General features: G+C 71.3%; 51 protein-coding genes, 2 tRNA genes and 1 pseudogene (1 of these 54 only partly in view). 30 read left to right on the top strand and 24 right to left on the bottom strand.

Going from position 1 to position 56,528, the window contains the following annotated elements; genetic code table 11:
- Both AC07FT_RS21020 and AC07FT_RS21015 read right to left on the bottom strand, forming a co-directional pair.
- Positions 1-295, bottom strand: partial view of a hypothetical protein gene (locus AC07FT_RS21020; protein WP_479177572.1) — the start only. Its footprint begins 659 nt before the window's first position; 295 of the gene's 954 nt are visible here — the first part of the coding sequence; its start codon is at positions 293-295; its stop codon lies off the left edge, out of view.
- Between the two features lie 95 nt (positions 296-390).
- Positions 391-1,917 (bottom strand): amino acid permease, encoded by a 1,527-nt coding sequence (locus tag AC07FT_RS21015; protein ID WP_479177571.1) that lies wholly within the window; start codon positions 1,915-1,917, stop codon positions 391-393.
- Between the two features lie 574 nt (positions 1,918-2,491).
- On the opposite strand from AC07FT_RS21015, the gene AC07FT_RS21010 reads away from it, so the two are divergent.
- Positions 2,492-3,892 (top strand): NAD-binding protein, encoded by a 1,401-nt coding sequence (locus AC07FT_RS21010; RefSeq protein WP_479177570.1) that lies wholly within the window; start codon positions 2,492-2,494, stop codon positions 3,890-3,892.
- Between the two features lie 67 nt (positions 3,893-3,959).
- On the opposite strand, the gene AC07FT_RS21005 is transcribed toward AC07FT_RS21010, so the two are convergent.
- Together AC07FT_RS21005 and AC07FT_RS21000 are read right to left on the bottom strand one after the other, a co-directional pair.
- On the bottom strand, positions 3,960-5,600 hold the full coding sequence (locus AC07FT_RS21005) for a PucR family transcriptional regulator (protein WP_471191628.1): 1,641 nt from the start codon (positions 5,598-5,600) through the stop codon (positions 3,960-3,962).
- 293 nt (positions 5,601-5,893) lie between these two features.
- The gene (locus AC07FT_RS21000) at positions 5,894-6,607 is read right to left on the bottom strand and encodes a TetR/AcrR family transcriptional regulator (RefSeq protein ID WP_479177569.1); all 714 of its coding nucleotides are present in this window, start codon (positions 6,605-6,607) and stop codon (positions 5,894-5,896) included.
- A 118-nt stretch (positions 6,608-6,725) separates the two neighbouring features.
- Between AC07FT_RS21000 and AC07FT_RS20995 the strand changes: the two genes are divergently transcribed.
- The 4 genes from AC07FT_RS20995 (at position 6,726) to AC07FT_RS20980 (ending at position 11,735) form a co-directional block, all read left to right on the top strand.
- Positions 6,726-7,499, top strand: a complete 774-nt coding sequence (locus AC07FT_RS20995; RefSeq protein ID WP_479177568.1) for a siderophore-interacting protein — start codon at positions 6,726-6,728, stop codon at positions 7,497-7,499.
- Between the two features lie 111 nt (positions 7,500-7,610).
- Positions 7,611-9,824, top strand: a complete 2,214-nt coding sequence (locus AC07FT_RS20990; RefSeq protein WP_479177567.1) for an MMPL family transporter — start codon at positions 7,611-7,613, stop codon at positions 9,822-9,824.
- A gap of 5 nt (positions 9,825-9,829) precedes the next feature.
- Positions 9,830-11,086 (top strand): sensor histidine kinase, encoded by a 1,257-nt coding sequence (locus AC07FT_RS20985; protein ID WP_479177566.1) that lies wholly within the window; start codon positions 9,830-9,832, stop codon positions 11,084-11,086.
- Complete coding sequence (locus AC07FT_RS20980; RefSeq protein WP_479177565.1) at positions 11,076-11,735, top strand: response regulator; 660 nt, start codon at positions 11,076-11,078, stop codon at positions 11,733-11,735. The genes AC07FT_RS20985 and AC07FT_RS20980 overlap by 11 nt, the downstream gene beginning before the upstream one ends.
- Before the next feature lie 23 nt (positions 11,736-11,758).
- Here the strand turns inward: AC07FT_RS20980 and AC07FT_RS20975 are convergent, their stop codons facing one another.
- The 4 genes from AC07FT_RS20975 to AC07FT_RS20960 form a co-directional block, all read right to left on the bottom strand.
- Positions 11,759-12,874 (bottom strand): PP2C family protein-serine/threonine phosphatase, encoded by a 1,116-nt coding sequence (locus AC07FT_RS20975; protein WP_479177564.1) that lies wholly within the window; start codon positions 12,872-12,874, stop codon positions 11,759-11,761.
- Positions 12,875-12,993: 119 nt separating this feature from the next.
- Positions 12,994-13,776 (bottom strand): IclR family transcriptional regulator, encoded by a 783-nt coding sequence (locus AC07FT_RS20970; RefSeq protein ID WP_479177563.1) that lies wholly within the window; start codon positions 13,774-13,776, stop codon positions 12,994-12,996.
- A 94-nt stretch (positions 13,777-13,870) separates the two neighbouring features.
- A complete protein-coding gene (locus AC07FT_RS20965) occupies positions 13,871-16,138 on the bottom strand; it encodes a terpene synthase family protein (RefSeq protein WP_479177562.1) in 2,268 nt (755 codons plus the stop codon).
- A gap of 89 nt (positions 16,139-16,227) precedes the next feature.
- Entirely contained in the window at positions 16,228-17,391 is a 1,164-nt protein-coding gene (locus tag AC07FT_RS20960) for an acyltransferase family protein (RefSeq protein ID WP_479177561.1), read from the bottom strand.
- A gap of 171 nt (positions 17,392-17,562) precedes the next feature.
- Here AC07FT_RS20960 and AC07FT_RS20955 point away from each other — a divergent pair, with 171 nt between their 5' ends.
- A complete protein-coding gene (locus AC07FT_RS20955) occupies positions 17,563-18,018 on the top strand; it encodes a tellurite resistance TerB family protein (protein WP_479177560.1) in 456 nt (151 codons plus the stop codon).
- 112 nt (positions 18,019-18,130) lie between these two features.
- On the opposite strand, the pseudogene AC07FT_RS20950 reads toward AC07FT_RS20955, so the two are convergent.
- Together AC07FT_RS20950 and AC07FT_RS20945 are read right to left on the bottom strand one after the other, a co-directional pair.
- Positions 18,131-18,238: pseudogene (locus AC07FT_RS20950) on the bottom strand (M56 family peptidase); the annotation flags it as partial.
- A gap of 3 nt (positions 18,239-18,241) precedes the next feature.
- Positions 18,242-18,658 carry a BlaI/MecI/CopY family transcriptional regulator gene (locus AC07FT_RS20945; RefSeq protein ID WP_479177559.1) on the bottom strand — a complete coding sequence of 139 codons (417 nt, stop codon included), beginning with the start codon at positions 18,656-18,658 and terminating at the stop codon, positions 18,242-18,244.
- Positions 18,659-18,895: 237 nt separating this feature from the next.
- Between AC07FT_RS20945 and AC07FT_RS20940 the strand changes: the two genes are divergently transcribed.
- The 3 genes from AC07FT_RS20940 to AC07FT_RS20930 are packed head-to-tail and all read left to right on the top strand — an operon-like array spanning position 18,896 to position 21,797.
- On the top strand, positions 18,896-19,141 hold the full coding sequence (locus tag AC07FT_RS20940; protein ID WP_479177558.1) for a ferredoxin: 246 nt from the start codon (positions 18,896-18,898) through the stop codon (positions 19,139-19,141).
- A complete protein-coding gene (locus AC07FT_RS20935; protein ID WP_479177557.1) occupies positions 19,131-20,525 on the top strand; it encodes an NAD(P)/FAD-dependent oxidoreductase in 1,395 nt (464 codons plus the stop codon). The genes AC07FT_RS20940 and AC07FT_RS20935 overlap by 11 nt, the downstream gene beginning before the upstream one ends.
- Positions 20,526-20,555: 30 nt before the next feature.
- A complete protein-coding gene (locus tag AC07FT_RS20930) occupies positions 20,556-21,797 on the top strand; it encodes a cytochrome P450 (protein ID WP_479177556.1) in 1,242 nt (413 codons plus the stop codon).
- A 160-nt stretch (positions 21,798-21,957) separates the two neighbouring features.
- Here the strand turns inward: AC07FT_RS20930 and AC07FT_RS20925 are convergent, their stop codons facing one another.
- Complete coding sequence (locus AC07FT_RS20925; protein WP_479177555.1) at positions 21,958-23,466, bottom strand: SDR family oxidoreductase; 1,509 nt, start codon at positions 23,464-23,466, stop codon at positions 21,958-21,960.
- Between the two features lie 398 nt (positions 23,467-23,864).
- Between AC07FT_RS20925 and AC07FT_RS20920 the strand changes: the two genes are divergently transcribed.
- A complete protein-coding gene (locus AC07FT_RS20920) occupies positions 23,865-24,161 on the top strand; it encodes a type II toxin-antitoxin system VapB family antitoxin (protein WP_030084955.1) in 297 nt (98 codons plus the stop codon).
- A gap of 113 nt (positions 24,162-24,274) precedes the next feature.
- Positions 24,275-24,928 carry a LytR C-terminal domain-containing protein gene (locus AC07FT_RS20915; protein WP_479177554.1) on the top strand — a complete coding sequence of 218 codons (654 nt, stop codon included), beginning with the start codon at positions 24,275-24,277 and terminating at the stop codon, positions 24,926-24,928.
- A gap of 78 nt (positions 24,929-25,006) precedes the next feature.
- On the opposite strand, the gene upp is transcribed toward AC07FT_RS20915, so the two are convergent.
- Positions 25,007-25,642 carry a uracil phosphoribosyltransferase gene (gene upp, locus AC07FT_RS20910; protein WP_471191679.1) on the bottom strand — a complete coding sequence of 212 codons (636 nt, stop codon included), beginning with the start codon at positions 25,640-25,642 and terminating at the stop codon, positions 25,007-25,009.
- Positions 25,643-25,831: 189 nt separating this feature from the next.
- Here upp and AC07FT_RS20905 point away from each other — a divergent pair, with 189 nt between their 5' ends.
- From AC07FT_RS20905 to AC07FT_RS20875, 7 genes are all read left to right on the top strand, one after another.
- On the top strand, positions 25,832-25,996 hold the full coding sequence (locus AC07FT_RS20905; protein WP_432013859.1) for a hypothetical protein: 165 nt from the start codon (positions 25,832-25,834) through the stop codon (positions 25,994-25,996).
- Between the two features lie 203 nt (positions 25,997-26,199).
- The gene (locus AC07FT_RS20900) at positions 26,200-26,718 is read left to right on the top strand and encodes a tRNA adenosine deaminase-associated protein (RefSeq protein WP_479177553.1); all 519 of its coding nucleotides are present in this window, start codon (positions 26,200-26,202) and stop codon (positions 26,716-26,718) included.
- Positions 26,719-26,761: 43 nt separating this feature from the next.
- A complete protein-coding gene (gene tadA / locus AC07FT_RS20895) occupies positions 26,762-27,262 on the top strand; it encodes a tRNA adenosine(34) deaminase TadA (RefSeq protein ID WP_479177552.1) in 501 nt (166 codons plus the stop codon).
- A 69-nt stretch (positions 27,263-27,331) separates the two neighbouring features.
- Positions 27,332-27,418: transfer RNA gene (locus AC07FT_RS20890), tRNA-Ser, on the top strand.
- Between the two features lie 240 nt (positions 27,419-27,658).
- Positions 27,659-28,126, top strand: a complete 468-nt coding sequence (locus tag AC07FT_RS20885; protein ID WP_479177551.1) for a hypothetical protein — start codon at positions 27,659-27,661, stop codon at positions 28,124-28,126.
- Positions 28,127-28,135: 9 nt separating this feature from the next.
- Positions 28,136-30,016 (top strand): alpha/beta hydrolase, encoded by a 1,881-nt coding sequence (locus AC07FT_RS20880; RefSeq protein ID WP_479177550.1) that lies wholly within the window; start codon positions 28,136-28,138, stop codon positions 30,014-30,016.
- 76 nt (positions 30,017-30,092) lie between these two features.
- The gene (locus AC07FT_RS20875) at positions 30,093-30,569 is read left to right on the top strand and encodes a hypothetical protein (RefSeq protein ID WP_479177549.1); all 477 of its coding nucleotides are present in this window, start codon (positions 30,093-30,095) and stop codon (positions 30,567-30,569) included.
- A 66-nt stretch (positions 30,570-30,635) separates the two neighbouring features.
- Here the strand turns inward: AC07FT_RS20875 and AC07FT_RS20870 are convergent, their stop codons facing one another.
- On the bottom strand, positions 30,636-31,151 hold the full coding sequence (locus tag AC07FT_RS20870; RefSeq protein ID WP_479177548.1) for a potassium channel family protein: 516 nt from the start codon (positions 31,149-31,151) through the stop codon (positions 30,636-30,638).
- Positions 31,152-31,287: 136 nt separating this feature from the next.
- A complete protein-coding gene (locus AC07FT_RS20865; protein WP_479177547.1) occupies positions 31,288-32,523 on the bottom strand; it encodes a DUF6777 domain-containing protein in 1,236 nt (411 codons plus the stop codon).
- Between the two features lie 453 nt (positions 32,524-32,976).
- Between AC07FT_RS20865 and AC07FT_RS20860 the strand changes: the two genes are divergently transcribed.
- Positions 32,977-33,855 carry a universal stress protein gene (locus AC07FT_RS20860; protein ID WP_479177546.1) on the top strand — a complete coding sequence of 293 codons (879 nt, stop codon included), beginning with the start codon at positions 32,977-32,979 and terminating at the stop codon, positions 33,853-33,855.
- A 66-nt stretch (positions 33,856-33,921) separates the two neighbouring features.
- Here the strand turns inward: AC07FT_RS20860 and AC07FT_RS20855 are convergent, their stop codons facing one another.
- On the bottom strand, positions 33,922-34,947 hold the full coding sequence (locus AC07FT_RS20855) for a 6-phosphofructokinase (protein ID WP_479177545.1): 1,026 nt from the start codon (positions 34,945-34,947) through the stop codon (positions 33,922-33,924).
- 171 nt (positions 34,948-35,118) lie between these two features.
- Here AC07FT_RS20855 and AC07FT_RS20850 point away from each other — a divergent pair, with 171 nt between their 5' ends.
- From AC07FT_RS20850 to AC07FT_RS20830, 5 genes are all read left to right on the top strand, one after another.
- Positions 35,119-35,337, top strand: a complete 219-nt coding sequence (locus tag AC07FT_RS20850) for a hypothetical protein (protein ID WP_254746241.1) — start codon at positions 35,119-35,121, stop codon at positions 35,335-35,337.
- A gap of 32 nt (positions 35,338-35,369) precedes the next feature.
- The gene (locus tag AC07FT_RS20845; protein ID WP_471191707.1) at positions 35,370-35,663 is read left to right on the top strand and encodes a Dabb family protein; all 294 of its coding nucleotides are present in this window, start codon (positions 35,370-35,372) and stop codon (positions 35,661-35,663) included.
- Between the two features lie 247 nt (positions 35,664-35,910).
- Positions 35,911-36,744 (top strand): RNA polymerase sigma factor SigF, encoded by an 834-nt coding sequence (locus tag AC07FT_RS20840; RefSeq protein ID WP_432039932.1) that lies wholly within the window; start codon positions 35,911-35,913, stop codon positions 36,742-36,744.
- Positions 36,745-36,934: 190 nt separating this feature from the next.
- Positions 36,935-37,765: an RNA polymerase sigma factor SigF gene (locus AC07FT_RS20835; RefSeq protein ID WP_471191710.1), complete on the top strand. Its 831-nt coding sequence runs from the start codon at positions 36,935-36,937 to the stop codon at positions 37,763-37,765.
- Positions 37,766-37,877: 112 nt separating this feature from the next.
- Positions 37,878-38,780 (top strand): hypothetical protein, encoded by a 903-nt coding sequence (locus tag AC07FT_RS20830; RefSeq protein WP_479177544.1) that lies wholly within the window; start codon positions 37,878-37,880, stop codon positions 38,778-38,780.
- A gap of 74 nt (positions 38,781-38,854) precedes the next feature.
- Here the strand turns inward: AC07FT_RS20830 and AC07FT_RS20825 are convergent, their stop codons facing one another.
- The gene (locus AC07FT_RS20825) at positions 38,855-39,055 is read right to left on the bottom strand and encodes a hypothetical protein (protein ID WP_471191716.1); all 201 of its coding nucleotides are present in this window, start codon (positions 39,053-39,055) and stop codon (positions 38,855-38,857) included.
- A 244-nt stretch (positions 39,056-39,299) separates the two neighbouring features.
- On the opposite strand from AC07FT_RS20825, the gene AC07FT_RS20820 reads away from it, so the two are divergent.
- The 3 genes from AC07FT_RS20820 (at position 39,300) to AC07FT_RS20810 (ending at position 43,488) form a co-directional block, all read left to right on the top strand.
- A complete protein-coding gene (locus tag AC07FT_RS20820) occupies positions 39,300-39,785 on the top strand; it encodes a MarR family winged helix-turn-helix transcriptional regulator (RefSeq protein WP_479177543.1) in 486 nt (161 codons plus the stop codon).
- A gap of 128 nt (positions 39,786-39,913) precedes the next feature.
- Positions 39,914-42,451 (top strand): MFS transporter, encoded by a 2,538-nt coding sequence (locus AC07FT_RS20815; protein WP_479177620.1) that lies wholly within the window; start codon positions 39,914-39,916, stop codon positions 42,449-42,451.
- 185 nt (positions 42,452-42,636) lie between these two features.
- On the top strand, positions 42,637-43,488 hold the full coding sequence (locus AC07FT_RS20810; RefSeq protein WP_479177542.1) for a YceI family protein: 852 nt from the start codon (positions 42,637-42,639) through the stop codon (positions 43,486-43,488).
- Between the two features lie 92 nt (positions 43,489-43,580).
- Here the strand turns inward: AC07FT_RS20810 and AC07FT_RS20805 are convergent, their stop codons facing one another.
- From AC07FT_RS20805 to AC07FT_RS20780, 6 genes are all read right to left on the bottom strand, one after another.
- Positions 43,581-44,456 carry a TetR/AcrR family transcriptional regulator gene (locus AC07FT_RS20805; protein WP_479177541.1) on the bottom strand — a complete coding sequence of 292 codons (876 nt, stop codon included), beginning with the start codon at positions 44,454-44,456 and terminating at the stop codon, positions 43,581-43,583.
- A 79-nt stretch (positions 44,457-44,535) separates the two neighbouring features.
- Complete coding sequence (locus AC07FT_RS20800; protein WP_471191728.1) at positions 44,536-46,062, bottom strand: MFS transporter; 1,527 nt, start codon at positions 46,060-46,062, stop codon at positions 44,536-44,538.
- Positions 46,063-46,210: 148 nt separating this feature from the next.
- The gene (locus AC07FT_RS20795; protein WP_479177540.1) at positions 46,211-48,424 is read right to left on the bottom strand and encodes a glycosyltransferase family 39 protein; all 2,214 of its coding nucleotides are present in this window, start codon (positions 48,422-48,424) and stop codon (positions 46,211-46,213) included.
- Positions 48,421-49,827, bottom strand: a complete 1,407-nt coding sequence (locus AC07FT_RS20790; protein WP_479177539.1) for a bifunctional glycosyltransferase family 2/GtrA family protein — start codon at positions 49,825-49,827, stop codon at positions 48,421-48,423. The genes AC07FT_RS20795 and AC07FT_RS20790 overlap by 4 nt, the downstream gene beginning before the upstream one ends.
- Before the next feature lie 25 nt (positions 49,828-49,852).
- Positions 49,853-51,427: a sensor histidine kinase gene (locus tag AC07FT_RS20785; RefSeq protein ID WP_479177619.1), complete on the bottom strand. Its 1,575-nt coding sequence runs from the start codon at positions 51,425-51,427 to the stop codon at positions 49,853-49,855.
- A 160-nt stretch (positions 51,428-51,587) separates the two neighbouring features.
- Positions 51,588-52,325 carry a response regulator transcription factor gene (locus AC07FT_RS20780; RefSeq protein ID WP_479177538.1) on the bottom strand — a complete coding sequence of 246 codons (738 nt, stop codon included), beginning with the start codon at positions 52,323-52,325 and terminating at the stop codon, positions 51,588-51,590.
- Between the two features lie 188 nt (positions 52,326-52,513).
- Between AC07FT_RS20780 and AC07FT_RS20775 the strand changes: the two genes are divergently transcribed.
- Entirely contained in the window at positions 52,514-53,389 is an 876-nt protein-coding gene (locus tag AC07FT_RS20775) for an LLM class F420-dependent oxidoreductase (protein ID WP_479177537.1), read from the top strand.
- An 88-nt stretch (positions 53,390-53,477) separates the two neighbouring features.
- Here the strand turns inward: AC07FT_RS20775 and AC07FT_RS20770 are convergent, their stop codons facing one another.
- On the bottom strand, positions 53,478-54,407 hold the full coding sequence (locus tag AC07FT_RS20770; RefSeq protein ID WP_479177536.1) for an amidohydrolase family protein: 930 nt from the start codon (positions 54,405-54,407) through the stop codon (positions 53,478-53,480).
- Positions 54,408-54,699: 292 nt separating this feature from the next.
- Here AC07FT_RS20770 and AC07FT_RS20765 point away from each other — a divergent pair, with 292 nt between their 5' ends.
- On the top strand, positions 54,700-55,380 hold the full coding sequence (locus AC07FT_RS20765) for a hypothetical protein (protein ID WP_479177535.1): 681 nt from the start codon (positions 54,700-54,702) through the stop codon (positions 55,378-55,380).
- A 105-nt stretch (positions 55,381-55,485) separates the two neighbouring features.
- Here the strand turns inward: AC07FT_RS20765 and AC07FT_RS20760 are convergent.
- Positions 55,486-55,559: transfer RNA gene (locus AC07FT_RS20760), tRNA-Met, on the bottom strand.
- Positions 55,560-55,786: 227 nt separating this feature from the next.
- Between AC07FT_RS20760 and AC07FT_RS20755 the strand changes: the two genes are divergently transcribed.
- Entirely contained in the window at positions 55,787-56,476 is a 690-nt protein-coding gene (locus AC07FT_RS20755) for a hypothetical protein (RefSeq protein WP_479177534.1), read from the top strand.
- Positions 56,477-56,528 lie beyond the last annotated feature (52 nt).

Below are 56,528 nucleotides of genomic sequence, written 5' to 3'. Positions count from 1 at the left end.
GCTCCGACCAGGCGTGCAGCAGTAAGGCGTGCTGGTCGCGCGGCTGGTGGCGGCGCCAGATCCCGGGCAGCGCCCGCCCGGCGGCCGCGGCGAGCACACCGAGCCGGTGTGCCTTGCGGTCCCAGTCCTCCCCGGCGTCCTCGATCACCCGGGACACCTGGGCGGTCACGGTGGTGTCGAGTTCACCGCGGACCCAGCTCTTCCCGAGGCGCTGCCGGACGCGGCCGAGGGGGACGTCGTCGAGTTCGGGGGCCAGACGGGGGCGGCTGCCCTTGCGTCGTCTGAAGACGGGCATCTCGGTCGGCGACCTTCCAGTGGTGGGGGGAGGCCGGCGGTGTGCCCCCGCACACCGCCGGCCCTCGGGTGTTCACCCCGGCCGCCGCACTTCGGCTACCGGGCCGTGGCGCTGTCCTCCTCGGTGGCGGTGGCGGTGGCGATTCCCGCGGCGTCGTCGGCGGAGGCGGTGGCGGTGTGCGGGCGGATGCGCTCGCGGACCAGTGCGATGGCGACCACCAGGGCGGCGATCAGCACGGACAGCAGCACCTGGATCCTTCCTCCGCCCTCACTGTCGTCGGTGAGCATGTAGACGAGCACAAACGAGATCATCCCGATCGTCACCCACGTGAGATAGGGGAACAACCACATCCGCACCAAGAGCTTCCTAGGATCCTCGCGAAGGATGATGCCCCGCATCCTCAGCTGGGAGAAGCAGATCACCAGCCACACGAACAGCGCGACGGCACCGGAGGAGTTCAGCAGGAACTGGAACACGGTCTCCGGCCACATGTAGTTGAAGCCGACCGCGACGAACCCGAAGACCACCGAGGCGAGGATCGCGGTCTGCGGGACACCGCGGGAGTTGGTCCGGGCGAAGGCCGCGGGGGCGTCGGCACGCTGGCCGAGCGAGAAGGCCATCCGGGAGGCGGTGTAGAGACCGGAGTTGAGGCAGGAGAGCACGGCGGTCAGCACGATGACGTTCATGACCTGACCGGCGTGCGGAATGCCCATCACGTCCAGCGCGGCGACGTAACTGCCCTTGTCCGCGATGGCCTTGGAGTCCCACGGCAGGACGGACACCACGACCAGGATCGAGCCGAGGTAGAAGACGCCCACCCGCCAGATCACGCTGTTGGTGGCCTTGGTGACCGCGCGCTGCGGGTTCTCGGACTCACCGGCGGCCAGCGTGACGATCTCGCTGCCCATGAAGGAGAAGACCACCAGCAGCACGCCGTTGAGGATCGCGCTCGGACCGTGCGGCAGGAAGCCGCCGTGTTCGGTGAGGTTGCCGAAGCCGCTCGCGGCGCCCTCGGAGCCGGGCAGCACACCGGCGATGGCCAGGGAGCCCAGGATGATGAAGGCGGCGATGGCGACGACCTTGATGCCCGCGAACCAGAACTCGAACTCGCCGAAGGAGCCGACCGACGCGAGGTTCGTGGCGGTCAGCAGGACCATCACGATCAGCGCCCAGGCCCACTGCGGAACGGACGGTACCCAGCTCTCCAGGATGACCGCGCCCGCGGTCGCCTCCACGGCCAGCACCACGACCCAGAAGAACCAGTACAGCCAGCCGATCGAGAAGCCCGCCCAGCGGCCGAGCGCCCGGTCCGCGTAGGCGGAGAACGAGCCGGAGGTGGGGTTGGCCGCCGCCATCTCGCCGAGCATCCGCATCACGAACACGACCAGCGCGCCGACCAGGGCGTAGGACAGCAGGATGCCGGGGCCGACGGCGTCGATACCGGACGCGGAGCCGACGAAGAGGCCCGCGCCGATGACACCGCCGACAGCGATCATGGACAGATGGCGGTTCTTGAGACCGCTCTGGAGCCCCGATCCATGCGGGGCGCCACCGCCCGGAGGCCCGGCGGAGCCGGCGGGCGAGGAGGGAGAAGCCACGGAAGCAGGGGGACGTGCAGTCATCTCGACATCCATTGCGTGGTGGGTGGGCGTTTCGGGGGTCCGGCGGCCGGGGCGCGGCGATCGGCGGTGCGCATGAGAGGGAAGACCGGCCGGTGAGTCCGGGCTCGGGTCCGCGGGCCGGGGCCCGGAGTCAGGTTCCGGAGCCCGGGACCCGGAGTCCGGGGCCCGAGGTGCAGGCCCGGAAGGCCCGGGCGTGAAGCGGCTGTGCCGACGGGCGACGGCCCGTGTGTCCGCGGGTCGCTCGGCCTCCTTGCGGGAGCTCCTTGTGGGAGATGAACCACAGCGACTCGGGATGAATGTGCGCAAGCGTAGGCAGGGGTCCGCGGCGGCGTACCTGTGAAGTTCGCCAACATCCCGGCCGAGGACTGTGCGAACGGCCAATGCGGTCACGGGATGCCGTGGACTCCGGGGGTCCGGACACCCCGGCCCGGTGACCGGGACGGACCGGGGCAACGTACGGCCGCACAACGCGGCGGCCGCCACCTTGGCCCGCCGCACAGCATGCCGGGCCCCGCGGCCGCCCTAGCGTGAGGACCCGAGCCGCACCGGACGCAGGAGCCCCAGGGAGCACGCCATGGAAACGTACGAGGGCGGGGATCCGGGCCCCGGCGACCGGATCGTGGTCATCGGCGCCACGACCCTGGCACGGCGGGTCTGCGCGGCGGTCACGGAGAACGGCCGCCCCGTACAGCACCTCACCGCCCCCGACGACCAGGAGCTGCGCCGGGCGCTCGGGATACGGCCCGCCGGGGTCGCGGTGCTCGTCGGCGACGATCTGTCCGCCCTGCGCTACGCCCTGGCGGTACGGCACGTCTGCGACACCGTGCGGATCGTCGCCACGGTCTTCGACCGCACCGTGGCCCGGCAGCTCCAGTCGCTGCTGCGGCGGTGCGTGACGGTCTCCCCCGCCGACCTGCTGGCCCCGTCGCTGGCCGGGCCGTGTGTGGGACGCGGTGTGCTGGCGGTGTGGGACGACGGGCCGGACGGCCCGGTGGCGGTCGTCCGCCGGGCCGACGGCCGGCTGGCGCGCACGGCCTGGCGGCCGGCCGCGGCGGCGCGGCGGCGCGCCGTGTTCGGGCGGCTGCGCGGCCAGTTGCAGCCCCATGACGCGGACGCCCGGCTGCTGCTCATCGGACTGCTCGGCATCGCCGCGGTGCTGGCGCTGGACTGGCTGTGGCTGGTGACCGCCTTCCACCGGCCCGCCGGCACGGCCTTCCTGGAGGCCGCCCGGGTCGTCGCCGGGGTCGGACCCGCCGTTCCGCATGAGGGCCATCCGGGATACGAGGTGGTGTCCGGGGTGGCGATGCTGGTGACGGTCGGCTTCACCGCCCTGCTCACCGCGGGCATCGTGGACCGGCTGCTCGGCGCCCGGCTGGTGGGGGTGCTGGGGCGGCGGGTGCTGCCGCGGGCGGGGCATGTGATCGTCGTGGGGCTCGGACAGGTGGGGCTGCGGCTGTGCCAGACGCTCCGTCAGGTGGGGGTACCGGTCATCGGGGTGGAGCGGGAACCCGCCGCGCCCAACCTCCGGCTGGCCCGTGCGATGCGGATCCCCGTGGTGCTCGCGCACGGCGAGGACCGCGAGGTGCTCGCCCGGCTCGGCCTGGCCCGTGCGGACGCGCTCGCCGCGGTCGGTTCGGAGGAGCTCGACAACATCGCGGTCGCCGTGGCCGCCCACGGGGTGGCCCCGGAGGTCCGGGTGGTCCTGCGGGCCGGTGAGGACGAGGCGATCGCCGAGACCCGCGCACTGCTCCCCCTCGGTCTGACCCGCGACATCACCCGCACCAGCGCCGCCTATGTCACCGCTCGGCTGACCGGCCTCGCCCCGCGCCGCGTGGTGGCCGACGCCGACTGCGACTACGTCGATCTGCCGGACCGCGGTCTGACCGCCTGGCCGGTCCCGGCGCGCGACGACTGCGACCACGTCCCCGCCGCGCCGGTGGTGATCCCGGGCCCCGCCCCGTCCGGCAGGCCGTGACGGTCACCGTCACCTCACGGCCCGCGGCGGCAACGGGACAGCGGCCGCCCCGGCCCGGGGCCCGGGCTCAGCTCTCGGCCGGCGGGAGCCGGAGCTGGAGCATGGCCAGCAGGCGCTGGTCGGCGCGGGTGAGATCGAGGCCGGTGAGTTCTTCGGCGCGGCGGATGCGGTAGCGGAGGGTGTTGGGGTGGACGTGGAGTTCGGCCGCGGCCGCGCGGACGTCGCCGAACGCGTTCAGATAGGCCAGGATCGACGCCGCGAGCTGCCCCCGGTGGCGGGTGTCATGGTCGACGACGGCGGTCAGCCGGGGGTCACGGATCCCGGGCCGTTCGGCGAGCAGCCCGAGGATCTCGCTGACCAGCACCTCCGCCTGGATGTCCGGCAGCGCCGCGACCGTCGTGGCCACCCCGGTGCGCACCATCGCGTCGAGGATGCGGTCCGCCTCACGGCGTGAGCCGGGGACATCGGCAAGCCCCGGGACGATACGGCCGACCGAGCCGCGCAGCGGCAGGCCCAGGTGGCGGTGGGCCGCCTCGACGATCTCCTCGGCCCAGCTCCGCAGCGTCCCCAGGTCGATGCTGCGCGGAAGCTGGGGCAGCAGCACGTAGATGCGCTGGTCGAGCGGGGTGACCAGGGCGCTGCGATGACGGGCGGCGGTGTGGACGGAGATCAGGTTGGTGACCTCGGTCCGGGCCAGTTCCGGTCCGGTCGCCTCCGCGGTGCCGTAGGAGAAGCCGAGGACGGCGGCGGGGCGGCCCGGATCCACGCCCACGTGGGTCGCGAGCGGCTGCGGTCCGGTGCTGCCCTCCAGGAGTCCGGCCGAGAGGGTCGCGGTGAGCGTGACGTCGGCGGACAGCTCACGGCGCCGCCGCACCAGATGGAGCGCGGCGACGCGGGCGGCCCCGGTGAGCGCCTGCTCGGAGCGCTCGGTCAGCGGTGCCGCGCCCTCCTGCACCCAGATGGTGCCGAGCTGCCGGTCGCCGGACCGCACCGCCACCGCGAGCCGGCGGCGGATGCCCAGTTCCGGGTGGCTGTCGATGGAGATGACCTCGTCGGAGGCGCGCAGCCGCTGGAACACGCCCCAGCGGCGCAGCCGGGACAGATACGCCTCCGGGCCCTGCCAGCCGAGGATGGAGAGCCGCCGCAGGTCGTCGACCTCGTCGGAGTCGGTGGAACGGGAGTACGCGAGCACGCGGTTGGCGGTGTCCTCGATGCTGACGATGCCGCCGGTGAGCACGGCGGTGGTCTGGGCGAGCGAGAACAGGTCGCCCTCGCCCTCCTCGTACCCCTCCGCGTCCCGGTCGAGCGGAATGTCCTCCAGCGCCGCGCGGGCCAGGGCGTCCACCTGTTCCCAGCGCGCCTCGCGCCGTACGGAGAGCAGGGCGACCCCGGCCTCGACGGCGGCCTCGGAGAGCGCCGCGGCCTGGCCGGGGCTGTCGACCTTGACCGCGACGGCGGCGGCTCCGCCGCGTCCGCCGGCCCGCAGCGCGGGAAGGGCGGCCCGGCCGCGGACGCCGATGGCGAGGACCAGTTCCGCGGGGTGGGCGACCGGTTCGTCCTCGGGGTCGAGCAGCGCCACACCGCGGATGGGTACGTCGAGCCCGGCGGGGGCGGCCTGGAGCTCCACCAGGGGTTCGCCGAGGGACATCAGCAGCTGGCGCAGGCTGACACCGCTGCCGGAGTGGAGCGCCCCGTCCGCTGGATCCATGATCGACGCCTCTTGCCGCTGGGGTCGGGGCCCGGCCTCGTACCGGACTGCCGTGCCGTCACGGACCGTGCCGCCGTGCACCGTGGTGCCACCGAACGTGGTGCCACCGCGCACCGGCGCGGGTCCGTTCCGCCGCACTGGGGGAACGACGCCCACAGTACTGATGTTTCCGGCCAGGGCAACCGCCCGCCACGATCCGGTCCGTCGCAGGTCAGCGGCGGTGTGCAACGGGCCGGTGGGCTACCGGGGAGTAGCCCGCCGGCCCCGTACGGGCCGGCACTCCGGCCACCGCGCTACCGCGCGTACGGCAGTCCCAGCTGTTCACAGACCTCCCGCAGGCACTCCTCGAAGACCGGCTCCATATCGGTGTAGGCGAAGTCCAGTTGATGGAGGACCTCCATGCACAGCAGCCCGTAGAGCCGGGACCAGCAGGTGAGACAGACGTGGACGGCCTCGGGCGGCAGCCGTCCGTCGAGCGATGTCGCGTAGGCGGCCAACTGCTCGTACAGCGAGGGGTCGAGCTCCCCGGGGGCGGGGACGGGGAAGGGCCGGGCCTCCCAGAGGGCGGCCACCTCGTCGAGCAGCACCCGTTCGAAGCGCTGCCCGGCCCGGTGGCGTGCGGAGCCCTCCCGCCGGTCGGACGGCGGGATGGGGCTGGCGAAGATCCAGCCGAACTCGGCGGGGTGCTCGGTCGCCCAGCCCCGCATCGCACGGCAGATGGCCGGCAGCCGCTGGCTGGACGGGCCGCCGGCGTGACCGTCACGGGCGGTCTCCATCCGCTCGGTGAGTTCCTGGAAGAAGTCCGCGGTCACCGCGCCCACCAGGGCTTCCCGGCTGGAGAAGTAGTGGTAGAGGGCGGGTCCGCTCATCCCCACCTCACGCGCCACGGCGTTGATCGTGACCGCCTCGGACCCGTGGGAGGTCAGCAGGAGGCGCGCGGCGGTGCGGATCTCCTCGAGGGTGGCCCGGCGGAGCCGTTCCCGTCGGCTTCCGGTCTGCGCAGCCATCCAATCGGCCCTTCTCTCCGTGGGGTTGGCGAGTGGACGCCGTTGACACTCTAAGGCATCTATGTTTGCTTAATGGCTCTAGAAACTTCTATAAGCAATAGAGGAAGAGGTCGCGAAGATGGCCGATCACCCGGTCGCGCGCCGCGGGCGGCGCAATCCCCTGGCCGGAGCGCTGGCCAAGTACACGCTGGACACGGTGGTCACCCAGGCCGGGCCGGTCACCCCGAGCATGCGACGGATCCTGCTGCGCGCCGACGCCCCCGTCCCGTTCACCTGGACACCGGGCCAGCACGTCCGCGTCCAGATCAACGACCCCCTGTCGATGGGCGGGATCCTGCGCCCGGGAGAGACCCTGCGCACCTACACCGTCTGGGAGTTCGACCCCGGGGAGCGCACCCTCGAACTGCGGGTCCACCTCTACGACGGTGAGGGCATCGGCCTGTCCTGGGCGCGGACGGTCGCCCCCGGGGACCCGGTGACGCTCTGGTGGCCGCAGGGGGACTTCGTTCTGCGCGAGGCGCCGTACCACCTGTTCGCCGGGGAGGAGACGGCGAGCGTGGCGTTCGCTCCGATGCTCCGCGCGCTCGGCCCCTCGGCCCGGGTGTACGGCGTGCTGGAGAGCGCGGGACCCGAGCACGACCCCCCGATGCCGGACCTTCCGGATCCGCTGCGCCGGGTCCATCGCGACGGCGCGTCCGCCGCCTCGTCCACCCTCCTGCGCGACGCGGTCGCCGCGCTCGGACTGCCCGCCGAGCCCGGGTTCGCGTATCTGGCGGGCGAGGCCCGGAGCTGCCGGATGGTCCGTGACCACCTGATACGTGAACGCGGCTGGCCGAAGTCCGCGATCGGGCTCAAGCCGTTCTGGGCACCGGGGAGGCGCGGACTCCACTGACCCCGCAGGACGAGCGCGGCGTGGGCATGCCGCCGTCCACCGACCGGTGGACAACGAGTTCAACCGGCCGGGCCTGTCAGCGGTGCCCCCTCGCTGACCAGGATCGATCCCATGAGAGAACTCCCTGTGCGGGCCGCCCGGCTGAGTGCCCGGTACCCCTGGCGGATGCTCACCGGCTGGCTGCTGTTCGTCGCGCTGTGCCTCGGTGTGGGCAGTGCCCTCGGCACGAACAAGGCCACCACCGAGGACTACCGGGTCGGCGAGGCGGGCCGGGCCGAGGCGATGGCCGCCGGGGGACAGCTGCAACGCAAGCCCGTGGAACACGTCCTGATCACCGCCCGTTCCGGTGCGCTGGACCGCGCCGCGGCCGGCACCGCCGCCCGCGAGGTGACCGAACGGATGCGGAAGCTGCCCGAAGTGACGGACGTGGCCGCGCCGGTCCGTTCGGCGGACGGCCGGGCGGTGCGGGTCGACATCACCATGAAGGGCGAGGAACTCGACAGCCAGGAGCATGTCGAAGCCCTGCTGGCCCGGACCGCGGAGGTGCAGCGGGACCATCCGGGACTACGGGTCGAGGAGACCGGAAGCCCCTCCATCGGCAAGGGAGTCGACGATCAGCGCGACAGCGATCTCGCCCTGTCCGAGACGATCACCGTGCCCCTCACCCTCCTCACCCTGCTGGCCGTCTTCGGCTCGGTGGTGATGGCGGGCGTACCGCTGCTGCTCGCGCTGTCCTCGATCGCCGCGTCCGTGGGGCTGTCCATGGTGGTCTCGCACCTCTCCCCGGACGCCGGGGTGGGCACCAATGTGATCCTGCTGATCGGGATGGCGGTCGGCGTGGACTACACGCTCTTCTTCCTCAAACGGGAGCGGGAGGAACGGACCCGCTCCGGGGGCGGGTTGGACACCGCGGCACTGATCGAGCTGGCCGCCGCCACCTCGGGCCGGGCCATCGTGGTCTCCGGGATCGCGGTCGCCGCCTCCACCGCGACCCTCTGGCTGGCCTCCGACGTGATCTTCTCCTCGCTGGCCACCAGTACCGTCCTGGTGGTCCTGGTCGCGGTGGGCAGTTCGCTGACCGCCCTGCCCGCCCTGCTGATGCTGATCGGCAGGCGCGCGGAGCGCCGGGCGGCCCGGAAGGCGGCCCGGGGCGGGCGGACCCGCGAGCGCCGGACGTCCCGCACCGGCGAAGGCCGGTGGTGGGCCGCGCTGATGCGCCCCGCGACCCGGCACCCGCGCCGGACGCTGTGTCTCTCGGTGCTGGTCATGCTCGGTCTTGCGCTGCCCGCACTCGATCTCCACCTGGGTGTGATGGACCGGGACACCCACTCCCGCGAGGTTCCCGCGATGCGGGCGTACGACCGGCTCAATGACACGTTCCCGGGTCTCCGCGTCACCCACCAGGTCGTGGTGCGCGCCGATCCGGCCCGTGCCGTGGACGTCCGCCGGGCCCTGACCGACCTCGGCCGACGCGCCGACGCCGACCCGCTGTTCGGCGGCAGCGGGACCCCGCGTACCTCGGCGGACGGGCGGATCAGCGTGCTGGAGCTGCCCGTGCCGCACTCCGGGGGTTCACGGCAGGCGCAGGACTCGCTGACCCACCTCAGGGAGGACTATCTGCCCTCCACCGTCGGGGCGGTGGCCGGGGCCGAGGCGGCGGTGACCGGCGATGTGCCGCGCGCCGTCGACTACCTCGACCACCAGAACGGCAAACTCCCGCTGGTGATCGGCTGTCTGCTGGTGCTCACCTTCGGGATGACGGTGTGGGCGTTCCGCTCGGTGGTCCTCGGACTGCTCGGGGTGGCGCTCAACCTGCTGTCCGCGGCCGCCGCGTTCGGTCTGCTGGTCCTGGTCTTCCAGGGCGACTGGGCGGAGGGGCTGCTCGGCTTCACCTCGACCGGGACGATCGGCTCCAGGGTGCCGCTGTTCCTGTTCGTGATCCTCTTCGGGCTCTCGATGGACTACCAGGTGTTCGTCGTCAGCCGGATCCGGGAGGCGGCGCTGCGCGGGGCGGACATCCGCACCGCCGTACTGGAGGGACTGCGCAGTTCGGCGAGTGTGGTGACCAGTGCCGCCGTGGTGATGGTGACGGTGTTCGCCAGCTTCGTCCTGCTGCATCTGATCGAGATGAAGCAGATCGGGTTCATCCTGGCCACGGCCGTGCTGCTGGATGCCTTCATCATCCGGATCATGATTCTCCCCTCGGCCATGATGCTGCTCGGCCGGGCGAGTTGGTGGCCCTCGCGGCTGTCCCGGAAGGGCCCGGAGCCCGCCCCGCAGACCGCCGCGAAGACCGCCGCGCCCGGCTACGCGGAGATAGATTGACGCGCATGCTCCCCTGGTCAGGACGTGACACCCCCGGTCGGCCCGGTGCGTCCGGCACCTCCGGCGCGGCCACGGCCGGGGGTGCTCTCGGGGTGCCCACCGATCCGTTCTGGCTGCGGACCCTGCACCGCTGGAACACCGTCGGCTGGCTGCTGTTCGGGGCGGTGGCCCTGATCAGCGCGGTGACGGGGGAACCGGGCCGCCGCCGGCTGTGGTGGCTGGTGCTCGTACTCCTCCTGGCACTCTGCTACACGCTGCTGATGCGGTTCCCCGGCAACCGGATCCTGCGTCCGCACACCTATCTGTGGGTGCTCACCCTGGGCCTGGGCGTGCTGTCGTATCTGCGCGGCGGCTATGTGGCACTGTTCATCGTGGCGGTACCGCACTACTGGATGTTCGGCAGGACTCCCCGGGCATCGATCGCCCTCAGCGGGCTCGCCTCCGCGCTGACGGTGGCCGGGAGTTCGCTCCGGGAGGGCTGGGACACCCGGTTCTTCGGCTCGACCGTCGTCTCCACCACCGTGGTGTTCACGGCCAGTTGTCTGATCGGGCTGTGGATCCGGTCGGTTGTGGCACAGAGCGACGAACGCGCCCGGCTGCTGGCCGAGTTGGAACGCACCCAGGCACAACTGGCCGCCGCGCACCAGCGGCAGGGGGCGGCGGACGAACGCGAACGGCTCTCGCGAGAGATCCATGACACCCTCGCGCAGGGCTTCGCCTCCATCGTGGTCCTCGCCGAGGCGGCACGGGCCGGACTGGAGTCCGGCGAAGCGGACCGCAGCGGCCGTCAGTTGCGCTCGATCGAGAACACCGCCCGGGAGAACCTCGCCGAGGCCCGGGAACTGGTGGCCTCGGGACAGGGCCGTACGGTGACCGCGGGCCCGGCGGCCCATGCCCTGCGCCGCACCCTGGACCGGTTCGCCGAGGACACCGGTCTGGAGGTGACCGCCGAACTCGCGGACGTGGTCTGCGACCAGCCCACCCGGATCGCCTTGCTGCGCTGCGCCCAGGAGTCGCTGGCCAATGTGCGCAAGCACGCGGACGCGTCGGCCGTGGGCATGGTGCTCAGCGCGTACGACGACCGGGTCGAGCTGGAGGTCACCGACGACGGACGGGGGTTCGCCGCCGGCGGGGCGGGCGGGTTCGGGCTGAACGGGATGCGCAAACGGCTCGCGGAACTCGGCGGCGACCTCCTGGTCACCAGTTCCGTCGGCGACGGCACCCGTCTCCTCGCCATGATCCCGCTCATCGATGAGGTGTGAAGTGACAGCGGACAGACTCACGGTCGTCGTCGCGGACGACCACGCGGTGATGCGCGCCGGGGTGATCGCGCTGCTGGGTCCCGACGCGGGGATCGACATCGTGGGCGAGGCGAGCGACGGTGCCCACGCCATCGAACTCGTCGAACGCCACCGGCCCGACGTGGCTCTGCTCGACCTGCGGATGCCGGTCCTGGACGGGGTGGCCGCCACCACGGAGATCGTCGCCCGGCGGCTGGGCACCCGGGTCCTCATCCTGACCATGTACGACACGGACGCCGACATCGAGCGCGGGGTCGAGGCCGGTGCCATCGGCTACCTCCTCAAGGACACCACCCGCGAACAGCTGGTGGACGCCATCCGCGCGGCCTCCCGCGGGGAGACGGTCCTCGCACCGCGCGTCGCGGAGAAGCTGGTGGCCCGGATGCGCCGCCCGGCGCAGGCCGCGCTGACCGTACGGGAGCTGGAGGTCCTGGGCGCCGTCGCCGACGGACTGTCCAACGCCGACATCGGCCGGCGGCTGTGCATCGCGGAGGCCACGGTGAAGACCCATCTGCTGCGCATCTTCGCCAAGCTGGACGTCGACGACCGCACCCGCGCCGTGGTCATCGCCCTGGAGCGCGGGCTGCTCCCCCGGCAGGGCACGGGCTGAGGGCCCGGTCCCGGCACGGGTGCTCAGTTCAGCGGCGCCTCGGCGGGGGCGGGCACCGCGTCGGCGACCGGTTTGCGGAGCAGCAGCAGCGCCGCGTCGTCGTGCAGCCGTCCGCCCACGTGGTCCAGCAGATCGCCGTGGAGGGCGGCGAGGGTCTGGGACGGTTCGTCGCAGAGGTGCCGCGGCACCCGCTCCATCAGCGGGAAGTACTCCCGGCCGTGGTCCCGGGCCTCGATCACCCCGTCGGTGTAGAGCAGCATCTGGTCCCCGTCGTCGAACGGCACCAGCTGGAGGCTGGGCAGCTCACCGCCCAGGGACCCCAGCCCCAGCGGCGGGGCCGGGCGGGCCGGCTCGACGGCCACCACACCGGACCGGTTGACCAGCAGCGGCGGGGCGTGACCACAGTTGACGATCTCCATCCGGCCGGACCGCGGATATCCGGCGACCACGGCGGTGACGAAGTCGTCGGGGGCGAGGTTGCGCGCCAGGCTGCGTTCGATCCGGCCGACCACGTCCAGCAGATCGGGTTCGTCATAGGCGGCCTCGCGGAAGACACCGAGCACCAGGGCGGCGGTGGACACCGCGGGCAGTCCCTTCCCCCGGACATCGCCGACGATCACCCGCACCCCGTAGGGGCTGGAGACCAGCGCGTAGAGATCGCCACCGACCCTGGCCTCCGCTGCGGCGGCGCTGTAGCGGACCGCCACCTGGAACTGGCCGACCCGGGCGGGCACCGGCTTGAGCAGGGCGTTCTGGGCGGCCTCGGCGACCGAGCGGACGGCCGCCAGCACCCGTTCCCGGCGCTGCCGCAGCAGACTGGCCAGACAGCTCGCCAGGGTCACGGCGGCCACCGCGATCAGCATGATCGCCCGGCCGCGTACCGGGATGTCCGTCGGGGCGATCAGGAATCCGCCGACGGCCACGGCGAGCAGCCCGATCCGCAGGACCCCCCACGGTCCGCAGACCGCGGCGGCCAGCGCCGGACCGACGGCCAGCAGCGGCAGCCAGCTGATCCCGGCACCGGTGAGGACGTCCAGCAGGGCGACAGCACAGATGAGCAGCACGGGCACCGCGCCGGAGAGACGGGCGGGGGCGTAGGGCCGGTCCGGGTCAGACAAGAAGAATCGGGCCTGGATCATGTCCTGTTTCGCTGCTCTCTTTCCCACTCGGGCTTGACTTGGGCAGGGGACGCCGGACAGCTTTTGTCCGGTTCATCCAGAGAAACAGCGATTCCATACTCGCGGCAAGGGCCACGTTTTCAGATAGTGAGCGAGAGGCTCCTGCTCACCCGGTCCGCAGTGGGCAGCAGCCGCTGCCTGACCCGTTCCAGCCGCTCGTCGTCACGGTGGGTGAGCGGTGCGACCCGCTCCGACCGCAGGGAGATCCCGAGCGAACCGAGCCGGTCCCCGCTGTACACCGGCACCGCGAAGCAGACCGTGCCGAGCGCGTACTCCTCCAGATCGGCCACCAGCGAGGGCTGCGGCCTGGCGTCGAGCCGCCGCAACAGCTCGGCGGGGCGGGTGATGGTCCGGGGGGTGAGATCGGCGAGCTGATGGCGGGAGAGGTAATCGTGACGGGCCTCGTCGTCCAGCTCGCGCAGCACGCATTTGCCCAGCGCGGTGGCGTGCCCGGCGTCCTCGAACCCCACCCACAGATCGACCCGCGGCGCCCGCGGCCCGTCCGCGATCTCCGCGACCCGGATCTCGCCGTCCTCGTAGAAGGTGAGGTACACGGCAGCCGACAGTTCATCGCGCAGGGCGGCGAGGGCGGGCCGGATCCTGCCCAGCAGCGCCTGGTCCTGGGCACCGCTCTGGAGGGAGTGCAGCTTGTCGCCGATCACGAAACCGCCGTCGTCCAGCCGGTTGACGTAGCCGTCGTGCACCAGGGTCCGCAGCAGGTGGTAGGTGGTGGCCAGCGGCAGCCCCACTTCACGTGCCAGCTGTTTCGCCGGCGCACCGCCCTCGTGTGCGCCCACGGCTTCCATCAAGCGGAAGGCTCGCTGTACGGAGGTGATGAGCGTAGGGCCCGCCTGAGCACCCATATCCCCAGCTTGCGCCCCTCGCCCCGGGCAGGCAAGGGCCGCCCGCCACCGGGTCGCGGCCGCACCGCGGGGCCTGGCGGCCGGGCCGCCGGAGTCACCGGCGCGCTCCCGCCGCCAGCGGGATCCGCGCGGCCGCGGTGCCCAGCCCCGTCGGACCGTGCCAGCGGGACGGGGTCACCACCACGCCCCCGGCCGGTGGCGAGGGCCGGTGGCGCAGCTCCTCGTCCCGGTAGCGCGAAACCTCCTGGTGCCAGTTGAAGATCCCGGTCATCCAGTGGCGCAGGTTCCGGACATGGCCGTCCAGGGCCGTGCGGAGCTCCGGACCCAGGCCGAAGTCCTGGCACAGCACCGGCAGTTCCCGGGCCACGACGTGCTGGAACTGCCGCATCCGGGAGGCCAGCAGGTCCTGGACGATGGTGAGCCCGGCCGGGTAGTCGCAGTCGAAGAAGTTCTGCACCACCAGGACGCCGTTGTGCACCTCGCCCTCGGCCTCGATCTCCTTCTGGTAGGAGAAGACGTCGTTGAGCAGGGTCGCGTAGTCCACGGCCGCGTTCTCCAGGGACCGGACCGGGCCGCTGCGGTGGACCTCGTCCGGCAGCCGGTGCCCCTGGACCAGGCGGCACAGGCTCATCGAGAGGTCCGCCCCGAAGGTGCGCCGCCGCATCTCGATGTAGTCCACCGGATCGGGGATCCGGTTCTGCGCCTGGTTGGCCAGCTCCCACAGCCAGCTGTCGGTCATGTCCTCGACCGCCTCACGGAACGCGCGGCGCGCGGTCCGCGTCATGGTCCCGGCGGTTCGGCCCCACAGGTCCGCCAGCGCCCGCTCCAGCGCGTTCGCCGGGGCCGGGGTGGTGTCCGCGCCCAGCGGCATGAAGGCGCCCAGCCGCTCGTTGCACGCCTTCGCCCCGGCGAGGTCACGGGTGCGGCCGAAGACCGCCGGGTAGTAGTCGTCCGCGTAGGTGCCCCAAGCCAGCCAGAGGGAGGTGAGGGCGACCTCCTCGGGCGAACCGTCCGGATGGATCCCCGCCGCGCACAGCGGGAGGTCGGCGGCGAGCAGCCGGCGCTCGTCCCAGACGTACGACCCGGGGATCCCGGGCTGCGGCTGGAGGATGCCCATCCGGTGCGCCCATTCGGCCAGCTGCCGCCGCGCCCCGTTCAGATGCGGACTGAGCCGCAGGGTGAACGGCATGGGGAGGTCGGGGATCCGGGACGGTCCGACCTTCTGGAACGGGACGTGGGCGAAGCCGCGGCCGCGCGCCGCCTCGGCCCGCCCGGTGGTCAGCCGCAGATCGGCCGCCGAGGTCCCCAGACCGCCGCCGCCGATCCCGCTCAGCCCGAACGGGCCACGGGCCGCGGACACCGGCCCCGCCCCGCCGCCGTTCATGTAGCGGCTGGAGCGCAGATGCCATTCATGGCCGCCGGACTGCCAGTCCTGGAGCCCCTTCACATAGGCCAGGACACGGGCGCGGCCCTCCGTGTCCACCCCGTGTGCGGCGAAGAGCGGGCCGAGTTCGGTGAGCGCGGTGTGCTCGAACTGCTGGAGCCGTGAGGTCAGCAGATCGTTGACGGCGTCGGCGGCCTGCTGGGTGGAACAGCCGAGGAAGGTCTCCAGCACCAGCACGCCATTGCTCAGCTCACCCTCGTCCTCGATCTCCCGCTGGTAGGAGAAGAGGTCGTTGCGCAGGTGGACACCGTCGGAGAAGGCGTCCCGCAGCACCCGCAGCGGCCGGGTCCCCGCGACGGCCGCGGGGACCTCGGCGCGCGCCGCGTACTCCACGAGCCCGGCCGACCAGGGCGCGCCGCCGACCTTGCGGCGCATCTCGATGTACTCGACCGGATTGGGGATCCGGTCCGCGTTGATGTTGGACAGCTCCCAGAGCGATTCGTCGAGCAGGTTCTCCGTCGACTCCCGGAACCGCGCCCGCCACTCCCGCGACATGGCGGGCACCGTGCGCGCCCACAGGTCGGCGAGGCCCGCCTCGACCGGGTTGACGGGCTCGGGAGTGTCCGCGGTGGCGTCCATCGGCATGAAGGCGGGCAGCCGGTCCAGATACGCCTTGCCGCCCGCGCGGTCCTGCGAGCGCTTGAAGGTCTCCAGGAAGTGGTCGTCGAAGAAGAAGACCCACACGTACCAGTCGGTCACCAGGGACAGGTCCGCGGCGGAGCAGTCGGGGTGGGTGTAGGCGCACAGCAGGGCGTAGTCATGCGCGTCGAGGTCCCGCTGCTCCCAGACGCCGGATCCCTCCAGCATGCCCATCTCGCGGGCCCACCGGGTGGAGTGCTCCCGTGCCTCCCGCACATGGGGGTTCAGCCGCGCCGGGTACGGCAGGTAGAAGTCGGGGAGTCGAAAGGGCTGTGTCACTGCGGGGCCGGCACCTCTCCGTGCGGGGATGTCCGGGACCGTACGGGGCCCGGGCGGAACGGCTGCGCCCTACCCGGGGCCCCGACCGGCTATCCGACAGCCTCATTAGTCACATGAACGGCCGGTGGTTTTCGGCCTGTTGTCCCGTTCCGCTCGCGGGTGGACGACGCCTCCAGGACGGGTGGCTTCTCCAGGACAGGTGGCCTCCCCGGTGCGGGCTCCGGGGAGGCGGACCGGAAGGCCCACTCCATCCGCGGCTCCATCGCGCACCGGAACAGCCGCCGCACCGGCGGTGCGCACAGCGCCGTCACCACGGCCGCCGCCAGCGCCGTCACCGCCACCGCGCCCAGGGGACGGTACACCCAGGGGTGGTCGTACCAGCCCCAGAAGCGGGAGCCCTTGGCCAGGAATCCGTGCAGCAGATAGCCGTACAGCGTCCCCGCGCCCAGCGCGGTGCACCACATCCGGCGGCCGGGCACCCAGGCCAGGAAGCACACGGTCAGCAGGAGCGAGCAGCCGAAGAGCGCGAGGGTCATCACCGCACCGCTCCACCAGGGCGCGCCGAGTTCCTGGGCGCTGTCACGGCGGTAGAGCCAGGCCGGGTTCATCCGCGGCGCCGCCCAGTAGGCGAAGACCACCGCTCCGGCCAGCACCGGCAGCGACAGCCACCGCACCGTGCTCCGCCGCACCATCCGGAAGTGCCGCGGCTCCAGTTGGAGTCCGAGCACGAAGAACGGCAGGAACTGGAACACGCGTTGCAGATCGAGGTCATCGCCGATGGCGGGGGAACAGGCGGCGAGCACGGCGACGGTGAGGGCCAGGGGCAGCGGGTGGCGGGCGATCCGCCACAGCGGGGTGGTCAGCCGCCAGACGAACAGCGCGATCAGGAACCAGGTCAGATACCAGGGGTCGAGCAGGCTGACCGGATGGGCCGGATCGTCGTCCGCCCAGCGTTTGAAGAGGCTGTACGCGGCCTCGAAGAGGACGTACGGAACGGCGACCCCGGTGATCAGGCGCCGCAGCCGGTCCGGACGGGCGTCGAAACTCCGGGAGAAGTAGCCGGAGATGAGGATGAAGGCGGGCATGTGGAAGGCGTAGACGGTGAGGTAGAGCGCGGCCGCGGCTCTGCTGCCGCTCCGCAGCGGCTCCCATGCGTGTCCCATCGCCACCAGCACGATCGCCGCGTACTTGGCGTTGTCGAAGAACGCGTCACGGTCTCGGCGTCCGGACCGTAAAGATGCGGAGTGAGCCATTCCATGGACCCTAGTGGCGCGGTTCCGGCCGCGACCGGAATGGCTCACCTCTTGCGTACCGGCTTGCGCGGCGGCGTCCCGGTGTCTGCCGGTCTGTTAGCTTCTACAGTGCTGTAGATCTACAGAACTGTAGATACTGACGTCCGACCGACGACCTCCGATGGAGTGGTTATGGCCCTGTGGGACCGCATCAAGGACTCCGCCCAGACGATGCAGACTCAGCTGCTCGCCAAGAAGAACGACGTGAAGAGCGGAGCGTTCCGCGACGCCGGCATGGCGATGTGCGCGCTGGTGGCCGCGGCGGACGGTTCGGTCGACCCGGTCGAACGGCAGCGCGTGGCCCAGCTGATCGCCACCAACGAGGTGCTCCAGAACTTCCCCGCCGACGACCTCCAGCGGCGCTTCGACGAGTATCTGGACAAGCTGGTCGCCGACTTCGACTCCGGCAAGGTCAGTGTGCTCCAAGAGGTCGCCAAGGCGCGGAAGAAGCCCGCCGAGGCCCGCGCCGTCATCCAGATCGGCATCGTCATCGGCGGTGCCGACGGTGACTTCGACAAGACCGAGCAGGCCGTGGTCCGCGAGGCTTGCTTCGCCCTGGACCTGCCTCCGGCCGAGTTCGACCTGTAGCGGCCCTGACCCGTCCGGCGTCGCAAGCCGTCGGCGGACCCCCTTTGCGGCGGGGTCGCCGCGTGCGGCACGAGGAACAGCGCGGACGCGGCGGTGCCCACGGCCGCGATCCGGACAGCAGCCGGGTGGCGGTGCGCGGGTGGAAATGCTGTCCGGCCAGCCGGGCGATCGGCAGCGCCGACAGCGGCAGGACCAGCGGGAGGAAGACGACGACGCCCATCGCTCAGCCCTCCTCCGGCTCCTCCGCGGCGTCGTTCAGCAGCTCGCGCAACAGCCGCTCGTCGTCGTCGCTCAGCCCCGTCACGAAGCTGGCGAGCACCGCCCCCCGGTCGTCCTGGCCGTCCAGCACCCGCCGCATCCGCAGCGCCGCGAGCCCCGCCTCGTCCGAGGCGGCCCGCCAGACGAACGACCGGCCCGCGCGCTCCCGCGTCACGGCCTGCTTGGCGTGCAGCCGGGACAGGATGGTCATCACCGTGGTGTAGGCGAGTCCGCCCTCCAGCCGCTCCTGCACCCAGGCAGCGGTCACCGGCCCGGGCGCCCGGCGCAGCGCCCCGAGCACCTGCGCCTCCAGCTCGCCCTGGCCGCGTCGACGGGGGCGCCGGGGCCGGCCGGACCCACCGGTCCGGTCCTGGTCCGTCACACCGTCTCCTTCCCGCGGCGCCGTGCCGCCCGCCACCCCACCGGGCGGCGATACATCGTACTGAGCGCTCACCGGCCCCACCGGGCCCGCACCCACCCCTTTGGCCCGGCTGTGCGCGCGGGCCCCCGCCCGGTCGCCCATGCTGGGCCGCAGGGGGGCGTCCCGCTGCCGGGGCCGACCGCCGAGGGGACGCGGGACGGCGCCGACGGCCCGAGCTGTGGGAAGGGCAGGGCCCGGATGAGGATTGTCGTCGATCTCAACCGCTGTCAGGGATACGCGCAGTGCGCCTTCCTCGCTCCCGATGTGTTCACCCTGCACGGCGACGAGGCGCTGCTCTACAACCCGTACGCCGACGACACTCAGCGGGAGAACGTCGCGCGCGCGGTGGCGGCATGTCCGGTGCAGGCCATCATGGCCGAGGGGCTGGACGTCGACGGTGTGGACGGGCTCTCCGCGCGGACGGTGACGACCGGTGTCCGGTAACGGGTCGCTGGAGGCGCTGCGCCGCTCGGGGCGGATCGTGATCGTGGGCGCTTCGCTGGCTGGACTGCGCGCCGCGGAAGCCCTGCGCGAGGAGGGGTTCACCGGCTCCCTCACCCTGATCGGCGACGAGCCCCACGAGCCCTACGACCGGCCGCCGCTGTCCAAACAGGTACTGCTGGGCAAGGCCGACGCGGACCGCACCGCACTGCCCCGCCGCCGCGAGCTGGACGCCGAGTGGCGCCTCGGAGTGGCCGCCACCGGTCTCGACATGACGGCCCGCCGGGTACGGCTGGCCGACGGCACCGAGGTGCCCTACGACCGGCTGATGATCACCACCGGGGTGCGGGCCCGGCCCTGGCCGCATCCGCTGGAGGCCGAACTCGACGGCGTGTTCGTGCTCCGCACCCGCCAGGACGCCGTCACGCTCAACCGGCGGCTGACGGCGGTGCCACGGCGGGTGCTGGTCATCGGCGCGGGGTTCACCGGTTCGGAGATCGCCTCCGCCTGCCGTGAGCTGGGGCTGGAGGTGACCGTCGCCGAACGCGGTCCGGCGCCGCTGGTCGGCGCGCTCGGCGGGGTGGTCGCCCAGGTCGCCGCCGACCTCCAGCGGGCCCACGGGGTGGATCTGCGCTGCGGGGTGATGGTCACCGGTCTGGAGGGCGACTCGGCGGGGCGGCTGCGCCGGGCCCATCTGTCCGACGGCACCACCCTGGACGTGGACGTGGCGGTGGTCTCGCTCGGCGCCACCCGCAACACCGAGTGGCTGGCCGGGTCCGGACTGGGCGCCGGGCCCCGGGGCATCGCCTGTGACGCGGGGTGCCGCGCGTTCGACATCCGGGGCATCGTCACCGACGACATCTTCGTGGCCGGGGACGTGGCCCGGTCGCCGCATCCCCTCTTCAACTACCAGTTCCTGTCGCTGGAGCACTGGGGCAACGCGGTCGCCCAGGCCGAGACCGCCGCCCACAACATGATCAACGCCAGCGCCGACCGGCGGCCCCACGTATGGGTCCCGGCCTTCTGGTCCTCACAGTTCGGGGTGAGCATCAAATCGGTCGGGGTGCCGTCCCTCGGCGACGAGGTCCTGATCGCCCAGGGTTCGCTCGCCGAACACCGCTTCACCGGTGTCTACGGCTACCAGGGCCGGGTCATCGCCGCGGTCACCTTCGACCAGACCAAATGGCTGGAGCACTACCAGGGGCTGATCGAGACCGCGGCCCCCTTCCCGCCGCCGGGGACCACCGTGGACCGCCGCGCCGAAGGACTCCGCCCGGTCCCGGCCGACTTCCCCGACCCCTCACTGCCCACCCACGGGCCGACCGTCACGCTCAGCGGCTACTCGCCCACCGACCGACGGATCACCTTCACTCCCGCGCGGGCCTGACCCGAGCCCGATGATCGAAGGACCTCAGCCATGACGCAAGGCTCGATGCTGCGGAAGATCACCGACTACGCCAACCGCGCCGATCCGTACCCCGTCTACGCCGAGCTGCGCAAGACGCCGGTGCTGCACGACGAGGAGGGCCCGTACATCGTCAGCACCTACTGGGAGATCCACGGGCTGCTGCACGATCCGCGGCTCAGCTCCGACGCGCGCAACCTGGGCCCGCAGGCCGTCGAGAACCTCGCCGACGAGGAGGACCCCGCGCTGCCGCCCGCCTTCCTGCGGCTCGACCCGCCCGAGCACGACCGGCTGCGGCGGCTGGCGATGACCCCCTTCGGCCCGCCTCACACCCCGCGCCGGATCCACGCGATGCGCGGGGAGCTCTCCCGCATCATCGGCGAACTGGTCGACGAGTTCGCCGACCGCGACCGGATCGACCTGGTCGACGACTTCTCGTACCCCTTCCCGGTCACCGTGATCTGCCGATTGCTCGGCGTACCGCGCGAGGACGAGCAACGCTTCCACCACTGGGCCGAGACCCTCGCGGCCAGTCTGGACCCCGACCCGGACGAGGACGCCGCCGAACGCCGCCGCGTCACCCAGCAGGCCCGCAGCGAACTCGGGCTCTACCTCGCCGAACTGATCGAGGAGCGCCGCCGCGCCCCCGGCGACGACATGCTCTCCGCGCTGGCCGCCGGACACGGTCCGGACGGGCAGATGACCCAGGCGGAGCTGCTGAGCACCGCGGCGCTGCTGCTGGTCGCGGGCCACGAGACCACGGTCAACCTGATCACCAACGGGATGCTGACGCTGCTGCGCAACCCCGATGTCCTCAAGCAGTTGCGCGAACGCCCCCATCTGGCCGTGCCGCTGGTGGAGGAGCTGCTGCGGTACGAACCCCCGGTGCAGCTGCTGCCCCAGCGCACCCCGCTCGCGGACATCGACATCGCGGGCGTCACCATCCCCAAGGGAGCGTCGGTCTGGCTCGTCCTGGCCTCCGGCAACCGTGACCCGCAGCGCTTCATGGAGCCGGACCGGTTCGATCCGCGGCGCAAGGACAACCAGCACCTGGGTTTCGGCAGCGGTATCCACAGCTGCTTCGGCGCCCCGCTGGCCCGGCTCGAGGCCCAGCTCGCCCTGACCGAACTGGCCCGCCGCCTGGACAACCCCCGTCTGCTGGAAGACCCCCCGGAGTACCGCCGCAACGCGGTCCTGCGCGGCCCCCGCCACCTCCCGGTGGCCTTCGACGGCCTCCGCGGAAGGGACGCCTGACGGAGCGACGGCGGCACCGGGCAGCGCGGACGGCTGCGGGGCGACGGCGCACGCCGAGGGCCCGCGGGGCCCGCCGGAGTCGGACACACGTCGACGGGCGCGTCCCGGCCGCACGTACGACGGGCGGCGGCACCGGCCGGGCACCCGCCGGGGCCTCGCGTCAGCGGCCCGCGGCCGTGCCGTCCCCGGGCCCGTGCCCGTGCCCGTCCGCTTCCGCCTTGGCGGCGATGTTGCGGGCCATGCCGCCGAAGACCAGCGCATGCCAGGGCCAGACGCCCCACCAGTACAGATGCCCGGCCAGCCCGCGCGGGTGGAACAACGCGCGCTGCCGGTAGACCGCGCCGCCCGCCGGATCCCGTTCCACCCGCATCTCCAGCCAGGCCAGCCCCGGCAGCCGCATCTCGGCCCGCAGCCTGAGCAGCCGCGGCGGCCGGACCTCCTCCACCCGCCAGAAGTCGAGGCTGTCGCCGACCCGCAGCCGGGTCGCGTCCCGGCGGCCCCGGCGCAGCCCGACCCCGCCCATCAGCGTGTCGATCCAGCCGCGCAGCGCCCAGGCCACCGGCAGCGAGTACCAGCCGTTCTCCCCGCCGATGCCCTCCACCACGCGCCACACGTTCTGCGGGGTGGCGGCCACCGGCCGGGCGCGGTCGTCGGTGTAGAGGCTGCCGCCCGCCCAGTCCGGGTCGGTCGGCAGCGGATCGCTGGGCGCGCCCGGCGTGGCGGCGGAGGACCAGCGGGTGGCCACGTCCGCGTCACGGATCCGGCGCAGCGCCAGTTCCAGCGCCCGGTCCAGTCCGATCCGGCCGCCCGGCCGGTCGGGGACGTACCGCGCGATATCCCGCTCCGTGCAGACCACTTCGTGCCGCAGCGACTCCACCAGCGGGCGGGCGATGGCGTTCGGCACCGGTGTGACCAGGCCGACCCACAGGCTGGAGAGCCGGGGGGTGAGCACCGGGACCGGCAGGATGATCCGCCGGCGCAGCCCGGCGACGGCCGCGTACCGCAGCATCATGTCCCGGTAGGTGAGCACCTCGGGACCGCCGATGTCGAAGGTGCGGTGCACCTCCTCCGGCAGCGTCGCGCACCCCACGAGCAGTCGCAGCACATCGCGGACGGCGATCGGCTGGGTGCGGGTGCGCACCCAGCTCGGCGTCACCATCACGGGCAGCCGTTCGGAGAGGTAGCGCAGCATCTCGAACGAGGCCGAACCGGAGCCGATGATCACGCCGGCGCGCAGCACGGCGGTCGGCACCCCGGAGTCCAGCAGCACCCGACCCACCTCGGCGCGGGAGCGCAGATGCGGGGAGAGCTCCCGCTCAGGGACTCCGACCGGGGTCAGCCCGCCGAGATAGACGATCCGCCGGACCCCGGCGGCACGGGCCCGGGTCCCGAAGGTCCGGGCCGCGCGGCGGTCGGTCTCCTCGAACCCGGAGCCGGTGCCGAGCGCGTGCACCAGGTAGTAGGCGATGTCCACGCCCTCCATGGCCGCGTCCAGCGACGCCCCGTCGGTGACGTCACCACGGACGGTCTCCACCTCAGGGGTCCACGGATGGTCCCGCAGCTTCTCGGGCGAGCGGGCGAGACAGCGCACCTCATGGCCGGCGGCCAGCAGCTCGGGCACCAGCCGTCCGCCGATGTAGCCGGTGGCTCCGGTGACCAGACAGCGCATGCGGCCATGCTTGGACGTGGCGAAGCCCGGCGCAAGCGGACACGGCGGGCGCGTCCGGGGCCGGGCATGGCGGAACCTGCGAGGTGGGCTTCCTTCGGCGGCATTGTCCGTATCAGGTAGTGGAGGTCGCCTTCCGGTCTCCCCGACCTTCAGGCCTCTCAGCCAGACCATCTAGAAGACGTTCCGGAGAACCAAGGTCCTCTGTCCTGAACGTCTCTCCGGTCGAGCTCCCTCGCTCGCCCCGCAGGCTGATATTCACGTTACTCCTGACCCCCCTGACTGCATAGTCCCTTTTGGAGATATTTTCTCCCGTTTTCCTCTCCGACGGGAACGGGCCGCACCCCGGCACTCCGGCGCCTTGGCTGCGCCGGGAGCCGCTCGCCCGGTAGGCTTTCCGTGTGATCTTCAAGCGCATCGGAAACGGTCGGCCCTATCCCGACCACGGCCGGGAAAGCACCCGCCAGTGGGCGGATGTCGCCCCACGCCCGGTACGCCTTGACCAACTGGTCACGACGAAGCAGCAGCTCGACCTGGAGACGCTGCTCGCGGAGGACTCGACCTTCTACGGCGACCTCTTCGCCCATGTCGTGAAGTGGGAAGGCGACCTCTATCTGGAGGACGGGCTGCACCGCGCGGTCCGCGCCGCCCTCCAGCAGCGCCAGGTCCTGCACGCGCGCGTCCTCGAGCTGGGCTGACCCCGCCCCCGCCGCCTTCCGTCGCGCCCCCTGTTGGCCCTTTCGGGTTGGCCTGGGTACCAACCATTGATCATTTAGTAGGCATTGCCACCAGGCCGCACTACGCTGCGCACATGAGCATGCTGACCCCACCCGGGATGGGCGGCAAGTACCGCATCACGGGCGACCGCTACCCGCGTATGAGTCGACCGCGCGGCCGTCGGCGGCTGGTGTTCGCCGCCCTGGGCTCGGTGGTGGCACTCAGTCTGGTCGGCTGGGGAACGCTCCAGCTCATCGATGTCTTCTCGGGCGGCGACGACACCACCGTGCGCACCGCGAAGGGCACCGCGGACTGCAAGCGCGACCAGCGTCACGACGAGAACCCGCGGACCGGCCGTACCGCCGCCGCGCCGCCGAAGCCCGCCGACATCACCGTCAACGTCTACAACGCGACCAAGCGCTCCGGTCTCGCCAAGGACACCGCGGACGAGCTAAAGAAGCGCGGCTTCAAGATCGGCAAGGTGGGCAACGCCCCGTCCGAGTACGACAAGAAGGTCAAGTCCCCCGGGATGCTGCTCGGCGCCCCGGGCGCCGCCAAGGGCGCGTTCACCGTGCTCGGCACCCAGCTGACCGGGACCGAGACCAAGAACGACGCGCGCAAGGGCAAGGACGTCGACCTGATCATCGGCTCCGGTTTCAAGGACCTGGTGAAGCAGAAGGACGCCGACAAGGCCCTGGCCGCACTGGCCAAGCCCGAGCCGGCGCCCTCGGGTTCACCGTGCCGCTGACGGCGGGGCGGCTCCGGCCGCCCGCTCCGCGCCCGGCGCCGTCCTGACGCGCGGCGCCGCCTGGCCCGCGGGACCGTCCTAGCTCGCGGCCCCGTACATCCGGTCGCCCGCGTCGCCGAGCCCCGGGACGATGTAGCCGTTCTCGTTGAGCCCCTCGTCGAGGGACGAGGTGACCACCCGCACCGGCGCGCCCGCCAGCTCGCGCTCCATGACCTTCACGCCCTCCGGCGCGGCCAGCAGACACAGCGCGGTCACGTCGTCCGCGCCCCGCGACATCAGTTCCTTGATCGCCGCGACCAGGGTCCCGCCCGTGGCGAGCATCGGGTCCACGACGTAGACCTGACGGCCGGAGAGGTCGCTGGGCATCCGGGTGGAGTAGGTGGACGCCGTGAGCGTCTCCTCGTCCCGGACCATGCCGAGGAAGCCGACCTCGGCCGTCGGCAGCAGCCGCATCATGCCGTCGAGCATGCCCAGACCGGCCCGCAGGATCGGCACCACCAGCGGGCGCGGATGGGACAGCTTCACCCCGGTCGTGGGTGTCACCGGGGTCTCGATGTCGACCGGCTCGGTGCGCACATCGCGCGTGCCCTCGTACGCGAGCAGGGTCACCAGCTCGTCGGCGAGCCGCCGGAAGGTGGGGGAATCGGTGCGCTTGTCGCGCAGCGTGGTGAGTTTGTGCGCCACCAGCGGGTGGTCGACGACGTGGATCCGCATGGCATCGACACTAACCGAGCCGCGGGCCCCCGCCGCCCCCGGCGACCGTTCCGATCGCCCTCGGCGGACGGCCGCCGCGGGGGCGGTGTGTCGCGACGGAGGCATCAAACCGCCGATTCGGGGGAAAGTGGGCAGGAGCGTCCGGTTGCCATCCGGGCGACGACTCGGCCCGAGGGGTGATCTGAACCCATGGCAGACCGGGAAAAGGAGAGCGCCGCCGAACGGCGCCGCCGCCGCGACCGCTTCCTGCGGGCGCTCAACGAGGCCCGGGCGATAAGGAACCGGGTCCGCCCGCAGCGGACCCGCTCGGCCCGCATGCGCCAGGCGATACACATGCGGACCTTCGGCTGGTGAAGCCGGGATGACCGCTCGCGCCCCGCCGGAGGCGGCCTCCGGGCCGGTCCACCCCCGGCCCGCGTGAGCGACATCTCTTTGGACTGGTGCACGACGCAGCGCGGAAGACCTCTCGCGAAGCGATGGTTTCTGCCACGATTCCGATTGGGGCGGGACACTGTCCCGCCCGCCCCGGCACGCCTATGACCAGTGGGAGAGTCACGGTGTACTTCGCCGCATTGCTCGCGCGCACCGCAGAAGGGTGGGAAGCGAGCGACACAGAGCTCGACGATGTGGAGACCCTGACCGATCTGATCGAGCTGGCCCGTGGAGCCTCCAAGGACGACGACACGGTTCTGGCCTTCCTCGAGCACGAAGACGCGTGGTTCGGCGTCGTCCGCGTGGACGGCGAGGACGACCCGCACATCTATGTATCCGACGCGGCCGCGGCCGCCCGCACCTCCTACGGTTCGATGCTCACCGACGAGCTGCTCGGCCGTGACCCCGACGACGACCTGGACAGCCTCGTCGACCTCGACGGCACCGAGGACGGCGAGCCGGACCGGGACGACGAAGACGCCGACTCCGACGCGCCCGTTCCGGTGGGCCCGCTCGGCGACGGCGACATCCTGGCCGACCTCGGCATGGAGGAGAAGGAGCTGAAGGCCCTGGAGGGGGACGCGCTCGAATCGATCGCCGACATGCTGGGCTGCAGCATGGAGGGGCTGGAGGCGGTGCGCTGACCGCGCTCCCCGCCCGTCCCGTCCCGTCGCCCACACTGGTGTCATGACCGATCCGCTGACCGGCACCCCACCGGGTTCCGACCCCGACCCCCTGCGCGAACCCTGGCGCGCCCCGATGCGCCTCGCGCTGGAGGAGGCCGTACGGGCCCCGGAAACGGGGGACGTGCCGGTCGGCGCCGTCGTGCTGGGCCCGGACGGCTCGGTGCTCGGCCGCGGCCGCAATGAGCGCGAGGCCCACGGCGACCCCACGGCCCACGCCGAGGTCCTCGCCCTCCGCGCCGCCGCCCGCCTCCTCGGCGGCTGGCGGCTGACCGGCTGCACCCTGGTGGTGACCCTGGAACCGTGCACCATGTGCGCGGGCGCGATCGTCCTGTCCCGTGTGGACCGCCTGGTCTACGGCGCGGCGGACGAGAAGGCCGGTGCGGTCGGCTCCCTCTGGGACGTCGTCCGCGACCGCCGCCTCAACCACCGCCCCGAGGTGATCGCCGAGGTCCTCCCCGCCGACTGCGCGGCCCCGCTCACCGCCTTCTTCCGCGCCTCCTGACCCCCCTCGCCCCCACCCCACCCGGAACCGATTTCGGTTCCCGGCCACCCGTCCGCTAGGCTCTCCCTCGGTAGCGTGTCCGAGCGGCCTAAGGAGCACGCCTCGAAAGCGTGTGAGGGGGCAACTCCTCCGTGGGTTCAAATCCCACCGCTACCGCGCGTAGACGAAGGGCCCGGCTCCCAGGAGCCGGGCCCTTCGTCGTGCTCATATACAACGCGGTGCTGACACAGGCCGAACAGCCCACCGGGCAATCACGACACCGCAGGAGTCCAGCCTGCGACCCCGCCGTTGAGGGACAACTGAGTACGGATACTCATGGAACCCTCCCGTCCGTTCCCTACACTGAGCCCTTTGCACGTCACTGTGGGTCGTGAGACGCAGGGGGAATGGGAGCAGATGTCGACGTTCGACGCGGAGTGGGCCCAGATGAAGCGCGAGGCATCCGGCGCGGCCGGGATGAGCCTCGCGAGCGCCGACGACAAGCCCAACTGGGGTAGCAACGGCGGATCGAGGAACCTACGGTCCAGCAAGAACGGCTGGGCGGCCGCGGGCAGCGGCGTCGGTGAGCTTCGGGGGAACATCAGAACCGCGGTGACGAAGCTGGGAGAGGAACAGACAGGCTTAGGCGCGGACAGCAAGACCGGCGGTGGGATCGAGAGCGCGGCGGCACAGCGGGAGCTCTACCGCTCCTGGAAGCGCTACCTGAAAGGTGTGAGCGGAAAGTGCGGCACCTTCCAGGACCGGCTCGAGAAGGCCGGGGACCATCACTACAAGAACGACCTCGCCACCGAACACGCGTTCAATCAGCTGGACGACCTGTACAAGGACACGAAGCCCGCCGGTGGCGAGAGCCGGGGCCGGTGACGCGGAACCGTGGACTACTCGACTCTCAAATCTCTCAAGCCGTCTGAGTTCGAGGACGCCGCTCGTGGCTATCGAACCGTCAGCGACATGGCCAGCCAAGCCAAGGACAACATCGAGCAACAGGTGACCGCGGGCATGCGGAAGTCACTCGAGGGCGACGCCGTTGACACTGCCGTAGAGCAACTCCGGAAGTTGTCGGGCAACTTCCACTACACCCAGGTCGAGTGCGCGCTCATCACCACTGCCCTCAACTCGCTGGCCTACGACCTGCGGACAGCCAAGGACAAGCTCGACGCCGCCCTCGCAGATGCCGAGGCCGAACAGTTCAGCGTGGCATCCGACGGTTCGGTGAGCTACCCGGCGGCCGGCGACAAGGTCGATGGCAAGGTCCCCGAGGGGGGCACCGTCAAGGGCACCGCCAGCGGGAAGGCCACCCATGACCCGATCGACCCGGCCGGAGATGCGAACGACACGGCCGATGCGCTGAAGCGCCAGGCGTCGAACCATCACGACAACCCCAAGTACGGCCGCGCGGTCGCCATTGCCGACCGCATCGCCCAAGCCGTCCACGAGGCCACGCAGGCCGACGAGAAGTGGGCGCCCAAGCTGCGCAGGCTGAAGGCTGACGACGACATGGTCGTCGCCGCTGAGGACTGGGCTGACGCGAAGAAGGACACGGGCAGCGTTCGCCACGGCGCGAAGGACTATCTGGACGAGATCCCACCACCCCCCGAGAACGGGGATCCAAAATTGAACGCGGACTGGTGGAAGGGACTATCCGAGCAGGAGAGAGCCGATTACGTCTCCATGCATCCGGCGAGTGTAGGTAAGTTGGATGGCCTTCCGGCGGAGATCCGGGACGAGGCAAACCGTACCCTCCTCGCGGAGAAGCGGGCGGAGTTCGCCACCCAATACCAGAACACGCCCGGGGAGCCCAAGCCCAAATTCGTCCGCAGCGGCACCCCCGACGGCGGCATGAAGTACAGCGATAAATGGCTTGAGTGGCATCATAAATACGAACGAAAGAGGGCGCACCTCAAGGCCGCCCTGGACGGCATGGATTCCATCGAGAAGCGCTTCGACAGAACGGGCGAAGATGGCCTACCCAAAGCATATCTCCTCGGATTCGATCCCGAAAGGGAGCGATTTGCCTTAGCTAATGGAAATCCGGACACCGCAGACCATATCGCGGTCTACACACCTGGAACCGGAGCTTCGCTCGGCAACAGCAATGGGGACATCAACCGTGGGATAAATTTGTGGAAAACATCCCAGCCGATGACCGATCAGAAAGTATCCACCATTACGTGGGTGGGCTACGATGCACCACCGGAAATCCCCAATGCCACCCAGCAAAAATATGCGGACAACTCGGGTGGTGCATATAATCAGTTCATCGATGGCATCAACGCCGCAAACAAATCAGGTTCCGACAGCCACATCACTGCTGTCGCGCATTCTTACGGAACCACGGTAATAGGCGTTGCCGCTAAAGAGGGCGACCTCGATGTGGACGACATCGTATTCGCTGGCAGCCCTGGATCCCGTGTCGACAACGCAGCGGACCTGGATGTAGCCAAGGGTCACGTATGGAACGAGCACGCCAAAGGCGACAACGCAGTAAACGCTACGGGCCGCTTCTTCCACGGGGGCGGGGTGTCAAGAATAGACCCGAGTGACGATATCTTCGGGGCCAACCAAATACGGACTGACACCGAGGGACACAGCGGCTACTGGGACTATGACGACGACAGAAATAAGCCGAGCGGCAGCATCGAAAACCAAGGAAAGGTCATCGTGGGAGAATACGGAAAGGTGGAACTGAAGCCGCGCGGTGATGGTTCGCTCACAGATGCTGACTGGCGTGAACCTCTGAATTGGGACGACTGAATTGAGGAAGACACTATGGTTTCACTGGGCAGTACCCACTGCGGCGCTTCTCCTATTTACTCTGGGATGCAGCTCCATGAACGAATCGGATAGCGAACCATCCAAGAAGATGCACCCGACGCAGGCAATTAAACACGCCGGCAGTCTATCCAGCGACGTGCTCGATATGACCCGGCTCAAAGGAAAGGTGTCACCAGCCGGGCCGGGGGCAGTGGCCTCCGACAAGAACGAAAAAGACTACGCCATCCAGCATCTGTGGTCCATCTCAAATCTACCTCCGAAGGAGTTAACGCACGGCTTTACTCGTTTGCGTGAAGAACTCCCGAAGAAAGGGTGGCGTGTCACTCGTTTCGGTAACGCAAATTCAACGGACCGACAGCTGATGCTGGAAGCGGTACACAAAAAGGACGAGTACTCGCTGTCTGTGGAGCTCTGGGTCGAAAGTAGCGCAGAAGATGGTTCTCGATCGAAGAAGAGTAGTAGAATTATTTTCTCTCTCGGATCCCCTACCTATCGATCCCCTGACGGAGTCGATCCCAACGACTACTACTGATTCGCCTGGACTCCGGCTCGGCCACTCGCCCGGTGGGATCCGCCGACTTCAATCGCCCCGGTGGAGTCAGGACGCCGGGTCGTCGTGGTCCGGGTGGTGGGGGCCGGTTGTGGCGATCAGGCCCTCGAGGCGGTCGAAGCGCTCGTAGAGGGCCTCGGCGTCGGCGGACAGACGGCGTTCCCCGCCGAGGATGCGGTCGTGGACCGCCTCGGTCAGCCGGTGCTGGCGCTTCTGCTCGCGGCCGACGAACCAGGCGGCGATGGCCGCGGTGATCATGCCGTAGGTGGTGATGCCCACGAACATCACCACACAGGCGATCAGCCGTCCCCACAGGGTGACCGGATAGAAGTCGCCGTAGCCGACGGTGGTCGCCGTCTCGGCCGACCACCACAGGGCCTTGGGATAGCTGGTGAGGTTCGCGGAGGGGGCGTCTCGCTCGGCCGCCACCACGGCGTACGAGCCCAGCAGCATGACCGCCGCGAGGCCGAGCGTGGCCACGGCGGCGGCCTGGGTGTGCAGCGGCCGGTCCTCGCGGCCGAGCAGCAGCTTGATCGTCCTGGTCAGGAATCCGGGCAGGACCATGGCCACCATGCTGCCGTCCGGGGCGGCCCGGGAGGGGCCGGGGCGCGCGGCCGGCGCCCGCGGATTGCACCGAACGGTGCACCGGACGGACGCCGGTCGGGGAGCGAGCACTTCGCCTCGGGCTCGCCTCAGTGCCTCACGGGCCGGACGGCGGCGGCTGCGGCGGGGGCTGGGTCTGGTTGGGGTCCGGCTGCGGCTGCTGGTTCTGGTCCGGCGGGGGCTGGTTGGGGGGAGGCTGGTTCGGCGGGGGCTGATTGGGAGGCGGTTGGTTCGGCGGGGGCTGCTGCTGGGTCTGGTTCGGATCCGGCTGCGGCTGCGAAGGCGGCTGGCTCTGCTGCGCGGGGTCGGACGGCTGCTGGTTCGGATCCGAGGGCTGCGTCTGCTGCGCCGGGTCCGTCGGCTGCTGGTTGGGGTCGGTGGGCTGGTCGGAGGTCTGCGCCTCCGGCATCCCGCCGGACGGCGAACCGGACGGCCGCTTGGTCTCCAGAGGCGGGACCACGTCGGACGGGTTCTCGCCCGGCTTCGGCGCCTCCGGCAGGTCCGGCGCGCCCTGTTCACCCGGCATCGCCAGGTAGGGCGGGTAGTCGGCCTTCGCCAGCACCGTGTCGTCGGACTGGCTGTCGTCCCCGCCCTTGCCGCCGTCCCCCAGCGGACGCTTGAAGAGCTCGGACTTACCGCCCGTTTCCAGCATCACGACCCGCTTGACGGCCTTGGGGGCGGCCTGGATCTCGGTGACCGTGCTCTTGGAGAAACCGGTCCACTCGGGGCCGGTGAACGTCGGGCGGGCGTCCTGCGGCGGAGCCGCCATCCGCACCGGGCTGCCGCAGTTGCACTTCACCACGGGCACCCCGCGCTGGTTCACGAAGACCGCCGTGCCCGCCTGGAGGACGGCGGACGAGGGCTTCGCGCCGGCGCGGGAACCGTAGACCTTGGCATAGGTGTCGGACCGCAGCACGGTGCCGGTCAGCCGGCCGACGTAGTCCGGGATGGCGTCGGCCGAGCCGAGGTGCTGGAGACGGCTCCAGGTGGCGGCCTTCCCAGGGTCGGCCTGGAGGCCGCGGATCAGCTCCCCGCGGTCGCAGGACTGCCGGTCGGGCGCCCCGGCGTACAGCCCCGGTGTGTTGCCGAGGAAGGCCCGGCCGCCGTTGGAGGGTGACTCCAGATCGGTCCGGTCCTGGCCCACGGCCCGGGTGAACGCCGGAACCGAGGTCTTGCCGATCGGCTCCCGGCGGAACTCGGCCGCCGCGGCCCTGCCGGACGCCTTTCCGGAAGGGGAGACCATCCCGACGACCACCACGGCGGCCACCACGGCGACGAATCCGATGACGAGGGCTGAGCGGCGCGAGGTGAGATGCCATGTGCTCGAGCGCATTTCCCACTCCTTCCGTTCCTCGGCCCCATGCTGCGCCCGTGCGCCACGCCCCCGCGTCCCCCGAATTTTTGACATCCCACCCCACCTTCGGGGGAGTTGGACGCCGGAACGTGCCCGCGCGGGCACGCCGCGGCCGCCGCGGACCGCACCCGTCCGGAAACGCAGAACCGCCCCCGGACCGATCTCTCGGTCCGGGGGCGGTCGCCGCCCCTCGCGGTCTGGTCGCGCCGGTCCCGGTACCGGCGGGAGGTCGTTGAGGGGACGGATCCGGCGGGTCGTTCGCTTCCCCCCGGTTCATCCAGTGCACCACGGATGGCCCACTCGCGCGCGTCGAACCGGGACGCCCCCGTTCCCGCCCGGCCGGGAGAGCCGCGCGTACCTACACTGAACGGACGGAAACACCCTCCGGCGGCCGAGCGGGACGCAGTACCGGACGCAGCAGAGGAGGACCCGATGAGCGGCCCTGTCGTGGCGGGGGTCGACGGATCCCGGCGCAGCCTCGCGGCGGCGGAGTGGGCCGCTCGGGAGGCGGTGCACCGCGGGGTCGGACTGCTGCTGGTGCACGCGTGTCCCCCGCTGCCCCGCCGGGTCTCCCCGGTCCCCGGGGTGGACGCCTGGCAGCACGTGGGCACGCAGATGCTGGACCAGGCCGTGGCCGGGTTCGCCGCCCGCCACCCGGAGCTGGAGGTCACCGGCCGCCACACCGACGACGAACCTGACCGGGCGCTGCTCACCGCCGCTTCCGCCGCGGGGCTGCTGGTCGTGGGGGCGCGGGGCTGGGGCGGGTTCGACGGGCTCGCGGTCGGATCGGTGGCACTGCGGGTGGCGGCGGCCGCCGACTGCCCGGTGGTGACCGTGCCCGGCGAGCCCCGGCGGGCGGATCCGGCCCGCGGCGGCGTCCGGGAGATACAGCTCGGCTTCAACGCCCACGCCCCCGCCGGCACCACGGCCGACTTCGCCTTCCGCGCCGCCTCGGAGCGGGACGCCCTGCTGCGGGTGGTGCACGCGTGGGCGCTGCCCCCGGCGTCCCCGTCCGCCTGGATGCTGAGCGTGCTGGAGGAGGACCGCGGACGGTGGGAGGACCAGGAGAGCCAGGTGGTCTCGGACGCGCTGCGGGGCTGGCGGGAGCGGTATCCCCAGGTCTCGGTACTGCCCGACGTGGTGCTGCTCAACCCGGCGCAAGCGCTGGTCAGAACGTCGGGACGGGCCCGGCTGCTGGTCCTCGGCCGCCGTACCGGGCCCCGGGTGGCGGAACGCCGGCTGGGCCCGGTCGCCCACGCCGTCCTGCACCACGCCCGCTGCCCGGTCGCGGTCGTACCGCACCCCGAATGAGCCCCGCCGCACGGCGGCCGGCCCGGCGGCGACCGCAGGGCACGGCCCGCCTCCAGGAGCGCCGCCTCAGCCGAAGAACACCCCGAACTCGGCGTAGAGCGCCGGGTCCACGGTCCTGGTGCCCGCCGCCGCTTCGGCGAGCGGGATCCGCACGATGTCGGTGCCGCGCAGCGCCACCATCGTCCCGAAGTCCCGGTCCTTCACGGTGTCGATGGCGCGCAGTCCGAAGCGGGTGGCCAGCCAGCGGTCGAAGGCGCTGGGCGTACCGCCGCGCTGGATGTGGCCGAGGACCGTGGTGCGGGCCTCCTTGCCGGTGCGGTCGGAGATCTCACGGGCCAGCCACTCCCCGATCCCGGACAGCCGCACATGGCCGAACTCGTCGAGCGTGGAGTCCTTGACCACCATCTGCCCGGCCCTGGGGACCGCTCCCTCCGCGACCACCACGATCGGCGCGTATCTGATCTTGAAGCGGTTCTCCACCCAGCCGCAGACCTGGCCGACGTCGAAGGGCTGCTCGGGGATGAGGATGACGTTGGCGCCGCCCGCGATGCCCGAATGCACGGCGATCCAGCCCGCGTGGCGGCCCATCACCTCGACGACCAGGGTGCGGGTGTGGGACTCGGCGGTGGTGTGCAGCCGGTCGATCGCCTCGGTGGCGATGTTCACGGCGGTGTCGAAGCCGAAGGTGTAGTCCGTCCCCGCGACGTCGTTGTCGATGGTCTTGGGGACACCGACCACGCCGATCCCCTGGTCGGAGAGTTCGGCGGCGACGCCGAGGGTGTCCTCGCCGCCGATGGCGATCAGCGCGTCCACCGCGTTCTCGGCGAGCGTGCGCCGGATCCGGTCGACCCCGTCCTCGCTGGCCAGGGGGTTGGTGCGGGAGGAGCCGAGGATCGTTCCGCCGCGCGGCAGGATGCCGCGTACGGTCTGGACGTCCAGCGGCACGATGCTGCCGTCGAGCGCACCGCGCCAGCCGTCCCGCACCCCGACGAAGTCGAAGCCGTGCACCTCCGCGCCCTTGCGGACGATGGCGCGGATGGCCGCGTTGAGGCCGGGGCAGTCGCCTCCGCCGGTCAGGACACCGACACGCATCTCCGCTCCCTCCTCCTCCGGGCGCTCCTCCGGGCGCTCCTCCGCCGGGCGCTGTGGCCTCCCCTCCCACCTCCCAGAATCCACCCATTTCCCTGGGGACGCCCACCTCGGCGGGCACGGCGGACAGGACGAAACCCCGATGATCGGACTGGTACGACTGATGTTCCAGGGGTGTGGATAGACTCTCGCGACGCCACAGGGGACCGCCGGGGAGGGCAGCACGCGATGGCACAGGCGAAGAAGATCGCGCTCTACATGCTCATCGTCTTCGTGCTCTACACGATCATCAAGACCCCGGCACGCGCTGCCGACCTGGTCCAGATAGGGTTCGAGGGCATATCGGACGCCGCCAAGAGCGTTGGCGAGTTCATGACTGAACTGGTCCAGTGACACCCGCTGACAGCCCCGCCCGTGGAGGCACCGTGATCCGCCACCTGGTCCTTTTCAAGCTCAACGACGGCGTGACGCGCGATGAGCCGCGGGTCCAGGCAGGCGTCCGGGCGTTCGAGGAGCTCGACGGCGTCATTCCCGAGCTGGAGCACTGGGAGTGCGCCTGGAACATCACGGACCGGCCGATCGCCTATGACTACGCGATCAACTCCGCGGTGGCCGACCTCGACGCCCTGAAGCGCTACATCGAGCACCCGGCCCATCAGGCGGCAGCCGGTCAGTGGCGGGAGTTCGCCACCTGGGTGATCGCGGACTACCCCTTCTGATCGCGTTCCCGCCTCTTTCTGGTTTTGATCCCCACCTCTTCTGATCGCCTGCCGGGCACCTTCTGAGCGCCCCCGCAACGCCTTCTGATCCTGTTCCGGACCGCTTCCGAACACCTTCACGATCAGATTTGCCCCACTACGGGGCAATTTCGCCATCAACACGTAGTAAAGCGGTGCTTGCACACAGTGCACATGTCTTGTGATGCTATGACCGCTTTGCCGGGTGAGTGCATCGTGAAGGGGTGGCGTGACCGTGTCGGCCCGAACCGCGCCCAGAACCCCTCCCCAGGGCGATGGCGGCAGCGAGAGCGGCAGAAGCCGGGGGGCTGACGCCAGAGCGCTCACCCAGGTGCTCTTCACCGAGCTCTCCGGCCTCGCCCCCGGAAGCGCCGAGCACGCCCGGGTGCGTGCCGCGCTCATCGAAGCCAACCTCCCACTGGTCCGCTACGCCGCCGCCCGCTTCCGCAGCCGCAACGAGCCGATGGAGGACGTGATCCAGGTCGGCACCATCGGCCTGATCAACGCGATCGACCGGTTCGACCCGGAACGCGGGGTGCAGTTCCCGACCTTCGCGATGCCCACCGTCGTCGGCGAGATCAAGCGCTACTTCCGCGACAACGTCCGCACCGTCCACGTACCGCGGCGCCTCCACGAGCTGTGGGTCCAGGTCAACGGGGCGACCGAGGATCTGACGGTACTGCACGGCCGCTCCCCCACCACGGCCGAGATCGCCGAGCGGCTGAAGCTCAGCGAGGAAGAGGTGCTCGCCTGCATCGAGGCGGGCCGCTCGTATCACGCCACATCACTGGAAGCGGCTCAGGAGGGCGATGGGCTCCCGGGGCTGGTCGACCGGCTCGGCTACGAGGACCCGGCACTGGCCGGGGTGGAACACCGTGACCTGGTGCGCCATCTGCTCGTCCAGCTGCCCGAGCGGGAACAACGCATCCTTTTGCTCCGTTACTACAGCAACTTGACCCAGTCTCAGATCAGCGCGGAGCTCGGCGTCTCCCAGATGCACGTCTCCCGCCTGCTGTCCCGGAGCTTCGCCAGGCTCAGATCCGCAAATCGGATCGAGTCCTAATCACGACGGGCGATACCCACCCCGGTGGACCGGGGCAGTAATGTCGACTTGGCGCTACAGCGTGTTGCCGACATGTGACATTCTGCTGGAACCGCGTTTGCCGCGGCTCGACCTCCGGTATTCAGGGGGAAGCTGCGTTGCACGCGCGCCGCGCGCAGCTGGGATCCGTCCGCGACCTCAAGGGGGTGGCATGTCCGTAGAACTGGGCAGCTCGAAGGTGCTCACCAATGACGCACCGCACGCGCCTGACGACTGCGACACCATCGACACCCGCACCCTCTCCCGCTCCCTGTTCCTGCGGCTCGCCGCACTCGACCGGGACAGCGTGGAGGCCACCTACGTACGCGACACCCTCATCGAGCTGAACCTCCCTCTGGTCCGTTACGCGGCCGCCCGGTTCCGCAGCCGGAACGAGCCGATGGAGGACATCGTCCAGGTCGGGACCATCGGCCTGATCAAGGCGATCGACCGGTTCGACTGCGAACGCGGCGTGGAGTTCCCGACCTTCGCGATGCCGACCGTCGTCGGTGAGATCAAGCGCTTCTTCCGGGACACCAGCTGGTCGGTGCGGGTTCCGCGGCGGCTCCAGGAGCTGCGGCTGGCGCTGACGAAGACAAGTGACGAGCTGTCACAGAAGCTGGACCGCTCCCCGACCGTCACCGAACTCGCCACGGCGCTCGGCGTCTCGGAGGAGGACGTGGTCGACGGGCTCGCGGTGGGCAACGCCTACACGGCGAGCTCGCTGGACTCCCCCTCCCCCGAGGACGACGGCGGCGAGGGCTCCCTCGCTGACCGGCTCGGTTACGAGGACAGCGCGCTGGAGGGCGTGGAGTACCGCGAGTCGCTCAAGCCGCTGCTCGCCAAACTGCCCCCGCGCGAGCGGCAGATCATCATGCTCCGCTTCTTCGCCAATATGACGCAGTCGCAGATCGGGGAAGAGGTCGGCATCTCCCAGATGCATGTGTCCCGGCTGCTGACCCGGACCCTGGCCCAGCTGCGCGAGGGACTCATCGCGGACTGAGTCCCCGGCCCACCGACAGGCCACCGACCCGTCGCGGACATGTGCCGATCGCCGTCCTACGGCGATCGGCACACATCTGTACACCTGACGGGCCGTCAGCCACACTGACCCGATGCGATACGCAGCGAGCCGGACAACGGACCGCCGGGGCAAGGCGATCGCCTCCTCGGCGGTCGCTCTTTGCCTGGGGGCACTGCTCAGCGGCTGCGGCAGCGGCGGCGACGGCTATGTCGCGGCCGGGGCGGCCGGGCCCGACGGTGAGCGGACGGCCAGGGCCGTACCGCCGAAGGGCGGCGTGAAGCTGACGCCGCTGGACCAGGACGGCGAACGCGACGGGCGGGACGGCGACCGCGACGACCGCGATGGCGCGGGCGGACGCGGCGAGGGGACGGCGGACCGGGACGGTACGCCCTCCTCCACGGCTCCTGGCGATCGCGCGCGGAACGGCGGATCGCACGGCCCGGACGAGGCGGATCCGGCGGGCGGCGGGACGGAAGGGGGAGGTTCCGACGGCCACGGCCGGCCGGGCGGCGGCTCCACCCCCGGCCATGGATCCGGTTCGGGTTCCGGTTCTGGCTCCGGCCCGGATTCGCCGGGCGGCTCCGGCTCCCCGGCCCCCGGGCCCTCCACACCCCGGCCCCCCGATCCCCCGACGACGCCCCCGGAGCCACCAGGGCCGGCGGCGCTCGAAGTGGTCGGCGACCCGGAGCGGGCGGCGGCGGACCAACGCTGGTGCGAGAAGGTGACCGTACGGTTCCGCAACACCGGCGGTCAGCCGGTGACCTCGGGCACCATCACCTTCGCGACGCACATCATCGACTCGATCGGCATCGACTGGGCGACCCGGGAGTCGAAGGAAAAGCTGCCCGCGCCGATCGGCGCGGGTCAGAGGAAGGAGAAGACCTGGACGGTGTGCGTGGACGCCTGGCGGGTGCCGCTGGGCATGCACATCGAGACGCGGGACGTCTCGGTCAGCTGGGAGCCGGAGCGGGAGACCTCATCACCCCGGCCGTAGCCGACGACGCCGGGCGCCCGGTATGAGCCGGGCGCCTCACGACCCGCGCCCGGAAAAGCGCCGGCCGGCCTCGCTCAGGAAAGCGCCAGCCAGGCCACCCCGGCGATGACGGCGATCGCGACGATCACGCCGACGATCACGCCGATACGCGATCCGCCGCTCGGCGCGGTGGTCGGCTGCGGCTGTCGGCCGCCCTCGTCGACGAAGGCACGGAACATCTGCGTGGAACCGGCCGGGTCGTGGTTGCCGTTGGGGCCCTGGGGGTTGTTCGCCATGGCCCCCGACCCTAGCGAACGAGCGTAATCCCGCCCACCCCCGGGGCCCTGCGGTCCCCGTCACGCATCCCACGCCCCGGCCACCCCACCCGCCACGGCCGAGCGGCGCCCTCACCGGCGCGTTTTAACAACCTGCCCGACTCTTTAACGGCTGTTTACCGCCCAGATCGCCCTTTCATTTGCCTGTAGCAACCAACTCCTTCTATGGTTGCCTCAAGCAACTGATCACCATCCGGGAGGTGCCGTGGCCACACAGAGCCAGTACGAGGAGCTGGCCCGGCAGCTCAGCGCCATCGGCGCCGTCAAACGAGGCCTGGGCCGGGTGCTGCCGCCCGACTGCCCCTCGGGTTCGGCCGTGGTCCTGATGCTGCTGGACCGCTACGGCGAGATGCGCATGAGCAAACTCGCCGAGCTGCTCGACATCGATATGTCGGTGACCAGCCGTCATGTGGCGCATATCGCGGACCGCGGCTGGGTGGACCGCACGCCCGATCCGCTGGACCGGCGGTCGCGGCTGCTGAGCATTAACGCCGATGGAAAAGAGCTGCTCAGACAGGTCTCCGAGCGCTACACCGAAGCGCTCGCCCGCTGTCTGAGCGACTGGTCCGACGATGACGTCGGCCGTCTCAATGAACTTCTCGCCCGGTTGCGGACCGGCTTCGGGGACACCCGGTGCCGGCTCCCCGCCCACCAGGGCGAGGCAATAACCCGTACACCTTCGCAACGATAAGGACATTCATGGCTACGACCACACCGGACGGCGGTGTGCGGGGACCCGCGGGGCACCCCGCCCACGCCAAGCACGCGGGAGGAGGTCACCGGGCCCATCACGGCCACGGTTCCGACTCCTCGGAGCCGATGACCCACCGCCAGATCATGGAGGCCCTGTCCGGGCTGCTGCTCGGGATGTTCGTGGCGATCCTGTCGTCCACGATCGTCTCGAACGCGCTCCCCGAGATCATCTCGGACCTCCACGGCAGCCAGTCCTCCTACACCTGGGTGGTCACCGCCGCCCTGCTGTCCATGACGGCCGCCACCCCGCTGTGGGGCAAGCTCTCCGATCTGTTCAGCAAGAAGCTGCTGGTCCAGTCGGCACTGCTGATCTACGTCGCGGGCTCGGTGGTCGCCGGTCTGTCCCAGAACACCAGCATGCTGATCGCCTGCCGGGTGGTCCAGGGCATCGGCGTCGGCGGTCTGTCCGCCCTCGCCCAGATCGTCATGGCGGCGATGATCTCCCCGCGTGAGCGCGGCCGTTACAGCGGCTATCTGGGCGCCACCTTCGCCGTCGCGACCGTCGGCGGTCCGCTGCTCGGCGGCGTGATCACCGACACCGAGTGGCTCGGCTGGCGCTGGTGCTTCTACGTCGGCGTCCCGTTCGCGATCATCGCGCTGATCGTGCTCCAGAAGACCCTGAAGCTCCCGGTCGTGAAGCGGGACGTCAAGGTCGACTGGGCCGGTGCCCTGTTCGTCAGCGCCGCGGTCTCCCTGCTGCTGATCTGGGTGACCTTCGGCGGCGACAAGTACGACTGGATCTCCTGGCAGACGTACGCGATGGTGGGCGGCTCGCTCGCCCTCGCGCTGATCTTCATCCTGATCGAGTCCAGGGCGAGCGAACCGATCATCCCGCTGCGGCTGTTCCGCAACAAGACGATCACCCTCACCGCGCTGGCGTCGCTCTTCGTGGGTATCGCGATGTTCGCCGGCACCGTCTTCTTCAGCCAGTACTTCCAGCTGGCGCGCGGTGAGTCGCCGACCATGTCCGGTGTCATGACGATCCCGATGATCGGCGGACTGTTTCTCTCCTCGACCATCTCCGGCCAGATCATCACCAAGACCGGTCGCTGGAAGGCATGGCTGGTCAGCGGTGGTGTGCTGGTCACCGCGGGTCTCGGATTGCTCGGCACCATCCGGTACGACACCCCGTACTGGCACTTGGCCGTCTACATGGCGCTGCTGGGCCTGGGCATCGGCATGATGATGCAGAACCTGGTGCTGGCCACCCAGAACCAGGTGGCCCCGCAGGACCTCGGCGCGGCCAGCGCCGTCGTCACCTTCTTCCGTTCCCTGGGCGGTGCGGTCGGTGTCTCCGCGCTGGGCGCGGTGCTCGCCAACCGGGTCACCCACTACGTCAAGGACGGTCTGGCCGACCTCGGCCCCAAGGGCGCGGCGCTGGGCCACGCGGGCACCGGCGGCGGGGGCATCCCCGACCTGGACACGATGCCGCAGCCGCTGCGGACGGTCATGGAGAGCGCCTACGGCCACGGCATCGGCGATGTCTTCCTCTACGCCGCGCCGTCCGCACTGCTCGCCTTCCTGCTGACCCTGTTCATCAAGGAGGTCGCGCTGAAGACCAGTTCCGGCTCCCAGGAGGCCGGTGCCCACGCCCCGGCCGCGTCCGGTGACGCCCCGGCGGCGGCCACCGCTCCGGCGGTGACCGAGGCCCAGGCCGAGTCCGAGGCCGAAACCGCCGCGGCCGCCGCCCAGCTCGCGGACCTCGAGCCCGCGCTGGTGGGCGCGCCCTCCGCCTCGGTGCCCGAACCGGGTTCCGACGGTGCCCAGGCCGCCCAGGCCGCACCGCACCGCCTGGCGGCGTTCGCCTCCGCCGGGGGCGCCGGCGCGGATCAGCCGCCCCGGCAGGGTGTGCACGGTTTCGTGCGCAACGGGGACGGCGGCGCGGTGCCGCGCGCCGCGGTCACACTGATCTCGCTGGCCGGACGGCAGTTGGGCCGCTCGGTGGCGCACGGCGACGGCTCGTACGCCCTGGACGCGCCGGGCTCCGGCTCCTATGTCCTGATCGCGGCGGCCGACGGTCACCAGCCGCAGGCGTCCACCGTGATGATCGGTGACGAACCGCTCGGCTTCGACATCGTGCTGTCGGCCACCAGCGGTCTGGTGGGCTCCGTGCGCGGCGCCGCCGACGGCCGCCCGGTGGACGGTGCGATGGTCGTGGTCACCGATGTCCGCGGTGAGGTGCTGGCCACCGGAAAGACCGGTGAGCAGGGTGACTTCGGCTTCGAGGAGCTGATCGCCGGGACCTTCACCATCGCGGTGAACGCCGCCGGGTTCCGCCCCGCCGCGCTGCCGGTCGAGGTCGGCGCCCACGGGCTGACCCGGGTGGAGATACCCCTCCAGGCGGGCGCCCGGGTGCAGGGCACCGTACGGGCCGGTTCCGGTCAGCGGCCGCTCGCGGACGCCCGGGTCACCCTGGTGGACGCCGCCGGGAACGTGATCGCCACCGCCACCACCGGGACGGACGGCGCCTACGCCTTCACCGACCTGGACGCGGGCGACTACACCGTGATCGCGAGCGGCTATCCGCCGGTCGCGGGCGCGCTGACGGTCTCCGGGGAGGGAGTCGACGGACACGACGTCGGCCTCGCCCACCCGGGCGACTGAGACTCCGGGCCGGGGCGTGACGAGCGGAGACACGCCCCGGCCCGGACCGGGACGGCGGAATCGTCCGCCGTGACCCGGAACCCGGATCCGGGCGGCGGTGTACTAGAGGCAGGGGACGGCCTCACACCGGCGCCTGGATCCGGCGCACGAAGACCAGTTACTCGGGAGCGGGAGCGAGAGGCGGCATGACGACCACGGAAGCGGGCACGGGCGGGGCAGCGGGGCTGCGGGCCCGGATCCGCACACGGGACGGCTGGGCGGTGCAGCACGCGGTGCTGACCATCACGGATATGACGGGTGCGCAGGTGCTGCGCGCCCAGGCCGCGGAGGACGGCTCGGTGCGTACGGAGGAGCCGCTCGCGGCCGGTCCGTACACGGTCATCGCCACCGCCGTCGGCTATGCGCCCGTCGCCTCGACGGCCATCGTCACCGGCTCCGGCCGGGCCGATCTGGGCACGGTGGTGCTGGCGCGGCAGGGCGGGGTGGAGCTGCCGCCGCCGGGGGCGTGGACGCTGGATCCGGCGCATTCCACCGTGGCCGCCACGGCCCAGCACCTGGGGATATCCAGTGTGCACGGCCGGTTCACCGACTTCGGCGGGCGGATCGAGATAGCCGAGGACATCGAGAAGTCCACCGTGGAGGCGGTGATCCAGGCGGCCAGCATCGACACCGGGAACGGAATGCGGGACGGCCATCTGAAGTCGCCCGACTTCCTGAACGTGGAGCAGTACCCGGTGCTGACGTACCGGGGGGCGCAGCTGAGCACGGCGGGGCCGGACCGCTGGACCGTGCACGGTGAGCTGTCGATGCACGGTGTCATCCGGGAAGTGCATCTCGATCTGACCTATCTGGGCACCGGTCCGGACCCCTGGGGCGGGGTGCGGGCGGCCTTCCGGGCCACGGCGGAGCTGCGCCGGGAGGACTTCGCGATGAACTACAACCAGGTGGTCGCTGCGGGTATCGCGGCGATCGGCACCACGCTGCGGGTGGAGCTGGACATCCAGGCGGTGCAGGGGGAGGAGCTGCCGGTGGCGTAAGGGGGCGGCGGGGCGGCGGGGCGGCGGGACGGCGGCCCGGGCCGGAGCCGCCGCGGCGGGCGCGGCGCGGGCGGCCGGTGCCGGACCGGGGGTCAGCTCTCGCGGGTACGCGAAGCCGTATTGCGCAGGGTCGCGTCGCGCAGGGCCTCGATACCGGCGATCGCGATGTCCAGGGCGAAGGCGAAGTCCCGGTTCCGCATCTCATCGACGCTGATATCGCCCTGGGCGGCGAACATCTCCCGGGCGCCGTCGAAGTCGGGACGGTCCTTGACCGTGGTCATCACCTCGTCGAACAACTCGTCCTGGGCGATGCCCTCCTCACGGCAGCGGACGGCGAACCGGCCCTCGATGGTGCTGAAGCCATAGACGAACTGGGTGACCAGGGCGAGGGCGCTGGACACCTTCTCCAGCGGCAGCCCGCTGTTGCGCACCACGGCCTGTGCGGCGTTGCTGAACGCCATCGAGTTGGGCCCCATATTGAGGAACTCGCCCATCAGCGGGGAGAGCCAGGGGTGGCGGACCAGTACCTTCCGGCACTCCGTGGCGAGTTGGCGCAGTTGATCACGCCAGTCACGCGGCTCGGCGGGGAGACGGCCCTCGGCGCCCGCCGCCGGTGCCGCCCCTGCCGCCTCCGCCGCCGCCTCCGCCGCAGGGGGGACCCGGCCCGGGTCGACGGCCTCGATGGGGAGCACGATCTCGCCCATGGCGGCATCGAGGGCGAGCTCAAGAAGTTGGTCCTTGGTGTCCACGTACCAGTAGACGGACATGGCGGTGACACCGAGCTCCGCCGCCAGACGCCGCATGGAGAAGCCCGTGAGCCCCTCGGCGTCCAGCAGCCGGACCGTCGCCGCGACGATCTTCAAACGGTCCAGACCGACCGGCTGCTGAGCTCCCTTGCGCCTCGGTGTCTTGGGTTCGGAGAGCCATACGCTGGACCGCGGACTGATGGCACGGCTGCCGGTTGCCATGGCGCGCTCTCCTTCTTCGATGCGCTGTCGCCACCCGTCCGGGGCCCCCGGGCGGGCAGCGGGTCATACATGTCCGATGCTATGCCGCCACGGCGTTCCGTGAAGATCGTTCGGCCCGTCCGAGCAGCAGTGCGGCCAGGAGCCCGCCCGCCAGCACCGCCGCGGCCCCGACCAGCTGGCTGGTCTCGACACCGGAGGCGAAGGCATCGGTCACCGACGCCCGCTCCCCGGGGGTCCGGGCGGCGGCCACGGCGGCCGGAAGCGACCCCGCACCGGTGGCCACGGCGGGCAGCAGTGCGGCGAAGCGCGAGTTCAGCACGGCACCGAGTACGGCCACACCGAGACCGTTGCCGCATTCGGTGAGGGTGCCGTTGACCCCGGCACCCACTCCAGCCTTCTCCGGCGGGATGGCCGACATGATCGCCGTGGCCATCGCGGGCATGGCCACGGCGATACCGAGGCCCATCACCACCAGGCCGAGGAGCATCCCGCCGTAGCCGTCCGAGCCGAACACCGCGACGGCGGCGAGACCCGTCGCCAGCAGGCCCATGCCGAGGATGACGGTCAGCGGGGTGCCGAGCCTGGGCAGCAGCCGGGCGCCCAGACCGGAGAGATTGACCAGCACCACCGCGAGCGCCAGCGGCGCGGTGCGCAGTCCCGCGTCCAACGCGTCATAGCCGAGCACGAATTGCAGATGCTGGGTGAGCAGGAAGAGCGAACCGCCCATCCCGAAGGCCACGAGGACACCCCCGGCGACGGCGCCCACGAAGCGGCGGTCACGGAAGAAATGCATATCCAGCATGGGATGGGGGATATGACGCTCCCACAGCGCGAACCCGGTCAGCACACTGACGCCGATGAAAGCCGAACAGAGCACCCGGATCGAGGTCCAGCCGTGTTCCGGACCGGAGATGATCCCGAAGACCAGACCGGTCATCCCGATCGTGGAGAGCAGCGCGCCGAGCAGATCGGGCCGGTCTCCGGTGGGGTTACGGGACTCGGGCACCAGCCGCACCACGGCGGCCAGCCCGAGCAGCGCCACGGGGAGGTTGATGAGGAAGATCGAGCCCCACCAGAAGTGCTCCAGCAGGGAGCCGCCGATCAGCGGTCCGGTGGCGAAGCCCAGCGAACTCACCGCGCCCCAGATCCCGATCGCCTTGGTGCGCTCCTCCTCGTCGAAGACCTGCACCACCACGGCCAGGGTGGTGGTCATCAGCAGCGCCCCGCCGATGCCCATTCCCGCGCGGGCGGCGATCAGCTGTCCCGGCCCCTGTGCCAGGGATGCGCAGAGCGACCCCACACCGAAGAGCGCCAACCCGGTGACCAGCATCTTCTTACGTCCATAGCGGTCGGCGGCGCTGCCCGCGGTGAGCAGCAGCCCGGACTGCACCAGCGAATAGGCGTTGATCATCCACTGGATGTCGGCCGTGGAGGCGTGCATCTCCTCGGTGAGGGAGGGGACCGCGACATTGAGGATGGTGTTGTCCAGCAGCACGGTCAGCTGGGCCAGACAGATGACGCCGAGGATCAGCCAGCGCCGCGGATGACCGCCGACCGGTCTGTCCGGCGGGGCGGCGGGGGCGGTGTCGGCGGTCGAGGCCGTCATGGGGTTCTCCCGGGGACGCGCTTGTACGGTGTATGACTGGGCTTGCCATACACCGTACAAGCGATGCTCTACGCCGTACAGGCAATAATGTCCGCGTACGCCGCCGCCCCCAGGTCCTCAGGGCTCCAGTCCTCAGGGCCCCAGGTCCTCAGGACTTCGAGGTGGTCGATGCCTTCGAGGTCAGGTCATAGAGGGTGCTGCCACCGACGGTGACCTTCTTGAAGGTGCTCTCGACCCATGAGGTGATCTGCGAGGAGGTGCCCGAGCTGCGACCGCCGGGGCCACCGCTCCCGGTGCCGGAGGCGATGAAGTAGTGGATCTTCCCCTGCTTCACATACTCCTTGAACCGGGCGAGCGTCGGCGAGGGATCGCTGCCGTTGAAGCCGCCGATGGCCATCACCGGCTTCTCGGTCGCCAGTTGGTAGCCGGCGGCGTTCTGCGAGCCGATCGCCGCCGCGGCCCAGGTGTAGTCGTCGGCGTCCTTCACCAGCGCCGCCTTCACCTTCGCACTGACCTGGCTGCCGTTGAGCAGTCCGCCCATACCGCCGCCCATACCGCCGCCCCGGCCACCGGCCTTGCCGCCTCCGCGCTGTCCGTTCGCGCCCGGGGTGCCGCCGTTGGCGTTGCCGTTGCCGTTGCCGTTCTGCGGGGGCGTACCGCCAGGGAAGCCGCCGCCGGGCATCCCGCCGTTCTGGCCGCCCTGACCGCCCGGTTGACCGCCCTGACCCGGCTGGCCCTGGCCGCCTTGGCCGCCCTGGTTCTGGCCCTGCTGACCGCCCGCCATCCCCGGCGGACCGCCCGGGAAGCCGCCCCCGGGACCGCCGCCGCCGGGTCCGCCCCGGCCGCCCGACACCGCGGGACCGGCCGTCACGATCGAGCCGTTGTGCGGGGTGTCCACCGTCTCCAGCGTGTAGGCCACCGGTCCGGCCAGCGCCACCGCGAGGCCGAGTCCGGCCACGCCCAGCGCCGCACCGCGCCCCAGCCGGGACGTCCACAGCAGCCCGACCGCGGCCACCAGACCACCGGCCAGCACCACCCAGCGCAGCCACGGGTACCAGTCCGCGGACCGCCCCAGCAGGACGTACGACCAGACGGCCGTCACCGCCACCGTGACCGCGAGCACCGCCGGAGCCACCGCCCCGGAGGACCGCCGCTCCCACAGCAGGACCGCCCCCATGCCGACGACCGCCGCGATGTACGGCGCGAGCGCCACGTTGTAGTACTGGTGGAAGATCCCGGACATGAAGCTGAAGATGGCGAAGGTCATCAGCAGCGCTCCGCCCCACACCAGGAACGCCGACCGCCACACATCCGTCCGCGCGGCCCGCCGGGTCAGCCAGACCCCCGCCACCAGCAGGATGAACGCCGCGGGCAGCAGCCAGGCGATCTGACCGCCCATGTCGGAGCCGAAGAGCCGGTCGATACCGGTCTCGCCCCACATACCGCCCCCGCCACCGCCACCAGGACCACGTCCGCCGCCGCCGACGCTTCCGGTCTCGTCGCCGTTGATCCGCCCCAGGCCGTTGTAGCCGAAGGTCAGCTCCAGGAAGCTGTTGTGCTGCGAGCCGCCGATGTACGGGCGTGAGGACGCGGGCCACAGCTCGACGATCGCTACCCACCATCCGCCGGCGGCCACCATCGCGGCTCCGGCCAGCAGCAGTTGCCGGATCCGGCGGCCGAGTCCGGTCGGTGCGCACACCAGGTACACCAGCGCCAGCGGCGGCAGGATCAGCCACGCCTGGAGCGTCTTGGTCAGGAAGCCGAGACCGAAGCAGACCCCGGCCAGTACCAGCCACTTGGTCCGCGCGTCCTCCAGCGCGCGCAGCACGCACCACACCGCCGTGACCATCAGCAGACACAGCAGCGCGTCGGGGTTGTTGAAGCGGAACATCAGCGCCGCGACCGGGGTGACCGCCAGCACCGCACCCGCGATGAGCCCGGCGACCGCGCCGGACCTGCGCCGGACGGCCGCGTACAGCACCCCGACCGTGGCCACGCCCATCAGCGCCTCGGGGACGAGGATCGCCCAGGAACTCAGCCCGAAGAGCCGCACCGACAGCGCCATCGGCCACAGCGCGGCCGGGGGTTTGTCGACGGTGATGGAGTTCGCCGCGTCGGACGAGCCGAAGAAGAACGCCTTCCAGCTCTCACCGCCCGCCTGGGCGGCGGCCGAGTAGAACTGGTTGGCGTAACCGGAGGCGCCCAGGCTCCACAGGTAGAGCGCGGCGGTCACCGCCAGCAGCGCCCACAGCGCGGGGCGCGCCCACCGCGGGTCGTCCGTACGTGGTGCTGCGGCATCAGGGGTGGCTTCGGGGGGTGGCATGGCGGGACCGATCTGTCGCTGGTCGTAGGAGGTGGTCATCGGTGGTCCCCCGGGTGGGTGTGGTCGGCGGTGCGGACGGCGGCGCTCACGCGATCACGGTCACCGTCCCGGTCCCGGTCCCGGTCCCGTTCGCGGTCACGGTCGGGGTCGCGGTCGGGGTCCGGCGGGAAGACCCAGGCCCGGAAGAGCAGGAAGCGCAGCACGGTCGCGGCGAGGTTCGCCGCGATCAGCACGGCCAGTTCGGTGCCGTGCGAGGGAGTGCCGGGCGCGGCCGCGAGCGCCGCCAGCGAACCACTGGTCAGCGCGAGTCCGATGCCGAACACCACCAGCCCCTGCGCCTGGTGGCGCACCGCCCGGTCCCGTCCGCGCACCCCGAAGGTGAGCCTCCGGTTGGCCGCGGTGTTGCCGAGCGCGGATACCAACAGCGCCAGCGCGTTGGCCGTCTGCGGACCGGTGCCGAGCCGGAAGGCGGAGTACAGCAGCAGGTAGACCAGTGTGCTGAGCACACCCACGACACAGAATCCGACGAGCTGACGGGGCAGTCCGCCCGGCACGCCGCTCAGTTCGCGGTCACGCGGATCGTCCCCGAAGGGACGGCGCACCCGGTCCAGCGGCAGCGCGCCCGTCGCCAGCGCGCGCCCCACCCGCCAGACGCCCTTGAGGTCATCGGTGGCGGTGCGCACCAGGTGCACCGTGCTGTCGGGGTCGTCGACCCAGTCCACCGGCACCTCGTGGATCCGCAGTCCGGCCCGTTCCGCGAGCACCAGCATCTCGGTGTCGAAGAACCAGCCGGAGTCCTCGACCAGCGGCAGCAGCCGCTCCGCGACGTCCTTGCGGATCGCCTTGAACCCGCACTGCGCGTCCGAGAAGCGGGCGGCCAGACTGCCGCGCAGGATCAGGTTGTACGCCCGCGAGATGAACTCCCGCTTGGGTCCGCGCACCACGCGCGAACTGCGCGCCAGCCGCGACCCGATCGCCAGGTCGGAGTGGCCGGAGATCAGCGGGGCGACCAGCGGCAGCAGCGCGTTGAGGTCGGTCGACAGATCGACGTCCATATAGGCCAGTACGGGCGCGTCGGACAGCGACCACACGGTGCGCAGCGCTCTCCCCCGCCCCTTCTGCTCCAGCCGGACCGCGGTGACCTCGTCGAGCGAGTCGTCGAGGCGGGCCGCGATCTCGGGGGTGCGGTCCGTACTGGCGTTGTCGGCGATGGTGATCCGGAAGCGGTAGGGGAAGGTGCGCACCAGGTGGTCGCACAGCCGCCGGACACAGCGCTCGAGATCCGCCTCCTCGTTGTAGACGGGGACGACGACGTCGAGCACCGGCCGGTCCCCGGCGACCGCCACCGGGCCGCGGGCGGGCAGGGTGACGAGAGGGGTTCCGGACGGCGCCCCCGGAAGCCCGGGAGGGCCGGACGGGAAGGGAGAAGTGTCGGTTCGCATGGTCCGACATTCGCGAGCGGCGCTGTCACGGCCGTGTGGTCGCCCTGTGGACCGCCTGTGAGTCCGCGAGCCCTCCGCCGTGCCTCGCCCCTGTCCTGCCCAACCGCTGGTCAGAGCCCTCAAGAGCGATCCGGCGCGGGGGCGGGAGCACGGGCAGACGGATGCCGAACACCGTGCGCCCCGGGACGCTCGTCACCGTCACCGTGCCGCCGTGCGCCGTCACCACCGCCTGCACGATGGCCAGCCCCAGCCCCGTGCTGCCCGCCGACCGCGAACGCGAGGCGTCACCCCGCGCGAAACGTTCGAAGACGTGCGGCAGCAGATCGGGCGGGATACCCGGTCCGTTGTCCTCGATCTCCAGTGAGACGTACGGGGGGCGGGCCGCGCAGGCCGTATCCGCCGTACCGCCGCCGCGTGGCAGCACCCGCGCCGTGACCGTCGTCCCGGCCGGGGTGTGCGTACGGGCGTTGCCGAGCAGGTTGACGAGCACCTGGTGCAACCGGGGGCCGTCACCGTGGACGACCGCCGGTTCATCGGGCAGCTCCAGCCGCCACGCGTGGTCGGCACCGGCCGCGCGGGCGTCGCTCACGGCGTCCACCACCAGGGGGGAGAGGTCGGTCTCCGCGCATTCCAGCGGACGTCCCGCGTCGAGCCGGGCGAGCAGCAGCAGGTCCTCGACGAGGAGGGTCATCCGCCCGGCCTCCGACTCCACCCGGCCGAGGGCGTGCCGGGTGTCCGGTCCGATCTCCTCCCGGCCGCGCCTGGTCAGCTCGGCGTAACCGCGGATCGAGGCGAGCGGTGTCCGCAGCTCATGGCTGGCGTCGGCGACGAACTGCCGGACCCGGGTCTCGCTCTCCTGCCGCGCCGCGAGCGCCGACTCCACATGCCCGAGCATGCGGTTGAGCGCCGCGCCCACCTGTCCCACCTCGGTCCGCGGATCGGCCTCGGAGGGCGGCACCCGTTCACGCAGCGCGACCTCACCGCTGTGCAGCGGGAGTTCCGAGACCCGGGTCGCGGTCGCGGCCACCCGGCGCAGCGGGCGCAGCGATATGCCGACGGTCGCGGCACCGGCGATCCCGGCCGCGACCAGTCCGGCGGCGGTCACACAGACCTCCACCAGGATGAGGGTGTTGACGGTCTGCTGCGTCTGGCCCAGCGGGAAGGCCAGCACGATCCCGTCCCTCGCGTTCTCCGGCTGGGCGATCACGCGGTAGTCGCCGAGGCCGGGCAGCTCGAGGGTGTGCACACGTCCGTCCCGCGCCACGGTCGCGAGCGCGCGCAGCTGCCCGCCGGACAGCGTGTCCACCCGGCTGCTGGGGTCGAGGTCGGCGGACATCGGAGTGTCATTGCTCCGGCCCGCCTGGACGATGGCGCCCCCGTCGTCGAAGCGCGCGCCGACGGTACCGATGGGCTGACCGGGGGAGGCGATGAACAGCAGGTCGTCAGGGGCGTGCTGACCGGGCCGGTTCATGAAGCGGCCGACCGAGGCGCGCAGGTCGTCGTCCACCTGGCCCTGGAGATAGGACCGCAGAACGATGGTGGTGACCGAGCCGATCACCGCGCAGACGACCGCGATCAGCACGACGGACGAGACCACCAGACGGGTCCGCAGCGACCAGCGACGACGGCGGGTCCGGGGGCGGGGTCCCCGCGCACCGGGTTCCGGCGTACCGGGCTCCCGCGCACCGGGTCCCGTCGTACCTGATGTCTTCGGGCGGGCCGGGCCGCCGCCGGTACCGGCCGCTGGGCGCACCACGTCCCTACTCCCCCGGCTTGAGCAGGTACCCGGCTCCCCGCCGGGTGTGGATCATCGGGCTTCGTCCCGCGTCGATCTTCCGCCGCAGATAGGAGATGTAGAGCTCGACGACATTGGCCTGACCGCCGAAGTCATAGCTCCAGACCCGGTCGAGGATCTGCGCCTTGCTGAGCACCCGCCGGGGGTTGCGCATCAGATAGCGCAGCAGCTCGAACTCGGTCGCGGTGAGGTGGATCTCCTGGCCCCCGCGCGACACCTCGTGACTGTCCTCGTCCAGGACCAGGTCACCGACGGCGAGCACCGATTCGGCGCGCGCCGCGGCCGCCCCCGACCGGCGCAGCAGACCGCGCAGCCGGGCGACGACCTCCTCCAGGCTGAAGGGCTTGGTCACGTAGTCGTCGCCGCCGGCCGTCAGCCCGGCGATCCGGTCCTCGACCGCGTCCCGGGCGGTCAGGAACAGCACCGGGACCTCCGGCAGCTCCCGGCGCAGCCGTCCCAGCACCGCCAGGCCGTCCATGTCCGGCAGCATGACGTCCAACACCACCGCGTCGGGCCGCAGCTCGCGGGTGGTCCGTACCGCCTCGGCGCCGTCGCTCGCGGTGCGCACCTCCCAGCCCTCGTAGCGCAGGGCCATCGACAGCAGATCGGCGAGGGCCGATTCGTCGTCCACCACCAGCACCCGCACGGGGCTCCCGTCGGGACGCAGCAGCTCGGTACGCCCAGCGGGCGGTGTCGCCATCATGGCCCACAGCGTGTGGGATCCGTCTGAGAGATCCCTTTCGGCAGTCTGTGAGGAGTCTGAGAAAGAGGGAGTCCGGGAGAGGGGTCCCGGGACGCCCCTGGACCGCCCGGGGACCGCCCCGGGGCCGCCCTGTGGGCCGAACGGACCACCGGGGGAATTTCTCGAAAGGATCACCCGGTTCCCCGGGCATGGCATCTCATCCCGCACTCGGCACCATCGGCGTCTGGACCGGCGCCCTGCACTCCACCGACCCCGCGAAACACCCGCGGGTCCGGGAGGCGGCGGCGGAAGTGGACGAGCTCGGCTACGGCGCGCTCTGGCTCGGCGGCAGCCCCGGCCCCGACGAGGCCGCGTTCCTGCTGGACGCGACCTCCCGCCTCACCGTGGCCACCGGCATCCTCAGCATCTGGGACCACGAGCCCGGCTATGTGGCCGAGCGGTACGCCGCGATCGACACCCGCCATGAGGGCCGCTTCCTGCTGGGACTCGGCGTGAGCCACGGGACGATGGTCGAGCGGTACGCACGCCCGTACTCCGCGATGCGGGACTACCTGACCGCGCTGGACTCGGCGCCGACCCCGGTGCCCGCCTCCCGCCGCGTCCTGGCCGCCCTCGGCCCGAAGATGCTGGAGCTGTCGCGCGACCGCGCCGCCGGCGCGCATCCGTACCTCGTCACCCCCGAGTTCACCGCCTCGGCCCGGGAGACCCTGGGGAGCGGGGCCCTGCTCGCCCCCGAGCTCAAGGTCGTGCTGGACACGGACCTGGAGCGCGCCCGCGCCACCGCCCGCGACTACCTCTCCTTCTACCTGGGGCTGCCCAACTACACCAACAACCTGCTGCGGCTGGGCTTCGCCGAGGAGGACTTCAAGGACGGCGGCAGCGACCGCCTCATCGGTTCCGTCTTCGCCCTGGGCGACGCGGAGGCGGTCCGGCGCCGGGTGGACGAGTTCCTCTCCGCGGGCGCGGACCACCTGGCCGTCCAGGTGGTGACGGCGAACACCTTCGAGGACATCCCGCTCGAGGCGTGGCGCACGCTGGCCGAGGCGCTGCCGCTGCGCGGATGAGCTGACGCGGATGAGCTGACGCGGAGGGCGCGTCATGGGCCCGCCCGCACCCGGGTGCGGGCGGGCTTCTGCGTCTCCAGCGAGGGCCTCAGATCCCGAACATCCGGGCCGCGTTGCCGTAGCAGACCGCGCGCAGCCAGTCCTCGTCCTGACCGATCCGGGTCAGGACCTCCAGCGCATGCCCGTAGGGATAAGGGATGTTGGGGAAGTCGCTGCCGAAGAGCACCCGGTCGCCCAGTGCCGCGAGCCGCCCGCGGTCCGCCGGGGCGAAGGGCCAGCGCTTCTCGATGAAGTCGGTGAACACCATGGTGGTGTCCAGGTGCACCTCGTCGTACCGCTCGGCCAGCGCCATGAACTCCGCGTACTCCGGCAGCCCCATATGCGCGATGATCAGCCGCAGTCGGGGATGGCGGGCGAGCACCGCGGCCACCGGCCCCGGGCCGGTGTACTTGCCCGGCGCCGGGCCCGAGCCGCAGTGCACGACGATCGGCGTACCGGTCTCGGCGAGCAGCCCCCACACCGGGTCGAGCAGCGGATCCGCCGGGTCGTAACCGCCCACCTGCACATGTGCCTTGAACACCCGGGCGCCGTTCGCCAGCGCCTCGCGCACATAGCCCTCGGCGCCCGGCTCGGGGAAGAAGGTCGCGGTGTGCAGACAGTCGGGAGTGCGCTCCGCGAACCCGACCGCCCACTGGTTGAGCCACACCGCCATATCCGGCTTGTGCGGGTAGAGCATCGAGGTGAAGGCCCGTACCCCGAAGCCGCGCAGCACCGCGAGCCGTTCGTCCTCCTCGTCGCGGTACTTGACGGGCCAGGGGATGCCGACCAGCGGTTCGACGGCGTCGAAGTAGGCCCAGACCTTGTCGAGTACCCGCTGGGGCATGAAGTGCGTGTGTACGTCGATGAGTCCGGGCAGCGCGAGGTCCTGCCAGAACCGTCGCACCGCCACCGTGTCCGTGTCCGCAGCCCCGGTCACGTCCGTCACGTCCGTCACGTCCGTCACGCCTGGATCGCTCATACGGGTCACCGTACGGCCGTGTGTCCAGTCACCGGTGCCCGGCCCCCGGCGCGCTACAGCGGCGTAGCAGCCACGCTGCGGCTTGATGACATACGGGAACGGGGATTTTGTCACCCGCATGATGGAGTCGGGCAGAAGATCACGGGAGTACGGGATCCTGGCCGGATCCCTGGGTAGGCGCCGACCCGCGCCACCGACCGAGGCGCCATCGCCACCACCACCCGGGGCCGCGTCGCCCAACGGCCCGCCGCCCGGGGGCAGTACAGCCGAACCACCTCAACGGGGGACATCGATGCACCACATACCGGTCCGCACGCGCACCGCAACCGCAGTCGCCTGCGCGATCGGCGCCCTCGGCGTCGCCCTCCTGGCCACCGGCTGCGCCGACGACGGCGCGAAGGGGGCGGCGCGGTCCCCGGGTTCCGCACACCAGGCGGCCGACGGCGGCCGGACGCTCTCCCTCGGCACCCCCACCCGCGTCACCTACAAGCGCGGTTCCGACCATCAGCGCGGCACCCTGGAGGTGACGGCGGTGAGCGTGCGGAAGGGCACGTCGGCCGGTCCGCGGACGGCGGGACAGCGGGCCGGGGCGCGGACGGCACGGCCGTACTACGTCACCATGCGCTTCGAGAACACCGGCGACCACTCCCTCCACTACCCCTTCCTCAACGCCCCCACCGGGCTCCAGGACAGCAGCGGCGCCGATGACCAGCCGCTGGTCACCGACGACGAGGTGGCGGCGTGCCCGGGGAAGGACCCGGACGACTTCGCGGTGGGCGCGCGGATCGCCCTGTGCAAGGTGTTCCTGGTGCCGAACGGGATGGAGCCCGCGACCGTGACGTACGGCACAGGTGGCGCGGCGGAGCGGCCCGTGCGGTGGAAGGTCGCGGAGCGGGACGGCACGGACAGGGCGGATGTGAAACGGGCCACGGATGTGGCAGGCGGCACCGGCAGGACCCGGGCGACGGGCTGACGCCACCGGGCCCCGCGGCCCCGGTGCGCTCACCGCGGACCGGGGGGGCGCGCCACACAGACCGAGGGCCCGGCACAGAGACTGTGCCGGGCCCTCGGTTTTCAGTAGCGGGGACAGGATTTGAACCTGCGACCTCTGGGTTATGAGCCCAGCGAGCTACCGAGCTGCTCCACCCCGCGTCGGTGAAGACAACACTACGTCATTGTTTCCGTGCAGGGAAATCGATTGAGGACGGCCGGTTACTTTGCAACGTCCACGTCCCAGCCCCGCTCCGAACGGATCCCCCCGGCTGATCGGCGCGTTTGTCACGGTCATGCTGATGTGGAGCACCACCCGTCACTACCGAAACACCCTCATCACGACTTAGCTCACACTCACCGAGCTCTTCACAACGGGGACCCGAACCATGCGCAACCGATCCGCACGCCGTACGCGCCGCACCGCCGCCGCCCTCCTCTGCGCCGCCGGTCTCGCCCTGGGCGCCACCGCCTGCAACGAGGACGCCGCCCAGGACACGGGCAGCAGCGAGAGCCCCGCCGCCAAGGACAAGAAGCCGACCGACCCGGCGGGCAAGGGACAGGACACCGGCGGCGCCGGCAACGACCAGGGGTCCGGCGGCTCCGGCGGCAAGGGCGTCGACGCCGACGCCAACAAGACCATCCCCCTCGGCCAGAAGTCCGCCCTGACCTACAAGCGCTCCAAGAAGGTGGCCACCCTCGAGGTCACCGCCCGGAGCGTGGCCAAGGGCTCGCAGTCGGACCTCTCCGGTCTGCGCCTGGAATCCGACGCCAAGGCGCTCCAGCCGTACTACGTCACGATGGCCTTCAAGAACATCGGCGACAACTCCGTCAAGTACCCCTTCCTCAACACCCCCACCAACGTCCGTGACAGCAAGGGCAACCCGGCCAAGACCCTCATCACCTCGGACGACGCCGTGCAGTCCTGCCCGAGCAAGGACCCGGACACCTTCGCCCCCGGGGACGACGCCACCATCTGCAAGATCTTCCTGCTCCCCAAGGGCGAGGCCCCGTCCCTCGTCTCCTACACCGGCGACTTCGACAAGGGCCCGGTCTACTGGAAGGCCACCAAGGATTGACGTCCGCCCCCGCACACCCGAGGTGGCCGCTCCCCGCACCGGGGACCGGCCA

Source organism: Streptomyces sp. NPDC045899 (assembly GCF_056431485.1).
The sequence above is the reverse complement of the archived record's forward strand: the minus strand, read 5'-3'. Positions and strand labels throughout refer to the sequence as shown.

Bases quoted from the DNA above. Each gene is read 5' to 3' on its own strand.
- AC07FT_RS21015 (WP_479177571.1), bottom strand. From the start codon at position 1,917: ATGACTGCACGTCCCCCTGCTTCCGTGGCTTCTCCCTCCTCGCCCGCC.
- AC07FT_RS20810 (WP_479177542.1), top strand. From the start codon at position 42,637: ATGACGACCACGGAAGCGGGCACGGGCGGGGCAGCGGGGCTGCGGGCC.
- AC07FT_RS20925 (WP_479177555.1), bottom strand. From the start codon at position 23,466: ATGCGCTGTCTGGTCACCGGAGCCACCGGCTACATCGGCGGACGGCTG.
- AC07FT_RS20770 (WP_479177536.1), bottom strand. From the start codon at position 54,407: ATGAGCGATCCAGGCGTGACGGACGTGACGGACGTGACGGACGTGACC.
- AC07FT_RS20955 (WP_479177560.1), top strand. From the start codon at position 17,563: ATGGCCCTGTGGGACCGCATCAAGGACTCCGCCCAGACGATGCAGACT.
- AC07FT_RS20875 (WP_479177549.1), top strand. From the start codon at position 30,093: ATGAACGAATCGGATAGCGAACCATCCAAGAAGATGCACCCGACGCAG.
- tadA (WP_479177552.1), top strand. From the start codon at position 26,762: ATGACCGATCCGCTGACCGGCACCCCACCGGGTTCCGACCCCGACCCC.
- AC07FT_RS20990 (WP_479177567.1), top strand. From the start codon at position 7,611: ATGAGAGAACTCCCTGTGCGGGCCGCCCGGCTGAGTGCCCGGTACCCC.
- AC07FT_RS20915 (WP_479177554.1), top strand. From the start codon at position 24,275: ATGAGCATGCTGACCCCACCCGGGATGGGCGGCAAGTACCGCATCACG.
- AC07FT_RS20825 (WP_471191716.1), bottom strand. From the start codon at position 39,055: ATGGCGAACAACCCCCAGGGCCCCAACGGCAACCACGACCCGGCCGGT.
- AC07FT_RS20940 (WP_479177558.1), top strand. From the start codon at position 18,896: ATGAGGATTGTCGTCGATCTCAACCGCTGTCAGGGATACGCGCAGTGC.
- AC07FT_RS20775 (WP_479177537.1), top strand. From the start codon at position 52,514: ATGGCATCTCATCCCGCACTCGGCACCATCGGCGTCTGGACCGGCGCC.
- AC07FT_RS20815 (WP_479177620.1), top strand. From the start codon at position 39,914: ATGACCCACCGCCAGATCATGGAGGCCCTGTCCGGGCTGCTGCTCGGG.
- AC07FT_RS20905 (WP_432013859.1), top strand. From the start codon at position 25,832: ATGGCAGACCGGGAAAAGGAGAGCGCCGCCGAACGGCGCCGCCGCCGC.
- AC07FT_RS20790 (WP_479177539.1), bottom strand. From the start codon at position 49,827: ATGCGAACCGACACTTCTCCCTTCCCGTCCGGCCCTCCCGGGCTTCCG.
- AC07FT_RS21010 (WP_479177570.1), top strand. From the start codon at position 2,492: ATGGAAACGTACGAGGGCGGGGATCCGGGCCCCGGCGACCGGATCGTG.
- AC07FT_RS21005 (WP_471191628.1), bottom strand. From the start codon at position 5,600: ATGGATCCAGCGGACGGGGCGCTCCACTCCGGCAGCGGTGTCAGCCTG.
- AC07FT_RS20885 (WP_479177551.1), top strand. From the start codon at position 27,659: ATGTCGACGTTCGACGCGGAGTGGGCCCAGATGAAGCGCGAGGCATCC.
- AC07FT_RS20980 (WP_479177565.1), top strand. From the start codon at position 11,076: ATGAGGTGTGAAGTGACAGCGGACAGACTCACGGTCGTCGTCGCGGAC.
- AC07FT_RS20865 (WP_479177547.1), bottom strand. From the start codon at position 32,523: ATGCGCTCGAGCACATGGCATCTCACCTCGCGCCGCTCAGCCCTCGTC.
- AC07FT_RS20835 (WP_471191710.1), top strand. From the start codon at position 36,935: ATGTCCGTAGAACTGGGCAGCTCGAAGGTGCTCACCAATGACGCACCG.
- AC07FT_RS20795 (WP_479177540.1), bottom strand. From the start codon at position 48,424: ATGACCACCTCCTACGACCAGCGACAGATCGGTCCCGCCATGCCACCC.
- AC07FT_RS20780 (WP_479177538.1), bottom strand. From the start codon at position 52,325: ATGATGGCGACACCGCCCGCTGGGCGTACCGAGCTGCTGCGTCCCGAC.
- AC07FT_RS20985 (WP_479177566.1), top strand. From the start codon at position 9,830: ATGCTCCCCTGGTCAGGACGTGACACCCCCGGTCGGCCCGGTGCGTCC.
- AC07FT_RS21000 (WP_479177569.1), bottom strand. From the start codon at position 6,607: ATGGCTGCGCAGACCGGAAGCCGACGGGAACGGCTCCGCCGGGCCACC.
- AC07FT_RS20860 (WP_479177546.1), top strand. From the start codon at position 32,977: ATGAGCGGCCCTGTCGTGGCGGGGGTCGACGGATCCCGGCGCAGCCTC.
- AC07FT_RS20930 (WP_479177556.1), top strand. From the start codon at position 20,556: ATGACGCAAGGCTCGATGCTGCGGAAGATCACCGACTACGCCAACCGC.
- AC07FT_RS20830 (WP_479177544.1), top strand. From the start codon at position 37,878: ATGCGATACGCAGCGAGCCGGACAACGGACCGCCGGGGCAAGGCGATC.
- AC07FT_RS20970 (WP_479177563.1), bottom strand. From the start codon at position 13,776: ATGGGTGCTCAGGCGGGCCCTACGCTCATCACCTCCGTACAGCGAGCC.
- AC07FT_RS20855 (WP_479177545.1), bottom strand. From the start codon at position 34,947: ATGCGTGTCGGTGTCCTGACCGGCGGAGGCGACTGCCCCGGCCTCAAC.
- AC07FT_RS20800 (WP_471191728.1), bottom strand. From the start codon at position 46,062: ATGACGGCCTCGACCGCCGACACCGCCCCCGCCGCCCCGCCGGACAGA.
- AC07FT_RS20870 (WP_479177548.1), bottom strand. From the start codon at position 31,151: ATGGTCCTGCCCGGATTCCTGACCAGGACGATCAAGCTGCTGCTCGGC.
- AC07FT_RS20995 (WP_479177568.1), top strand. From the start codon at position 6,726: ATGGCCGATCACCCGGTCGCGCGCCGCGGGCGGCGCAATCCCCTGGCC.
- AC07FT_RS20975 (WP_479177564.1), bottom strand. From the start codon at position 12,874: ATGATCCAGGCCCGATTCTTCTTGTCTGACCCGGACCGGCCCTACGCC.
- AC07FT_RS20765 (WP_479177535.1), top strand. From the start codon at position 54,700: ATGCACCACATACCGGTCCGCACGCGCACCGCAACCGCAGTCGCCTGC.
- upp (WP_471191679.1), bottom strand. From the start codon at position 25,642: ATGCGGATCCACGTCGTCGACCACCCGCTGGTGGCGCACAAACTCACC.
- AC07FT_RS20960 (WP_479177561.1), bottom strand. From the start codon at position 17,391: ATGGCTCACTCCGCATCTTTACGGTCCGGACGCCGAGACCGTGACGCG.
- AC07FT_RS20755 (WP_479177534.1), top strand. From the start codon at position 55,787: ATGCGCAACCGATCCGCACGCCGTACGCGCCGCACCGCCGCCGCCCTC.
- AC07FT_RS20805 (WP_479177541.1), bottom strand. From the start codon at position 44,456: ATGGCAACCGGCAGCCGTGCCATCAGTCCGCGGTCCAGCGTATGGCTC.